This is a genomic window from Thiorhodococcus minor (assembly GCF_010820565.1).
Classification (GTDB): domain Bacteria; phylum Pseudomonadota; class Gammaproteobacteria; order Chromatiales; family Chromatiaceae; genus Thiorhodococcus; species Thiorhodococcus minor.
This window is the reverse complement of record NZ_JAAIJQ010000034.1, coordinates 1-57,671: the sequence shown is the minus strand read 5'-3', so window position 1 is coordinate 57,671 and position 57,671 is coordinate 1. Positions and strand designations below refer to the sequence as shown.

Below are 57,671 nucleotides of genomic sequence, written 5' to 3'. Positions count from 1 at the left end.
GCCGTGACGGGGATCTATGCCGTTCCCCGGCCGACCGCACCCCGTGACCAGCCGCCGCCAGGCGGCCTGATCGGGGCCTTTCTGCTCGGGCTCTTCTTCGGACGTCCCCGCGCGCCTTTGCCGAGACCTGTCGCGTCCTCGAGCCCGGCGGGCGGCTGGCCGTTTCGGGCCTGGTGGCGATGGGCGAGCTGCCGGATCACCTCCGCCAGGACCTGGCGCTCTGCGCCGTCCGTATGGGCGGCGTCGATTCCTGGGCTGACGGCGATGCCGGAGGCGAGCGGTCTCATCGACCTCCGGACGGGCCCCAGGGACGCGCGCCGGTCCGTCCTCCTCGATCCGCGACGGGGCGCCGGGGACGGCGATCGAGGATTTCGCGGTCTCCGCGACCATCGAAGCGGTCAAGCCGGTGGCATGCGCGGCTGACCAGGGCGCTCCGCGGGCCTCTAGCGGCGCTCAAGCCCATAGCGCTTCATCTTCTGCCACAGCGTCTTACGACTGATGCCGAGTCGCTCGGCGGTCAGCGTCATGTTGAAGCCCGTGTCGGTCAGGCCCGCCAGAATCGCGGCACGCTCGCCCGCCTGGGCGTGGGCCTTCAAGCCCTGCTCGGCCGCCGACGCGTCCGGCAGATCCAGCGCCAGGGAAGGTCCCCGACCCAGGATGCAGGCGCGCTCGAGCGCGTGCTGGAGCTCTCGCACATTGCCCGGCCAGTGGTGCTTCAGGAGTCGCTCGCGATCGTTGGCACCAAGCACGCGGCACTCGTCCGGGAAGCGTCTGACGTGCTCGGCGACATAGCGCTCGGCCAGCCAGAAAACGTCCTCCGGGCGCTCGCGCAAGGGTGGGATGCGGATCTCGAGGACCCGCACCCGATAATAGAGGTCTTCCCGGAAGGCACCGGCCCGAACCAGGGCCGCGAGATCGCGGTGCGTCGCGCACACCAGTCGCGCCGGCACCTCCAGCGCTCCGCTCCCGCCGATGCGTGTCAATTGACGCGATTGCACGACCCGCAGCAGCCGCGATTGCAGCGCCAAGGGCATGTCGCCGATCTCGTCGAGAAACAGGACGCCGTCGCCGGCCTGCTCGAAGACGCCCGCGCGGCGGCGCTCGGCGCCCGTGTAGGCACCGCGCTCATGGCCGAACAGCTCGGCCTCGATCAGCCCCTCCGGCAGCGCCGCGCAGTTGACCGCCACGAAGGGCGCCTGGGGACACTGCAGCCGGTGCAGCCGACGCGCAACCACTTCCTTGCCGACGCCGGATTCGCCGCAGATGAGCACGGGCGTGTGGGGATGGCGTGCCAGCCGCGCGAGCTCGGCCTCGATCTGGCTCATCGCCGGGGAGATGCCCAGCCGGTCTTCGGGCTCGCGTGAGGGATCGGGCGCGACGGGCGACTGGCTCAGCGCACGCAGCTTGCCGATCAGCTCGCCAGGGTCGAGCGGCTTGGTCAGATAGTCGACGGCGCCCAGCTTAAGCAGCTTGACCGCGTCTTCGATGCTTCCGTAGCCGGTGATGAAGAGGGTTGGTGGGACCGCAGTCCGGGAGCGCCGCAGATGCTCGAAGAGGTCGATGCCCGAGAGATCGGGAAGGCTGACATCGAGGAGGACCAGATCGAAGCGCTGCGCGAGCAGCATCTCGAGACCGCCGCGCCCCGTGCGCTGCCACTCGACATCGAATCCCTCGAGGATCAACCGCTCGAGGAGCGCCTCACCCATGATGGCGTCATCTTCGATGAGGCAGATCCGTGTCATGACACCTCCTCGGTCCCCAGTGGCAGCGCGACCTGGAAGCAGGTGCGCTCGGCGCTCGAGGCGACCTGAATCCGACCGCCGAGCTGCGAGGCGATCTGGTAGCAGATCCAGAGCCCGAGCCCTTGCGCATGCGGGCGCTGCTCCGGGTAGGGCTCGAACAAATGGGCCAGCTGCTCGGCAGGGATGGGACGCCCGGAGTTCTCGACCCGCACCGCAAGATGCGCCCCTTCCGTCCCGACCTCGACCCGAACCGCGCCGCCCGGCTCTGCGGCCTCGATGGCGTTCAAGAACAGATTCAGCAAGAGCTGACGGACGGGAGCCGCCGGGAGATCGACCGCCGACACCAGGCCGATGCTCCAGGCCACATTCACGCTCGAGCGCGCAAGCTTCGGCTGGATCAGGGTTCGCACATCATCCAGATCAGTCGGGGCAAGGCTTCGCGAATCGCCGCGCGCCTCGACCAGGAGCGCCGACACGCTGCCGCGGATCTGCTGCAAGGCGCGATCGATCAGGTCCAGCAGGCGTGCGGTTCGCGCGTCGAGGACCTGCCCCTGGCGATAGGTGTCGATCGCCATGAGCATGCCGCCGAGCGGATTGTTGACCTCGTGGGCGACGCCCGCCGCGACCCGCCCGACGGCCGCGAGCCGCTCGGCCTGAAGCATCTGCTGCTCCAACGCATCCTTTTCGGCCAGCGCGGCCAGCATGGCGCTGAACTGACGGCCGAGTTGACCGATCTCGGAGTCGCTCTCGGGGATCTTACAGCGCAGTTGCCGAGCGTCCTCGGTTCCGACCCGCGCCATGCAGGCCGCCAGCTGCATCAGCGGCGACGCCATGCGGCGTCCCCAGAGCCAGCCGGCCGGGAGCAGCACCGCCAGGACCGCCGCCGTCACCAGCACGCCGCCGACAAGGATCTCGCGGAAACGTGCGAGGAAGGGTCGATCGGAGAGCAGGGCGATCAGCTCGCCGACCGGGCCGCCCTCGCTGGCTAGGGTGAGCCGCAGGACCCGGCGCGTGCCATCGTCTTGGGGCTCAATGGACCGCACCAAGGCGGGCGCGGGCGCATCCGGACTGAACGCGGCCACCGGCAGCCAGGGGAGCGCCGCCTCCAGCGACTGATCGAGGCGAAAACGCTCGGGGCGATTGCTCGCGAAGATCCGCTGACCCGCGTCGATCAGGATCCAGGTCGCATCGGCGGCGTCCTTCTCCGGCCCCCGTAACAGTGAATAGGCGAGCCAGACGTCATCATGCAGCAGCGCCTGGACCAGGATCTCGGACATGGCATGCCCAAGCCGCAGGGCGTTGCGTCCCTGATCCTCGCGGAGGTTGTCGAGCGTTTGCAGACCCAGCGCCAAGGCCATGGAGACCGCCGTGACCACCGCCGCCACGCTCAGGCTCAAAGGGAGCCGATGCCGATAGCTGGCGGGCGTGAGGCTCATGTCCGGCGTCCCGTGTCGAGGCGCTCGGCCATCGCCGCGATGTCGTCGAAAAGCGCGGGCTCCGCCGGTGCGAAGCCGTCCAGATTGAGCTCATCGAGGAGTTGCCGGCCGATAGGGTCCTGGTCCTGGCGCAGCAGAATCCGGCGGATCGCCTGCAGATCCGTGGGGGCCAGTCCAGGTGCGCCGGCGAGCGGCGGGAATCCAAACAGCGGCGAGCGCAAGATGATCCGGGTGCGTCGCGTCAGCTCGGGCACACGGCGCGCCAGCGTCTCCCAGACGTAGCTGTCGACGGCGGCCCCGTCCGTCAGCCCCTCGGCGACCGCCTCGACGGTGTGACGATGGCCCCAGGTGAAGAAGGTTCGGCCGAAAAAGCGGTCCGGATCCTGACCCTGCTCCAGGAGTGCGAAGCGCGGGTAGAGGTAGCCGGAATTGGAGTCCGGATCGGACCAGGCGAACAGGCGCCCCTGGAGGTCGCGCAGAGCCGTGAAGGGCGCGTCGGCCCCGACGATGACGTAGGAGCGGTACCTAGGCTGTCCCTGAAAGCGCGGCACCGCGACGAGTGTCAGCTCCCTCCGGTGCTGCACATAGGGATAGCCGCAGATCCAGGCCAGATCCAATCCGCCGCGCAGCAGCAGGTCCATGATCTCGCGGTAGCGCGCGCGCTGGATGAAGACAACCGGGCGCCCAAGCTGCCGCTCGAGCCAGCTCGCCCAGAGGCGCAGGAAGGCGACGCGGTCATCGAGGATGACCGGCGTCAGGCCGAAACGCAGCGCGGGTCTTTCGCCTGCGCTCGGGTCTTGCGCTGCGCCCGTGGCGATGGGCTCGCACCAGCCAGACGGGCTGATGCCGAGTAGGCCGATGGCGCGCAGCAGGTCCCGGCGTGTGAGCATAGATCGGCGTTACCTTTTCGTAACACGAAGTCTGTGGACGTTACCAGAACTCTACGCGTGCTGCATAGGCCATTGATTTCGCGAAACCCTCAAACGGGTACGGGATTTGCTGATGGCCCGGGACTACAAGAACGAGGAGGAGCGAGACCATGAAGAATCTCAGCAGACGCCGCTTCCTGAAGGCGAGCGGTGCGGCGGCCACGGCGGGCGCCGCGCTCATCGGGAGCGGACTGGCCAACGCGCAGGAGCGGGCGGCGCCCGGGGCGACCACCTTGCCCTACCCCCGCGAGGCGATCACCAGGGCCGGCGCCCTGGAAGACAATGTCCCGGTGCCCTTCAACTACCCGGATGCCGAGTCCTTCTGTCAGATCATCAAGACGGGGCACCCCGTGCCCGGCGGCATCGGCCCAGACGGCGACATCGTCGCCTTCAGCACCCAATGCACGCATAACGGCTGCCCGCTGAGCTACGACAAGGAGGCACGCACCTTCAAGTGCGGCTGCCACTTCAGCATCTTCGACCCGGAGATGGCGGGACAGATGGTGGATGGCCAGTCGACCGAGAACCTGCCGCGCATCCTGCTCGAGCACGATACGGCGGACGACAGCCTCTACGCCGTGGCGGTCGAGGGGCTCATCTACGGCCGTCAATGCAATCTGCTGTGATCGGGAGACCACGATGACCCAGTACCGAGACCGCATCCCGCTGCCGCCGCCGGACGCGCAGCGCACCAACATGACCTGCCACTTCTGCATCGTCGGCTGCGGCTACCAGGTCTACAAATGGCCGGAGAACCGCGAGGGCGGACGCGCGCCGGACGAGAACGCCCTGGGGCTCGACTTCCGCAAGCAGCTGCCCGCGCTCGGCATCATCATGACCCCGCCGATGCACAACGTCGTGACGGACCGCGACGGCAGTCGCCACCACATCATGATCCTGCCGGACAAGGAGTGCGTGGTGAACCAGGGGCTGTCCTCGACCCGAGGCGGTCAGATGGCGAGCGTCATGTTCACCGGCGAGGGGCCATCGCGCCAACGGCTCTATTACCCCATGCTCTTCACCGGCGACGACTGGGTCGAGACCAACTGGGACCAGGCGTTGCAGGTCTATGCCGGCGTCACCAAACGCATCCTCGACAGCGGCGGACCCGAGCAGATCGCCTTCGACGCCTTCGACCACGGCGGCGCCGGCGGCGGCTTCGAGAACACCTGGGGCAGCGGCAAGCTGATGTTCAGCGCCATCCAGACGCCCCTGGTGCGCATCCACAACCGACCCGCCTACAACTCCGAGTGCCACGCCACCCGCGACATGGGCATCGGTGAGCTGAACAACAGCTACGAGGACTCGGAGCTCGCCGATACCCTCTTCTACATCGGCGCCAATGGCTACGAGACCCAGACCAACTACTTCCTCGCCCATGCCCTGCCGAACATGACGGGCAAGAATCTGGACAAGAAGAAGCAGTGGTTCCCGGGCGAGAGCGTCGCGCCGGCCAAGGTCATCTTCGTCGACCCGAGGCGCAGCCTGACCATCTCGGTGGCGGAGCACCTGGCGGGCAAGGACAACGTCCTGCATCTGGCCATCGCGCCGGGCACGGACACCGCGCTCTTCAACGGCCTCATGACCTATGTCGTCGACCAGGACTGGCATCACGAGCGCTTCATCCGCGATCACACCAGCGGTTTCGAGGAGGCGCTGACGGCCAACCGCATGAGCCTCGCGGACTGCAGCCGCATCACCGGCGTGCCCGAGGCGGACATCGTCAAGGCCGCGGAATGGGCCTACAAGCCGAAGGCATCCAGGCACTACCCGCGCACCATGCATGGCTACGAGAAGGGCATCATCTGGGGCAACGACAACTATCGCATCCAGTCCGCCCTGGTCGATCTGGTGCTGACCACCGAGAACGTCGGACGGCGCGGGACCGGGGTGGTCCGCATGGGCGGTCACCAGGAAGGCTACGCCCGCCCGCCCTATCCAGGGGGACGTCCCGCCCGCTATGTCGACCAGGAGATCATCGAAGGCCGAGGCAAGATGCTCACGGTGTGGGCGACCAATCCCTTCCAGTCGACCCTCAACGCGGAGCAGTTCCGCGAAGCGGTCTACCGCCGGTCCGCCATCGTGCGCGATGTCATCGGCAAGGCGCGCGGGGCGAGCGCAACCGACCTGGCGGATCTGATCTTCGATGCGGTGGAGAACCGCGGCGGACTCTTCGTCGTCAATATCGACCTCTACCGCACCAAGCTCTCCGATGCCGCGCATCTGCTGCTGCCGGCCACGCATCCGGGCGAGATGAATCTGACCGCCATGAACGGCGAGCGGCGCATGCGCCTCTCCGAGCGCTTCATGGATCCGCCTGGGGAAGCCAAGCCCGATTGTCTGATCGCGGCGGAGATCGCCAACACCCTCAAGGCCCTCTACGAGCATCAGGGCAACACCGAGATGGCCGCGCGCTTCGCGGGCTTCGACTGGACGACCGAGGAGGACGCCTTCAACGACGGTTTCCGCAAGCCCGAAGGGATCGACAGCCAGGGCGGACCGACGGGCGACTTGGCGACCTACGACCGGCTGCGTGTCATGGGCACCAATGGCGTGCAGCTGCCGATCAAGGCATTCAAGGACGGCAAGCTCGTCGGCACAGAGATGCTCTACACCGACTACAGGTTCGACACCAAGGACGGCCGGGCGCATTTCCAGCCGGCGCCCTGGAACGGACTGCCGGGCACCGTGGAAACCCAGCGAAAGAAGCACCGCTTCTGGGTCAACAACGGCCGCACCAACCACATCTGGCAGACTGCGTATCACGACCGCCACCTGCCGTTCCGCCGCGAGCGCTTTCCCATGTCGCCGCTGGAGATGAATCCGGACGACGCCAAGAGCCTCGGCATCGTCTCGGGCGACATCGTCGAGCTGCACAACGACTACGGCTCCGCCTTCGCCATGGCCTATCTGGAGCCGGACATCGCCCCAGGTCAGAGCTTCATGATGTTCGGCTATGACAACGGCGTGGTGGGCGACGTCGTCACCGACTGGACCGATCGCAATCTGGTGCCCTATTACAAGGGCACCTGGGCGGATATCCGCAAGGTCGGGACCATGAAGGACTACAAACGCACCGTCTCCTTCAAGCGGCGACGGTTCTTGAGCGCCTGAGGCCGCGCGTATCCAGGAAGGCGACGGGGCGCTGGCCCCGGCCGCCTTTCCGAGCGGGTATCCCATGCCGAGCCAGGCATGCACAGTTCAGAGCACAGCATGAGCCAACCAGCCCTGACGGACGCTCTCGGTCGGCGCATCGAGTACCTGCGCCTGTCGGTCACGGACCGCTGCGACCTGCGGTGCACCTATTGCCTGCCGAAAGGCTTCAGAGGGTTCGAAGCACCTGATGCCTGGCTGACGCTCGACGAGATCGTGCAAGTCGTACGGGTCTTCACGGCCTTGGGCGTGCGTCACGTGCGCCTGACCGGAGGCGAGCCCCTGCTGCGCCGCGACCTGCCGCTGTTGGCTGCCCGACTAGCAGCCCTGCCTGGCCTGGATGACCTGTCGCTGTCCACCAATGGAAGTCGCTTGAAAGCGCTGGCGAAACCGCTCCATGCGGCTGGCGTGCGTCGTTTGAATGTCAGTTTGGACAGCTTGCGTCCGGACGTCTTCAGGCAGATCACCGGGGGACGGCTGGATCCTGTCTTGCGCGGCATAGAGGCGGCTCAGCAGGTCGGCTTTGCCCCGATTCGAATCAATACACTGCTCATGCGCGGCGTAAACGACGGCGAGCTCGACGAGCTGATTGCCTACTGCAGCACAGGTGGCTTCACCTTGCGGCTGATCGAGGCGATGCCGATGGGTGCGACCGGCCAGAGTGCCGCCGGTCATTCCCTGGAGCTGCAAGACATCCAACGCCGACTGGAGCAGCGCATCGAGCTGATCCCCGAACGTCTGCCCGGGGGCGGTCCGGCCCGCTACTATCGTCTCGAAGGGACCGATGCCCACATCGGCTTCATCAGTCCACGCTCGCGGCATTTCTGCCAAACCTGCAATCGTGTGCGGCTCACCGTCGATGGCACCCTGCTGCTCTGTCTCGGGCGGGAGCAGAGTGCGCCCCTGAGGGCGTTGCTGCGGGCGGGTATCAGTGACACCGAGCTCAGCGCCTACCTGCAGCGAGTCATCGCCTTGAAGCCAGAGGGTCATCACTTCAACGAATCGCCGTTGAACATCGACCGCTTCATGGCCGTGAGCGGTGGCTAGGTGGGGCGACAGTCACCAAGGAGAGTGGCCGCTTTCGGTGCGTCCCCTGACCTCATAGGCCCAGAACCGGGCTGCAGAAGTCGCCGGATGCCCTCCTAGCCATCGACAGAATCGAGTGACTGGTTTTGGCCGACTCCTTCCGCTGAGCCGCCGGGGGTGAGCTTCCGCTCCTGGGACTTATGGAAGGCTTTCCATAAGCCCCATTACGCAAGGCTATGTGACCAGGTCATCGCACTGTGGCTTGGTCACGAAAGCCCGGTGACGACACATCAGTACGTCGAGGCCGACTTGGCGATGAAAGGGCAAGCATTCGCCAAGCTTCACGAGCCGAGCACGACTCTCAAACGCTACCGGGCGCCCGACGGCCTGATCGGGCTCCCAAAGACCCTGTGATTATGAGAAGCCTCTAACGCCGGCTGGACGTCATCCCACGGCGGTCACAGAGCACCGCCGAGCTCAACTTTGCATCATCGTGAGCTGTGCATAATCCTAGAGCCGGCGGCTGACCGCTTCGCACTCCATGCAACACATTGATCATTATCGAGATCCTGGCTTTCTGCTGCTTCACCCGCAGGGTGAAGAACAACAGTGAAGGCCGCTACGGGCGCCGGTCGTCGTCTCGATCGCCCCTCCGGAATCGCAAAATCGACTGAAGCAGACCTTCCACGGCGAGGATCCCCAGGAATACGCGACGAAGGGCTCGTGGCTGACCAACGCGCCTCAGGCGCTGAGGGGCGCCGCTCAGTTTCGCGGCTGCGGCTCCTAGCGCCGCCTTGGCTAGCTAGGCGACGAGATGGGGGTAGCGGCGCGGGAACTCCTCTCTGTCCTTGCGGAAACGGCGCTCGGGTGGATAGGGGAAGACGTCTTCCAGGTGGCCTGCGCGGATGTAGTCTTGGCGCGCGCGCCACCAGGCGGGGTCCAAGAGCTCGCCGTGGCGTTGGCGGAAGACCTTGCGGATGCGGGGGTCGGTGAGCAGGAAGGTCTCGAACTCCTCCGGGAAGACGTCGTCCGGTGCCGGCGTGTACCAGGGCTCGTCGCTCATCTCCATTTCCGGGTAGGGCGCCTCGGGGATCTCGCGGAAGTTGCACTCGGTGAGGTAGCAGAGCTCGTCGTAGTCGTAGAAGACGACGCGCCCGCGGCGGGTCACGCCGAAGTTCTTGAAAAGGAAGTCGCCGGGGAAGATGTTGGCGGCGGCCAGCTGTTTGATGGCGTCGCCGTACTCGCCGATGGCGTGGCGGATGTCGTCCTCGTCCGCGGTATGCAGATAGAGGTTGAGGGGCGACATGCGCCGCTCGATGTAGAGGTGCTTGATGATGAGGTGGTCGTCGTCCACCTCGATGCTTCCGGCGCACTCGCTCTCCAACAGCTCGCGCAGGGCCGGCGAGAAGCGGGCCAGCGGAAAGGCGACATGGGAGTATTCCCAGGAGTCGGCCATCCGCCCCACCCTGTCGTGCATCTTCACCAGCAGGTACTTCTCCTTGACCTGGTCCGGGGTCATCTCCTTGGGCGGCGGGAAGCGGTCCTTGATGACCTTGAAGACGAAGGGGAAGGACGGCAGCGTGAAGACGCACATGACCATGCCGCGAATGCCTGGCGCGATCACCAGCTCATCGGACGAGTAGCGCAGGTGCTTGAGGAAGTCGCGATAGAACTCGGCCTTGCCGAACTTCTGAAAACCGATGGCGGTGTAGAGCTCGGCCTTGCCCTTGCGCGGCATCAGGGGGCGCAGGAAGTCGACCACGGCGGCCGGTACCTCGGTGTCCACCATGAAGTAGGCGCGCGAGAAGCTGAAGACGTCCGCGATCTCGTCCGTGCCTGTGAGCAGGGTGTCCACGTAGAGCCCCTGGGTCTCGTCGTTCAGAACGGGGATGACGAAGGGGATCTGGTCCGCGCCATTGATGGCCTTGCCGATGATGTAGGCGCCCTTGTTGCGGTAGAAGGGCGCGCAGAGCACGGCGAGCTGGAAGTTCTGCTGGATGGCTCGATTGGCGGGGAAGCGTGAGCGAATGGCCAGCAGCAGACAGCGGATGTCGCGCCTCATGTCGCGGAAGGGGCGCTTGAAGCCGGCATCTTTCAGGATTCTGGCGATGACCCGGGCAAAGCCCTCGCGCGCCGGGTAGTAGGGCCGGAAGATGGGCACCTCGGCCTCCAGGTGCTCGGTGGAGATCAGCGGCCAGACGAAGATGTAGCAGTTGTTGTAGTAGCGGCGGTCGAAGAGGCGGCAGAAGACCGAGTTGTAGAAGGTCTCCGCCAGCTCGGGCTGATTGAGCTGCGGCAGCAGGCGCATGTACTCGACCTTGACGCGCCGCCAGAGCACGTCGTTGGGATCGCGCAGATGGAATTCGCGCTTGATCAGCGCGACCGTCTCGCCGACGCGCCTGTCGTAGAAGCCGATGCGCTCGCGCGAGGCGCTCTGCACCGCGGGCCAGTCCGCCGCTTCGAAGCGGCGTTGGGCGTCGGCGGTGATCTCGCGGAAGAGGCGGTAGTGACGCTCGAAGCCTTCGAGCATGGCTTCGGCGATGAGCTTGGCTTCGGTCCAGGCCATAGGATCAGGTGTCAGGTGTCAGGTGTCAGGTGTCAGGTGTCAGGTGTCAGCGAGTGTTGCTCGGCTCGGGCCTGGGCGCGAGGGAGGGCGGCGGGCGGCCCTTGCTCGGTGGGGCGATCAGAGGTCCAGAGGCTTGTCGGAGACGACGATACCATCCTCGTCGCAGTAGACGGAATCGCCAGGGGCGAAGCGGACGCCAGCGAAGGTGACGGGGATGTCGCGCTGGCCCTCGCCGCGCCGCTGGCTCTTGCGCGGGATGCTGGCGAGTGCCTTGACGCCGAGCGGCATCTGGCGGATCTCGACGCTGTCGCGGACACAGCCGAAGAGGATGACGCCGGCCCAGCCCTGCTCGACCGCACTGGCGGCGATGAGGTCGCCGAGCATGGCGCAGCGCAGTGAGCCACCGGCGTCGACCACCAGCACGCGCCCTTCGCCGGGGTCGGCCAGGGTGGACTTGACCACGGAGTTGTCTTCGAAGCACTTGGCGGTCACGGCGGGGCCGGCGAAGCGCGGCTTGCCGCCGAAGTCGCGAAAGATGGGCTCGCAGACGCGGAGCGCCTCGCCGTGGGCGTCATAGAGATCGGCGGTCTTGAAATCCATAGGCTCCTCAACAATGGCGAGCGCGATAGCTCGCCTCTGGGAGGCTCCCGCCTCGCCTTGTCCGCTTGTCGCTGCACGCTCGACCAGGGGGTCATCACGCTTGGCGTGCCGCATGGAAAGACCGCTCAGAGAGGGACTGCAGAGTCTTGATCCGACGCGGGCGGCCCAAGGCCGCCCGCCAGATCAAGCTAGAACTGCTCCTCTTCCGTCGACCCGGTGAGTGCGGTGACCGAGGAGACCCCGCCCTGGATCACGGTCGTGACGTCGTCGAAGTAGCCGGCGCCCACTTCCTGCTGGTGCGACACGAAGGTATAGCCCTTCTCGCGCGCCTCGAACTCCGGCCCCTGGACCTTCTCGACATAGTGGCGCATGCCCTCGCCGCGCGCGTAGTCGTAGGCCAGGTCGAACATGTTGAACCACATGTTATGGATGCCGGCCAGGGTGATGAACTGATACTTGTAGCCCATGTCCGCCAGCTCGTCCTGGAAGCGGGCGATGGTGCTGTCGTCCAGGTTCTTCTTCCAGTTGAAGGAGGGCGAGCAGTTGTAGGCCAGCAGCTTGTTCGGGTTCTTCTCGAGCACGGCCTGAGCGAACTCGCGCGCGAAACCCAGGTCCGGCGTGCCCGTCTCGCACCACACCAGGTCGGCGTAGGGCGCATAGGCCAGGCCGCGGCTGATGGCCTGCTCCAGCCCGTTCTTGACGCGGTAGAAGCCATCGTCGGTCCGCGCGCCTGTGACGAAGGGACGGTCGTTGTCGTCCACGTCGCTGGTCAGGAGGTTGGCGGCCTCGGCGTCGGTGCGGGCGAGCAGCAGTGTCGGAACGCCCATGACGTCCGAGGCCAGACGCGCGGCGACCAGCTTCTGCACCGCCTCGCGGGTCGGCACCAGCACCTTGCCGCCCATGTGGCCGCACTTCTTGACGGCGGCGAGCTGGTCCTCGAAGTGCACGCCCGAGGCACCGGCGCCAATCATGTTCTTCATCAGCTCGAAGGCGTTGAGCACGCCGCCGAAGCCTGCTTCCGCGTCCGCGACGATCGGCAGGAAGTAGTCGACGAAGCCCTCGTCGCCGGGCTCGATGCCCTTGGCCCATTGGATCTCGTCGGCACGCTTGAAGGTGTTGTTGATGCGCCGCACCATGGTCGGGACCGAGTCATAGGCGTAGAGCGACTGGTCCGGGTACATGGTCTCGGAGGTGTTGCCGTCGGCCGCAACCTGCCAGCCGGAGAGATAGATGGCCTCGATGCCGGCCTTGGCCTGCTGCATGGCCTGACCGCCGGTGATGGCGCCCATACAGTTGACATAGCCCTTTTTGGCGTCGCCGCGAACCAGCTTCCAGAGCTTTTCGGCGCCGCGCTTGGCGTAGGTGTGCTCGGGCTGGACGGAGCCGCGCAGCCGCACCACGTCGGCGGCGGAATAGCCGCGGCTGACGTCTGTCCAACGCGGGTTTTCCGACCAGTCCTGCTCAAGGGCCTTGATTTGATCTTGGCGGGTCATTTGCAATGCTCCTCTCTTCGTTATGTCTGGGACCGCTCTTACCCGTCTTTCCGGCTCTTAGTACCGGACTCTCAGTGGTTTCTGAATGACAGCGAGACGGCGGATGACTGACCATGTCGCTTGGTCTTGACCGAAAAACCTACCGAGACCATGAGCATTTGACGAGTCAATTATCCTAATTTTCTCTATTAGTATTGATAATTTTCAATGAAGAATCTTGACCTTATGAACCGAATGGAGAAACAGCGCGCGGGCGCGCTCTGCGCGACTTGCCACCTGGAGTCGGCATGAACGCCAACCCAGCCGAGCTGAGACGCGCGCTCATGGAGCACGGCCTGTCATGTGCCGAGCTGAGCCCAGATCCGATCGCGCAATTCCAGGGCTGGTACGAGCTGGCACTGAGCACGGATCTGCCGGAGCCGAACGGCATGACGCTCTGTACCGTGGACCCTCAGGGACAGCCATCGGCGCGCACCGTGCTGCTCAAGCTCTATGACGCGCGCGGCTTCGTCTTCTTCACCAACTATGAGAGCCGCAAGTCCAAGGAGATCGAGCAGAACCCGCGCGTCGCCCTGCTGTTTCCCTGGGTCGCGCTGGCCAGGCAGGTGCAGATCACGGGCCGCGCGGAGCGCATTTCGGCCGCGGAGTCGCTGCGCTACTTCACGACGCGCCCGCGCGGCAGTCAGATCGGCGCCTGGTCGTCGCCGCAGAGCCAGGTGATCAGCTCGCGCTCCATCCTGGAGGGCAAGGTGGCGGAGATGGCGCGCAAATTCGCCCATGGCGAGATCCCCCTCCCGGAGTTCTGGGGCGGCTATCGCGTGGTCCCGCAGATGATCGAGTTCTGGCAAGGCCGCGAGAGCCGTCTGCACGATCGCTTCCGCTATGTGCGCAGCAGCGAGCGCGCAGAGGACTGGGTCATCGAGCGACTGGCGCCCTAACGGCGCTGAGCGCAGACAGGCAGAGACATCCCAGGCGGACGCGACATCAGAGCATCCGCCCCTGCCCCAGAGGTCACGCAGCGAGCTCTGAGACTAGCTTTTCCCGTCCACGACTCCGATACTGGCGACAAAGAAGAAGTAATGAGTGGACGGTACGGACATGACTTCGGGCAGCAAGACAGCGCGCCCCCCAGTTGCGGCGGCATCTGCCGCCCCTTCCTGCAGAGACCCCACGGCCGAGGCCATCGTCTTGGCACTGGATGCCCAGGGCCGCATTCGACTCATCAACCGCAAGGGCTGCGAGCTGCTCGGGCGGCCCGAGAGCGAGCTGGTCGGCCGTGACTGGATCCACTGCTGCCAGCCACCGAGCACGAGCCCCGAGGCGATTCGCCAAGCCCTGCGCGCCGCGCTGCGGAACCGCATCGACGGACATGCCTATTCGCTCAGTCCCGTCATCACGAGCAGTGGCGATACACGCATCATCGCCTGGCACAACCGCCCGCAGCTCGACGCCACTGGCCGCGCGGTCGGCATGCTCAGCACGGGTGTGGAGATCGAGGCGCGGGGTGAAAAAGCGCTGCCGCAAGCCGAGCACGCGCTGCGACTCGGCGCCCTCCTCCACGCCGGCCCCGTCCTCCTCTGGGCCGCGGACGCCGCCAAGCATTGCTACTTCTTCAGCCCCGCCTGGCTGAGCTTCACCGGGCACTCGCTCGAGCAAGCGCGTGGCCTTGGCTGGGTCGAGGCCATCCATCCGCAAGACCGCCAGCACTGCCTCTCCAGCTTCCACGACGCCTTCGAGCAACGCTCACCGCTGAGCCTGGAATGCCGCTTGAGACGGCACGACGGCGCCTATCGCTGGATCCAGAACATGGGGCGGCCGAGCTTCGATGCCGAGGAGCGGCTGATCGGCTATGTCGGCTGCTGCGTGGACATCACCCCCGCGCGCCAGGCCAGGGAGCGGCACCTCCAGGAGGAAGACAGGCGCCGCGAGCGCCTGCAGCTGATTCTGGATCACGCGCCCATCGGCATCTGGATGCTGTCGCCGTCCGGGACGCTCGAGCTGGTCAACCGCACCCTGTGCGACGCCATGGGCATCGCGGAAGCGGATTGGCTCGCGGCGGATCACTATACCGACCTCATCCCCGCGCCCTTCGACGCCGAGCAGCGCGCCTCCGACGCGCGCGCCATGGCCGCGTCCGGCGCGCGCGTGACCCAAGAGCGGCTGCCCTTCGCGGACGGGCGGCTACACGACCTGCGCGTGATCAAGCTCGCCAAGCGCGACGCCACAGGCCGGCCCGTGGCGCTCTTCGGACTTTGCATGGACATCACCGAAGAGCTGCGCGACGAGGCCGCGCGGCATGCCAGCAAGCCCGAGCTCCACAGGATCGCCGACTGGACCTACGACTGGGAATACTGGACCACGCCGGACGGGCGCTTCTGCTACATGAGCCGCTCGGCCGAGCGCTTCACTGGCTACAGCGCCGCCGAATTCCACGCCGACCCGGGCCTGCTCGACGCCATCGTCTATCCGGAGGATCGTCGCGCTTGGCAGGCGCACCTGCCGCTTCACGCGCAAACCTGCCGTCAGGACGCCGTCAGCGAGCTGGAGCTACGCATCGTCAAGAAGGATGGCAGCGTCCTCTGGGTCTCCCACCGCTGCCACCCCGTCTTCGGCGATGCCGGCGACTACCAGGGGCGCCGCGTCACCGTCACCGACATCCAGGACCGCAAGGAGGCCGAGGAGCACATCCGCAACCTCGCCTACTTCGATGCCCTGACGGGTCTTCCCAACCGCAGGCTGCTCCTGGACCGGCTCGGCCAGGCACTGGCCGCCAGCAGCCGCAGTCGGCGCTACGGCGCCCTGCTGATGCTCGACCTGGATCACTTCAAGGCGCTGAACGACACCAAGGGCCATGACGCGGGCGACCGTCTGCTGGTCGAGGTCGCGCAGCGCATCACCCACGTCCTGCGTGAGCTCGACACCGTCTCGCGCCTCGGCGGCGACGAGTACGTGATCATGCTCGAAGAGCTCTCGGCGGACGTGGAGAAGGCGGCGGGCGAGGCCGAGCTGGTCGCCGAGAAGATCCGCGGCGCACTCAACGCGCCTTACCAGGTCGTCGCTGGCGAGCCGCCCCATCATTGCACGCCGAGCATTGGGGTGGCGCTCTTCCGCGGCCACCAGGAATCGATCGAGACGCTGCTCAAGCAGGCCGACGTAGCGCTCTATCAGGCGAAGGATGCCGGACGCAACAGGGTGCGCTTCTTCAGTCCGGCGATGCAGATCGCCATCGAAGCCCGCCTGGCACTGGAGCATGCCTTGCGCCGGGCGCTGCGGGAAGAGGAGCTGCGGCTGTACTTCCAGCCGCAAATCGATCAGCACGGACGCTACATCGGGGCGGAGGCCCTGGTGCGCTGGCACAGCCGCGAGCAGGGCACCTTGATCCCGCCCATGCAATTCATCCCCCTGGCGGAGGAGACGGGGCTCATCTTGGGCCTGGGGCAATGGGTCGTGCGGGAGGCCTGCCAGCAGCTCAAGGCGTGGGAGGCGGACCCACAGACGCGCGAGCTTCAGCTGGCCGTCAACGTCAGCGCCCGCCAGCTACAGCAGCCGGACTTCGTCGCTCAGATTCGCGACAGCCTCGCCGAGTCGGGCGCCAATCCAGCACGCCTGAAGCTCGAGCTGACCGAGAGCGCCTTCCTCGCCAACACCCAGCAGATCGACGAGCGCATGAAGCAGCTCCGCGCGCTGGGCGTGAGCTTCTCGCTGGATGACTTCGGCACGGGCTTCTCATCGCTCTCCTACCTCAAGCGCCTGCCCTTCGATCAGCTCAAGATCGACCAGGCCTTCGTCCGCGACGTCACCACGGATCCCAATGACGCAGCCATCGTCGCCGCCATCCTCGCCATGAGCCGGTCGCTGGGGCTGGAGATCATCGCCGAGGGCGTCGAGACAGAGGCACAGCGCGACTTCCTACTGGAGAACGGCTGCCACGGCTTCCAGGGCTATCTGTTCGGCAGACCCGCGCCGATCGAGGATCTGGCACAGGTCTGGTGAGATCGCGGCCAGCAAGGGCTGGCCGGAAAGATGGGGTCAGAGCTGCGGACGGGGCGTGTCGCTCGTCTCCGCCGGGAGGACGGGATACTCGACGGTGGGCACTTCACCTGTCAGCGCCTGCAGGAAGGCCGCAATCTTGGCCGCCTCCTCGTCATTGATCTCAGTGCCGAGCTGCGCCGTGCCCATGACGGCGACCGCCTGCGTCAGATCCCAGACCTGTCCCGAATGGAAGTAAGGCCCTGTAACCGCGACGTTGCGCAGTGGCGCGGCGCGGAAGACGTACTCATCCGAGGCTGAATGCGTCACCTCGAAGCGGCCCTTGTCGTCCGGCGGAAGGATATCCGCGCCCGGCCGCTTGATCAGACCGAAGGGGAAATAGCTCTGTCCGCCAACATTGACGCCGCTGTGGCAGGAGGCGCAGCCGCGGTCGACGAAGAGCGAAAGCCCTTCCTTCTGCTCATCCGTCATGGCCGCGTCGCCGCCCGCCATGAAGGTGTCGAAGGGTGCGCCCGGCGTCACCAGGGTCACCTCGAAGGCCTCGATCGCCTTGGCCATGTTGTCGAAGGTGACTGGATCCTCTTCACCCGCGAAGGCCGTGCTGAAGCGCTCCACGTACTCGGGCATGCTCTTCAGCGTGGTGACGACCTGGTCGGGCTTGTTGGCCATCTCCACCCCAGCCTGCACAGGTCCCTTGTGCCTGCTCCTTGAGATCCTCGGCGCGGCCGTCCCAGAACTGCGCGACGTTGAAGACCGCATTGAAGACGGTCGGGGCATTGCGCGGCCCCTTCTGCCAGCCGTGTCCGACGGAGGTCGGGAGATTGTCGTCGCCCCCCGTGCCGACATTGTGGCAGGTGTTGCAGCTGATCAGCCCGCTGGCGGAGATCCGCGGGTCGAAGAAGAGCATCCGGCCAAGCTCGATCTTCTCGGGCGTGATTGGGTTGTTGGCGGGCTGCTGCATCTCGGTGGGCAAGGCCTGTAAACCGGCCTCGGCCGCCTTATCGCGCAGCGCCTGGTCCGAAGCTGAAACCGAGACCGAGACGGCCATCAAGATCGTGCTCGCCAGTGCAAGGGCGGACGCTCTCATCGGAGATTCTCCTTGTTCGAGTGGTGATTCGCACAGGGCGCATGCACCATATAAGCATTTGCGAATGCGCCTATGTACGCCAGCCAACCCTATAAAGGGCACGGACAATGCGCCAATCCGGATTTTCTATCGGGACGATCGGGCCATTCGATGAGCAGGCCCAGGTCCACGGGCGTCTTCCGGAGCCACGGCGGCCCTGGGAGCGCGGAGCCGGACCTGCGCCGCTCGCTCAGGCGTGCATCGAGGAGTGATCCGGCAAGCGTCGGGTGATGGCGGCGAAATCGTCCAGTCGGGCGCTGAAGGCATCGAAGATCGCGGGATCGAACTGGCTCCCACGCGACTCGCGCATGATCTCGACGGCCGCTTCGAAGGGGTAGGCCTCCTTGTAGGTCCGCCGCGACACCAGCGCATCCAGCACGTCCGCAACGGCCATGAGCCTGGCGGAGAGCGGAATGCGCTCCTCGCACAGCCCTTGCGGATAGCCCGAGCCGTCCCAGCGCTCGTGATGACAGTAGGCGACCTCCTGAGCCAACCTTAGAAAGGGCAGCGATTCAGAGAAGCCATGCCCTGCGGCGGCGATGGCATCGCGACCCAGCTGGCTGTGGGTCTTGGCGATCGCCCACTCCCGCGGACTCAGACGACCGGGCTTGAGGAGGATGTTGCGCGGAATCGCCATCTTGCCGATATCGTGCAGGGGCGCAACACGCACGAGCGCGGCGACATCGGTTGGAGCCAGGTCCGCGTAGCGCGGGTAATGGCTGAGCTGGCGCGCCAATGTATCCAGGTAGGCCTGCATGCGTCTGAGATGATTCCCGCCACGCGGCTCATCCGCCTCGGCCAGGCGTGCCAGGGCGCGAATGCACACATCTTGGGCCATCACCAGCTCGTCGGCGCGACGTGCGCTCTCGCGCAGGATGCGTGCCTCGGTGCGCCGCAAGGCGCGTCTCGCGTCGGCCAGCTCCAGGTGCGTCCTCACACGATTGAGGATGGCGCGCGCATTCCCCGGCTTGATGACGCAATCGACCGCGCCCAGGCCCAGCAGGACGTCTTCCTCCCACTCGGTGCCCGGCGCGGAATAGCAGATGACCGGAATCTCTGCGGTGACCGGGTCCTCGCCGAGCTCGCGCAGCAGCTCGCAGCCATCCATGTCCGGCAGATCCGGCTCCAGCAGAATGAGATCCGGCCATGGAGGCTTGTGCAAGGCCTTCAGCGCGCGCCGTCCGGTGCGAACGGCACGGACCACATAGTGCTGGCAAAGCACCCCGCTGAGGGCATCCAGCTCGACTGGAGAGTCGTCGATGAGCAGGATGGTCGGGGCGCCGCTGGTGTGGTGGAGCATGTGCCGAAGGGACTCAGCCGCGGGTTACTGCGATATGAAGAGCCTAGCACGCAGTGCGGAAATCGGCGTCCACGATGAGCGCCCCCGGACAAGCGGCACCCGTGGCCCGAGATGGCGTCGGGGAGATCCACACTAGAGATGCGCCATTTGGGTCTTCGCGGCCTTAAGCGCCAAGGGCGACTGAAGTCGCCCCTAAGAGCGCTGTCGGGACGCCTCTCAGGACAGCCGCGATCGCAAACGAGCGGCGGCGTCCTCAGTCGGTTTCACGCTGCTCGATATCGTCGATCAGCGTATGCAGACAGGCTCTCTCCTTATCACGAGCCAGTTTCCGACCGAGCACTGGCACAGCCTCTTCGCCGATCCAACCACGGCTGAGGCGATCTTGGACCGTATCGTTCATCGCTCGCATCGCCTTGACCTGAAAGGGGAGTCGATGCGAAAGCAGACAGCAGAGGAATAGCCATTGCCGCTTAGATAATGCGGGCTATCACTTGTCCCGGCTCTCGGTGAGCTCGAGAGCCGGCCTCTCTCCGCTTCTAAACCTCCAGCGCCGCACCCTGGCGGCGCAGCCACTCCTTCCGCTCACGGAAATCCGGAAGCACCTTATCGACCTCATTCCAGAACGCGTCCCCGTGGTCGCGATGATGGAGGTGGCAGAGCTCGTGGACGACGATGTAGTCGATGACGGTCTGCGGCGCCATCATGCACTTCCAATGAAAGTGGAGTTTGCCGCCCGGCGAGCACGACGCCCAACGATGCCCCAGCTCCTTGACCTCGACACCCAGCGGCTCGACCCCGACCTTGGGAGCGTAATAGCGCACGCGATCACCTAGGCGCAGCCGCCCCTTCGCGCGGAAGAAGTCCTGAAACGCCAACTTCGCCAGCCTCGCATCACCGGCCGCGACCAGCTCACGCCGCAGCAGGAAGCGCCCGTTCTTCAGCTGTAGCGGCGCGTCCTGACCATCCACCAGCGAGAGTCGATAGGCTCGGCCCAAGTAGAGAAATGCGGCGCCGTTCTTGTACTCGCGAAGCACGGCGGCCGCGTTGAGGTCTCGCCACTCGGCGAGCGTCTTGTAGATCCAATACTCCTTGGATCGAACGATGCGCGCCACTTGGTCGTCATCCGCCCATTCAGGTGCGCGCACGACGACGCTGCCGTCCCTTTCGATGACGATGTCCGCCGTCGCACGCTGACTCCGGATCACCTCGTAGGCGATCTCGTTATTCAGGAGCGCAGTCACTTGATCAGCTCCTCGTGACGCTTTTCCGCGAGCTTCACGATCTCGACGGCAAGCCGCTCGTGTCTCGCGTTCAGTGCTGGGATGTTGGCCAGCAGGATCTCCGTCCCAATGTTGCCACGCAGCTTCTTGACCTCGATGGGCTTCTTCCAGAAGTCGAGCACCCCGATCGTCTCCTGCAGGAGCTCGACGATGCGTAGCATCAGGCTCTTCACCCCCTGCAGGTCATCGGCGGGAGGCTGAGCGCCGTCATAGGCCAGTTGAAGCACGTAATCGTAGAAGGTCGTCGCCTCCTTGGTGAGGCCTTCGGCGACATCCGTTCGACCGGAAATCACCGCTTGACGCAGCCCCGCCAAGTCTCCCGCCAGTGCATCCCAGTTGTTCTTGTGCTGTTCGATCAAGCGCTCCAGCTTTTCGCTGAGCTTGGTGTAGAAGGCTGGGTCCTCGTCGAAGTGGACGGTGCAATGCTTGCGGATGGCATGCTCCATCTCGCTCGCCTTGGCTTCCGAGCTGCCTCCCGCGTGTCTTTCGACGTGCGCCAAGAAGCCCTCGGACAGCAGCTCGACCGGCGGGATCTTCGGGTTGATGCCCAGATCGATCAGGTGCTCGTTGATCAGCGCCTTCACTTTCGCTCCTGCGCCTTCGATGTCCAAGGAGTCGTCTTTGTAGCGCTCCTTGACCATCCGCAGCAGGTAGCCGAATCTCCGCGCGGGGCCGCGGTAAGGATGCCCCACTTGATTGGGCAGGATCAGGTTGAGGCTCTGAAGAAACTTCTTCAGGTAGACCTCGAAGTCCGCCCTCCGCTTGATGTCCTTCATGGCGCCAACGGCCGCATGGATGGCCGCGACATCCGCCTCTGGGGAGCCGAGCCGGCCCTGCACGAAGGCCTCGATGTCCTTCACTCCGGCCGCAATGAAGTGCTGCAGCAGCCGTTGGTAGCGCTCATCCAGAATCGGCATCTCGCTCAGGATGCTCTTCAGGCCCTCACGCACATCCTGCGGATCTTCTTCGGCGTAGATGGAGAGGGCGTGGGCAAGGTCGTCGAACACCCCGATGTAGTCGACGATGAAGCCTCGGTGCTTGTTGGTCGCGACCCGGTTCACGCGAGCGATCGCCTGCAGCAAGTTGTGCTCGCGCAGTTTCTTGTCGATATACATGACCTGCTCGATGGGGGCGTCGAAGCCCGTGAGCAGCATGTCGCACACCACGAGGAAGGCGATACCGGACAGCGCCTTGTCGTGGTCGTCGAGGTCGAAGGGTCGACAGAAATTCTCGACCGCGTTCCAGCGCTTCGCCTCCCTGCGTGCTTCGGTGATGGCCGCCGGCTCGTTCGTGGGGTCCGACGAGACCACGACGGCCACCTTCAGGAACTCGATGCGCAGGGTCAGCTCCGCATCCGGTTGAGGCCTCTGCTTCTCTCGCTCGACACGCTCGTTCAGCGCTCGGCGGATCGCCTTCTGGTAGCGGATCGCCGCCAGCTTGGAGTGGCAGACGACCTGCGCCTTGAAGCCGTCCGGCAAGATGTTGTCGACATAGTGATCGACCAGATCCTTCGCGATGGCCTCAATGCGCTTCTCGGCCTCCAGCAGGTCGCCCGTTGCGCCGTATTTCTTCTTGATCGCGAGGATCTCCTCCTCGCTGCGCTCCTTGAAGAGGTTCTCGAATTTGGTGTCGAAGCCGTGCTGGTCCCTGAGAGCCGTGTCGGCGGTGCGGCCTTCGTAGAGGATCTGGAGCGTGGCGCCGTCGTTGACGGCATCCATGAGCTTGTACTGGTCGATGTAGTCGCCGAAGCGCTTCACGGTGCGCTTGGCACCGTGCTGCTCGGTGATGAGCGGGGTTCCGGTGAAGGCGATCCGGGTCGCGTTGGGGAAGGCCTCGAAGAGGTTGTCGCCCAGATCGGAGCCCTGGGTCCGATGGGCCTCATCGATCATCAGGACGATGCGGTCGGACGGATTCACCACGCCAAACGTCTTGCTGGACGGGATCGCCCGATAAATCGCCGCTGCCGAGTCGGCCGCCTTGAGGATCTCGGGCCTGGGGATCGGCTTGCCGCCGTAGGCGAGGGCCTGGGCCAGCGTATCGGGCAGCGTCTCCGCGCGCTCGTTGAACTTGTGCACCATTACCATGTTGATGTCCGAGGCGTCGGTGCCGAGGTGCTCGCGGAGCTCCGTGGTGCTCGCGATCACCTTGACCTTGCCGCCAATGAGCTTGGCGGTACCTGCCAGCTGCTCTTCCAGGTCGGCCCGGTCGTTGACGAGCAGGATCTTGAAGTCCTCCAGATCCGTCGCGGCACGCAGCATGCGAGCCACGAACACCATGGTGAGCGACTTGCCCGAGCCTTGGGTGTGCCAGACCACGCCCGATCGGGACTCGGGCGACTGACCGAAGCGCAGCCGCTCGACGATCTTCCGCGCGGCGCGGTACTGCTGATAGCGGCCGACCACCTTGATGCGTCTGCCGGAGTCGGTGTCCATGAACACCGTGCAGGTGCGCAGGACGTCGAGCAGTGTCGCCGGGGCGAGCAGCCCCTGGATGAGCGTCTCTTGCTCGCGCTCGACGCCCAGAGGCGGTGTATAGGTCCGATTGCTTTCGGGCCAGATGTCCTTCCAGGCATAGAAGTGCTCGTGCCCGGAGGTGATGGTGCCGAATTCGGCCTTCTCACCGCAGGTGCGGATCAGCAGTAGGTTCGTATGGAAGAGTCGCGGCTCGCCCTCGCGCAAGCCGGCCTTAACAGTTTCCGGCCGGGCGTTGCGGTAGCGCCGCAGTTGCTCGTAGGCGGCGTGCAGCGGGTTGGCCGTATTCGGATCGCCGATCTTCGCCTCGACCACCACCAGCGGAATGCCGTTCACGAAGAGGACGATGTCCGGAATGATGCAGCTCTTCACGCAGCCCGGCGTATCGATGCGGAACTGGTTGATGGCGTGGAACTGGTTGCGCTCCGGATTCGCGAAGTCGATGAGCTTGACGACCGGGTCGGCCTCGCCGGTGACCTCGTTGCGGTCCACCTGGGCCTTGAGAAAGAGCGCTTGGGTCGTCTCGTTGGCCTCGAGCAGCGTCCGGTTGGGCTGCCGCAGAATCTGGTCGCGCAGGTCGTCGAGCTGGCGGTTCGTCAGCCATGGCGTTCCGTCGGACGTCAGGTTGATCGCGCGAACGGCGTCGCGGAAGACCTCGGGGAGCAGCCACTCGCGGAAGCTCGTGCGCAGGCTCTTTTTTGGATCAGAGGGGATGAATCCTTGGCCTTGGTCGATACTGTTCCAGCCCAGCTTGACGAGCTGGTCGAGGAAGGGCTTCTCGACGTGGAGGTATTCACTCATGGTGACGACGCCTTTGCCGGACCAACAGCGCTTGCCCGGATGACCCCTGCCATCTCGGCTGACCCGCGCTCGAATATCCGCCGGTTGGACAGCACGCCTAGGAAGTCGTCGGGCAAGGTCACAGACTTTTCAGAAGTTGGTCGTACTCACTATGCGGGCCGATCCAGAACCACACGACGGTGTCGGAGTCTTTGATGACCCCCAGGGCTCGCCAACCAATACCGACGCGCACCGAATAAACGGGCATTGACGTATTGACTTTCTTGAAGTCCAAGCCGGGATGGCGTGGATTCTGCTTCCATAAACGGTAGTTCTTTCTAGCCGTTTCCTTGACTCGCTCCGGCAACTTTCGGAACTGCGCCAGGAATTCCTGGGTCAGCTCAGATTTCATCGAAGCCCTTAGGCACTGTCTGACCTTGAGCGGACTGTCTCAACGCCTCTCGCGCCAGTTCCGACAACTTGTCTTGAGACTGCCGCAGAGCCGTTTGCCAGCCCAATTCATTCTCGATATCCCGGAGCCACTGATCGGCCATTTCGTCCTGAATCTCCGAAGGCAAGGCCGAGGCCCGCTGAATCACCTGCTCTAGACGTGTCATGCTGCGATGTCCCGGTTGCTTGTCAAAAAAACCGCGAGAAGGGTCTGGGCCAAGGTGACCCCTAGGCCCTTATTCCAACTGGCGCCCGCGCCGGTTCGAGTCTAAACCGGAGGCACATGGGCCGCCTCGGATCGCCGGCCAGGCTCTGCGGCAACGAAGAAAGTCCTGCGCCGCGCGGGTCGTCAGCCTATATCCGGCCATCGGCCTTCAGCGATTCCTTCGCCGCGCGCACGATCTCGTCCGGTGTCCGTTCGCTGATACCGCTGTTCTCGCCCTCGATCAGCGCACGGCGGATCGCTTCGATCTCCGCGCTGCGCTCCTGATCGCGCGGGATGAGGTCGCGGATGTATTCGCTGTCATTGGTGAAGCCCCCACGCGCGATGCGCGCCTTGACCCATGCGCCCTGCTGGTCGGTCAGTGTGATCGTCTTGCGGACCCTTCCCATGCTCATCTCCGTCGTGCAGCATGCCATACGATTGGTGCAGTGCGCATCACACCATAGCGAGCCGTTTGAGTCCTGGACCTCGACTTACGGGGTCATTTCCCCGCCAGCACCATCCTGTTGGAGCAAGTCCTCGATATCTTGCTTCCGGGACTCGAGCCCGAGTCGCTCGATTACGTGGTCCTCCGGGATCTCTGCCAGGAGCTTTTCGAGCGCGCTTTGCTCTGACTGAAGCAAGAGTTTTTCGACGTGGAGGTACTCAGACATTCGCTGCGACCTCTAACTCATTGGGCAAGATTCCCTTTTCGACAACGACCCGTCCCGAGAGTAGGTCTCCCATGAGAGCGGCCTTGAGCTCCTTTGCTTTGTGCAAGTAGGCGCGGTCGATTCGGTCCCGGTGAGTGAGAGCACCCAGCGTGCAGACGAGGTATTCCTGCTCTGCTCTCGGAGGAACCAGAACCGGCAGCGCTACCAGCTTTTCTAGAGGTAGGTGGGGAATCGTCGACTCGTGCGTCATCTTCTCCACGAAGCCACGATCCAGTTCGAATCGAAGGCTCATGAAGAACTGCATGTAATCCGTCGTGACCCTTGGGTCGGTCGCACGAAGCCTATGGAGAGCCTTCTGGTAGTAGCACTCGTCCAACTCTCCTCTCCAAACCGCACAACGCCCGATGAATCGGCCCTCACACGCGAGTAAGTCGCCGTCTTTCAAGCGATACTTTTGCTCGTCGTCGGTCGAGAAATGCATCGTCGCAACGTCGGAGAGATCAAAGCGGTCCCAATAGACGTTCTGATTCCGTAGGTAGGGCTTCTGATTCGGTCCAGCGCTGGCTGTAGGGCTCATCATCTTGCCGAGCTGCACATCGAAGACCTCACCGCAAGGAGTGACATCCCACTCCTTCGGAATCCAGCCCAGCGGCGATTCCTTGTAGAGCTGCGGAGCCTCCTCGCGCGGTGGCCTGAGCTGGCCGTCCGCAGTGACCCCTCGGGTGAAGAGGTCGTGCATCAGGCCGGCCTTGATCTGCTGCGTCTTGGCGAGGAGCGCTTCGGTCTGCTCGATGGCCTCGTCGACTGTCGAGAGGATTTCGGCGATGCGGTGCTGTTGCGGGAGTGGGGCCAGGCGAATCGGAGTACGGGAGATGGACTGGTAGGAAAGGCCGTACCTGGTGGAGCCGTTGGCGAGCCGACCGTAATAGCGAGCGGTGCCTGGAAGACCGAGCTGCTTGGCGAGGTAGACGGGATCGACCTTATCGCGATTCGGCTTGATCAGCGCAACGTGGTAACCACAGACGAGCTTCGGGACGTCGTCGACAACGACGGCGGGAATGCCGATATCGTCAGGGGTCTCCGAGTCCTTCGTGATCATGACGTCGCCACGCTCGATTCCAAAGCGCTGGATTTCGGCGGGCGTGGCCGTCGCCTCCATGAACTCGATATCTTCCGTGATGTACCCGCGCGAGTACACGTCCGTGTAGTTGCACAAACGAACCGGCTCTTCGCCCGGGTTGGATTTCTTGTCAACATTGCTGGAGCGGATCTCAGCAACGCGCTCCAGCGGTTCAGTGCGCCAATCACGCATAGCCAAGCTCTCCCAAGAATCCCTTCAGCTTGACCACCGCCACATTGCGACGCCGCTCGATGTCCACCTGGGCCTTCATCCCTCGACCTCCTTTGCCCAGGCGATGATTTTTTGCCGGAGTTCTTCCTTCGAGGGCAGGTAGAGCTGGTACTCCGCGGCGTGGATATTGCCCTTCGGTAGGGTGAGCTCTACCAGCGCATCCTTTTTCTTCTTGCACAGGATGATGCCGACCGTGGGCTGCTCGTCTTCGAGCTTGACGAATCGATCGAAGTAGTTGACGTACATCTGCATTTGGCCCAGATCCTGGTGGGTCAGCTCACCGATTTTCAGGTCCAGCAAGACATAGCAACGCAGCAAGCGATTGTAGAAGACCAGATCGACAAAGAAATGCTCCTCGTCGAAGGTGAAGCGCTTCTGCCGCGCTTCGAACAGAAATCCTTTGCCAAGCTCGAGGAGAAAATGCTCCAGCTTGTCGATGATCGCTGTTTCCAACTCGCGCTCGGAATAGCGGGTCTCCTCGCGCAGCCCGAGGAACTCGAGGACGTAGGGATTTTTCAGCATGTGCTCAGGCTTCTCGATGACCTGGCCTTCTCGGGCAAGAGCGCGCACGCCGTCCTTGTCCCGGCTTAGAGCCAAACGCTCGTAGAGACCGCTGCCGAACTGCCGGCGCAGCTCGCGCAGGGACCAGCCTTCATTCGTCGCCTCGATTTCGTAGAATGCCCTCTCGTCGGGATCCCGGATTCCCATCAAGAAGAGATAGTGCGACCAGCTCAGCGTCCAGGGCACGTCGGATTTCGCGAGCGCTGTCCGCGGAATCTCTACGGCAAGCGATTTCCCAGACAGCGTCTGGGAAATCGGCGATCGGTCCTGGTAGGCCAGGTAGAACCGGCGCATGTACTCCAGGTTGCTCCTGGAAAAACCGCGTCCAAACTCCTCCGTCAATACCTCGGACAGGTGCTTCAGTAATTCCTGACCGTATGCGGCGCGTTCTTCGCCTTCCTGCTCGTGCTCGACGATGAGCCGACCGATCTCGAAATTGGTGTGTACCTGAAGGGTATCGACAGCCCGGCCGGCCGCGTGCCGTGCCTTGGTGACGAGCTCGCGTATCTCGGGCAGTAGTATCTGAGCCTGAAGCGCAATATCAGACATAGCCAAGCTCCCCCAAGAAGCCCTTGACCTTCGCCGTAGCCGCATCGCGCCGCTCCTCGATGTCCGCCGCCGTCACGGCATACTTCGAGTGCAGGTTCTCCAGCGCCGCCAGGCACGCCCGTTGATCCGCGCGCAGATAGGAGGCGTAGGTTTGCACGAGCAGGCGATGCAGCCGGTCGAGGATGACCTTGCGCGCCTCAATGCGGTCGATCCTCTGACGGGCGGCCTCGACCAGCTCGTCCTGCTTCTTGTCGACAGTGCGCAGGTCGGCCTTGAGCTGCTTGGCCTCGTCCTCCAGTGACTTGTGTCGCGCGAGCTTGGTTTCCACGGCCACGGCCGCCTTCTCATATGCCTTGTGATCGCCGAGGTTTGGGTCGCGCTTGGCCAGTTTGGCCTCGCCCTTGAGCCGCTTGAGCTGGGCCTTGAGCGCCTTGACCTGATCGCCCGGCAGTGCTCCGACGTCGTCTTCGTCCTCGTAGTCCTCTTCGTCTGCGGAGGTGAAGAGCGCCGCAAGTTCGGCGAGACGGTTGCGCTTCTGCTCCATCTCCGCGAGCACCTCGGGGAACTGGCTTTGCAGAATGTCTTCATCGGGGATCAGCTCCGGTCCCCAGCCGCTGAACGCGATTGATTTCAGCTCCGGCTTGAAGATCTCGAAGTACCGAGCCAGGGCACCGCGCACTTGATGGCCTGTTAGAAGGTTTTGGCCGGCGAGCGCTTGCTCGATCGAGCTCATCAGCAAGCGACGAAGCTCGTACACGTTGCCCTTCTTTCCGTCGTTCGGGGCGAGCGCCTCGATCGCCGGGAGGTGTTTGTTCCACCAGTCTTCGAGGGTCGCGAGGAAGACCTCGTGGGCGGCCGCAACGCTCGTGTCGCCGTTCACGATGTCGGCCAGGGCGCGGCGATCGGTGACGGCGGGCGTGAAGTCGAGGTAAGTGCTGTCGTCTGATCGTGGCTGGAAGCAGCGCGCGCGGAGGTCCGGGTAGTTGGTCCAGAAGTGCTCGAGGGCGTCGATCTCGCGCTTGGGCACGCCGCCGTGGAGGTGCGCGCGCACGTCATGGGGCTCGGGCGGCGGTGCATTGTCCACGTAGCGTCGGATGTTGCAGTTGAAGTCCTCGCCCTCGATCTCCGCCACCGGAACGCGGCGGGCATAGCCGGGCAGCGCGTCGCGCTCGCCGCTGGTCAGCGTTCGGTAGGCATGGACGATGCGGGAGATGTCCTCGGCCCGCAGGAAGTTCTGCGCCTTGCCCTCGCGATAGTCGCGGTCGGCATTGATGAAGACGACGTGCTTGCGCGTCGGTGCGTCCTTCTTGTTCAGCACCAGAACGCAGGCGGGGATGCCGGTGCCGTAGAAGAGTCCGGCGGGCAGGCCGATGATCGCCTCCAGCCAGCCGCGCTCGATGAAGTGACGGCGGGTCTCGCGCTCCTCGCCGCCGCGGAAGAGGACGCCGTGGGGCATGACCGTGGCCATCTTGCCGTCGCCCTTGAGCACGGCGAGCATGTGCTGCACGAACATGAGGTCGGCCTTCTTGCCCTTCTCGGGGAGCCAGACGGCGAAGCGGCCAGGGTAGTCGATGTCCTTCTTGATGTAGTTCTGGCTGAAGGGCGGATTGGCGAGGACGCGGTCGTAGCGCTTGAGCTCGCCGTTCTCGTCCTTGTGCTGCGGGCGGCGGAGGGTGTCTTCCTGCCGGATGTCGGCGTGCGGGATGCCGTGCAGGAGCATGTTCATCTTGCAGATGGACCAGGTGGTGCCGATGCTCTCCTGGCCATAGAGCGAGAGGTCGCGCGGGTCGCCGCCGATCTCGCGGATGTAGTCGCGGGTCTGGATCAGCATGCCGCCCGAGCCGCAGGTGGGGTCGTAGACGCTCATGCCGGGCTGTGGCTCGACCACCTCGACCAGCGTGCGCACCACGTCTGCCGGCGTGTAGAACTCGCCGGCCTTCTTTCCGGCCGAGTCGGCGAAGAACTTGATCAGATATTCGTAGGCCGCGCCGAGCAGGTCCGGGAACTCGAAATTTTCGTCGCGCAGCGGGATCTTCTCGAAATTCTGGATGAAGTTCGACAGCGTGTCGTCGTCGAGGGTGCGCTGCCCGATCTTGCGGTTGAAGTTGATGTGCTTGAGCACGTCCTGCAGCGCATCGACGTTCGCGTCCTCCAACGCCTCGAGCGCCTCGTTGAGGTAGGTCCCCACGTTCGTCTTCTGATGCGCGACCCCCATGCGCTTCTTGACGGTCTTGTCGCCGTCCTTGAGCCCCACGAAGACGGGCTCGCCGTCAGGCGTCTTCGGATTCCAACGGGCCTCGAGCGGGACGAAGAAGGTGTATTGGTCGGGGTTGTCCAGCTGGATGGCGATCAGCGCGTCCGCCATGCCCCGCGCCTTGAGTGTCTTGGCGAGCTGGTCGCGCTCCTGGTCGAAGAGATCCGAGAGCCGCTTCAGGAACAGCATGCCGAAGATGTATTCCTTGTACTCCGAGGCATCCATGTTGCCGCGCAGGTCGTCGCAGGCGCGGAACAACAGGTTGGAGAGGTGGCTGAGGGTCAGTTTGGTCACAAAGGGTCCTTCTGGGCGATGAGGTGCCTTGCAGGCTGATGGCCGTGCTGTTGGGGAATGTCTTGCGGCCGGGCACCCGTCACCGGTTGCCGGGCTCGAGTGCAGCTCGGCCGCCCGGTAGATAGCGGTAGAGGGTTGACGGCGCCACGCGCAGGCGCGCGGCGACCTGCTCGACGGTAATCTCGGGATTGGCGAGGAGCGTCTTCGCCATCTCCAGATCGTCGGTGCCGAGTGAGCGCGGTCGTCCGCCCACCCGGCCTCGCGAGCGCGCCGACGCGAGCCCGGCGCGCGTCCGTTCCCGGATCATGGCCCGCTCGAATTCGGCGAGTGCGCCGAAGAGGTGAAAGACCAGCTTGCCGCCGGCACTGGTCGTGTCGATGGCTTCCGTCAGCGAGCGGAAGCCGATGCCCCGGGCATCGAGTGTCTCGACGGTTTCGATCAACTGCTTGAGCGACCGCGCCAAGCGGTCCAGTTTCCAGACCACCAGGGTGTCACCGGGGCGCATGTACTCCAGCGCGCGAGCCAGCTCCGGTCGGTCGCGTTGCGCGCCCGAGGCCTTTTCGAGGAACTGTTTCTGACAGCCAGCCTGGGTCAGGACATCGAGCTGTGGCTGGAGGTTCTGCTCTTGGGTGGAAACGCGAGCATAGCCGACGAGCATGCCGGCGGTCGGCGAGGCAACCGGAGCGTTGAGACTTGGTGACTCCTTGGGCGACGAGCTCCTGAGTGATTCGTCGATCCCAGCCTGCCAAGCGGCACGGCAACGTGGAGTCCAGCCGGCAACGGCCTCCGGTATGGGGATAGGAAAACCAGCCGCAAGTCGATCGGCAAAGCGCTGCGCGCAGCGCCGCCCAATGTCCCGAGCGGCGGCGAGTCTCCCGTGAGCGGGCAAACTGAAATCGATGTCCCTAAAATCCAGGTCCGGCATGCGCATCCCTCTAAACTGGTCAGGATGCTACGTTTTGAGACCTAGGGTTTCAAGAGACGCTTTCGGGGCGCTCGACGACTGTTCTGCCGCCTGATCCGGGGCAATCGGGACGACTTCCCGAAAACGGTCGTTTCTGCGGGATGGCGGACGATAGTGCCGTTCGCGTCCTGATCTCAGAGTCGAGCCTGAAACGCGATCAGCCTCAACGCTCCGCGGATGGACCCAATTCAGCTTGGGCCAAATAGGCCGACGCCTTGCGGAGCATCTCGTTGGCCTGGCGGAGTCGAAGGACTGCACGCTTCAGCTCGGCGATGCGCTCACGGGCATCTGCCATGCCGTCCTTCCCGGGTCCCTGCTCGTATCGACGAACCCAGCGGCGCAAGGTCTCGACAGCGCAGCCGATTTCGGGCGCGAGGGCGGTGATGGCCGCATACTGCGACGGGTGCTCAGACTGTTGTTGAAGCACCAAGCGCGCGGCGCGCTCGCGGTCTTCGGGTGAGAACCTCACTGGTGTGTCACGCATTCCGGTCTTCGCAGGGTTGGAGCTCGGGGGAACAGCTCTTTCCGACGGCGTAGCCCCCGGCGACCTAGCTGCCGTGGGGGTCGGACGTCAGGCCAAGCCTAGATACTACGTATTTCGTAGTATGCGGACCAGCAAATCTAACAAGAATGTCGGAGCTCACGTCGAAATGAGATCGCACCGTGAGCCATCCGTCCGACAGCACATGCCCAGCGCCCCGCCGTCTGCGCGAGGCACGGGAAAGAATGGGACTCTCACAACGCAAGCTCGGTGTGCTCGCCGGGCTTGATCCTTCTGTTGCGAGTAAGCGGGTCAACCGCTACGAGCAAGGCATCCACCTTCCTGACTACTCCACACTTACGGCGCTCGCCCGCGTCCTTGGTCGGCCTGTCGCGTACTTCTATGCGGATAGCGAAGCACTGGCGGTATGGATCGAGGGCTTTGTTGAGCCAGGCAGCGACGATGGCCATTAGCTGGTCGCTTTGTGTCTGACGGGGCGTCCCACCTCTCTGCGCGATTCGATCCAGGCTCGGTCTAAGACCAAGTGCGCGCCCCTGAGAGCGCGGTCTCATTGATGAGTGCCCTGAGTGAGGAGGTTGGCGCTTCGTCCGTACGCCAGTCTCCGAATCGATCCCGCTTGTGCCTTCGCAGCAAACCCGAGCCGCAACTTGGCTTTCGTATGCCTGCGCCGGCTTGTTCCACGTTCAGTGGCAAGAAGACGCGGTTATGGGAACATTCACATAACCGTGTTTACCGGACGCTCGGGTCGGATGGGCCACTGACGGCTCCTGGGACAATTCGGTCCGCCGGGGTCCCAGTGGATCCGCCGAGATCATCGCAACGCCTACATCGTTCGTAGGTCGACCGCCATAACTCATGGCGCCTACCCGTCGCCCGCCGGCCGGAACTTGGGGAGCAACCTCGCGGCCGCGACTTTGGGAGGCAGCCGGTCGTAACGCCGATAGTGCTCGCATGAGTGTCGAAGGGGTTTACTCCGCGAGCTAGACCTCAACGAGGGCTCGACCAAGGCGATCTGACTGCAACTTTTCCCTACCCGCAGCGACTCGTCGATAAGTCAGAACCATCAGAAAAGCAATTGGCAGGGACGAAGTCGGCAAGTCAGAACCGCCAGCGCAGAAGCGTCAGAACCTCCGGAATCGAGCGTCAACATCACCAGCACCTTCAAAGTGGCAGGTGCCGCAATAGTTGGACATGCGCTGGATATAGCGCCCGCTCGCCACATAGGGCTTGGTGCCGAGCCGGCCGCCGTCCGCGAATTGGGACATGCCTAGGGTATTCGGTGCCTCCACCCACTCGACCGCGTCGACATAGACGGCCAGGTACCAGGCGTGCATCTGGCGCGGCTCGACGCCCAGCAGCAGCCCGCAGAGTCCGGTGACCATGAGGCGCTGGATGTGATGGGCATAGCCGGTACGGAGCGTCTGGCCGAGCGCCTCGCGCAGGCAGACCATCTCGGTCTCGCCCGTCCAGTAGAAGCCCGGCAAGGGCTGATGGGCATCCAGGGCATTCTCATCCAGCAGACCCGGCATGCTCGCCCAGTAGAGGTGCCGAACGTACTCGCGCCAGCCGAGGATCTGGCGGACGAAGCCCTCCACGGCGTTGAGCGGCGCCCGGCCCGCGTCGAAGGCCGCAACGGCGGCGTCCAAGACCTCACGCGGGTCGAGCAGCTTCAGGTTGAGCGCGGCCGCGAGCTGCGAATGGTAGAGCCAGGACTCGCCGACCCACATGGCGTCCTGGTAGTCGCCAAAACCAGGGAGACGCAGGTCGATGAAGTCAGCGAGCGCCTCCAGGGCCTGCTCGCGCGTGACTGGCCAAGCGAAGGCGTCAAGATCGCCCGGGTGGTCCGCGAAGCGCCTCTCGACAAGCTCCAAGACCTGGCGCGTCAGGGTATCCGGCGGGAAGCCGCAACGCCCGGGCAGGATGCCTGGACCTGATTTGGGAAAGGCACGCCTGTTCTGCTTGTCCAGATTCCACTCGCCGCCGACAGGCTCGCCGGACGCCGTCAGATAGCCGGACTTGCGCCGCATCTCGCGATAGAAGTGCTCCATCACCCATTGCTTGCGGCCGCTCTGCCAGCGGTCGAAGTCGGCATGCGTCGTCAGGAAGTGGCTGTCGTCGAGGATCCGCAGGGGGACGCGCATCTCGGCGCAGGCATGCTCGACGATGCGGGCGACGCCATACTCGCCGGCCTCGACCATCCGGACGCTCTGGGGTTGGTGCCGCTCGATCGCGGCTCTCAGCGCGGCACCGAGATCCGGGTGCGCGTGCCTCTCGAGGGCCTGGTAATCGACCTGCCAGCCGCGCTCGCGCAGCCTTTCCGCGAAGTGGCGCATGGCGGAGAGAAAGAGCGCGATCCGCGCCTTGTGCGACCAGACCTTGGTCGACTCCTCAGCTACCTCGGCCATCCAGACGCAGTCGTCGGCCCAAGGTCCGTCGGCTAGGACAGGCGAGCCGAGATCCAGCTGGTCGCCCAGTACCAGGAGTGAGATGGCGCAGGCTCACCCCGCCGCGCTCCGTGCCCGACGGCAGCGCTCGGAGCAATAGCGCACGGACTCCCAGTCGCGTGCCCACTTGCGCTGCCAGGCGAAGGGACGCCCACAAAGGACACAGACCTTGATGGGGAGGTGCGGCTTGGCATGCGCCATCAGAGCGGCATCTCCGTCTGCGGAGACGCGGCGGCCGAGCGTCGCGCCCCGCGCTTGCGGCTACCATGACGCGCGTAGATGCGCCGCCCCTCCTCGCGCGCGCCCGCCTCGCGCCGTTTGGCCTGGAGACGCTGGCGCGCCTGCCGCGCCGCGGCCTCGTGATCGACCAGGGGCGCCGGGTAGTCCGCGCCGATCCGGCAGCCGGCGGCCGCTTGCACCTCGGCCGGCATCCGCCAGGGGGTGTGGATCCAGTCGACGGGGACCCTCCGCAGCTCCGGGACCCACTCGCGAATGAAGCGGCCCTCGGGGTCCTGATCCTGCGACTGCTTCACCGGGTTGTAGATCCGCATGGCATTGATGCCTGTGACGCCGGACTGCATCTGCGCCTGGCTGTAGTGGATGCCCGGCTCGTAATCGACGAAGAGCCGCGCCAGGTGCAGCGCCGGCTCGCGCCAGTGCAGCCAGTAGTGGTAGCTCGCGACCGACATCAGCATGGCGCGCATGCGGAAGTTGATCCAGCCGGTGGTGATCAGGGCACGCATGCAGGCGTCGACCAGGGGCCAGCCCGTCTCGCCCTCGGCCCAGGCCGCCAGCCGCTCCGGATCCGGCCGGGGATCGCGCAGGCCATCCATGGCGCGCTGCAGGTTCTCGAACTCGATGCGCGGCTCGCTCTCCAGCTTCTGGATGAAGTGGCAGTGCCAATGAAGCCGCCCCTCGAAGGCGTCGAGGGCACGCCCCCAGGGCACCCGGGAGGGCTCGGCCTTGACCTGGGCGCGACGGCGCCGTGTCACCTGCACGACCTCACGCATCGACAAGGCCCCGTAGGCTAGGTAGGGACTCAGGCGCGAGCAGCCGTCGAAGGCCGTCAGCGGGCTGGATATCTGCTGGTGATAGCGCCCGCCGCGCTGGCGCAGAAAGCTCCTCAGCACGGCCTCACCGGCCTTGCGTCCGCCGGGCTGCCGGCCTGGACAGGGGTCCTCGGCCAGGCTCGCGTCGGGCCGCTCCGGGATCACGCCAGGGTCCACACCCAAAATCCTCGTCAGCCGTTCGGGCGGCTTGCAGCAGGCCTGGCGCATCAGGGCCTCCCACTGCCTGGACCAGAGGTTGCGGTCGAGCCGTCCGCGCACCACCCCGTGCTGACGCGCCTCGTGCCAGGGGATCCCGGCCTCCCTCAGGTAGGCAGCGACCGCGCGGTCACGGGCGAAAGTCCAGCCGTTGCCCGTCTCAGCGTGGGACCAAACGGCGGCGACTGGGTGATGCCGAATCAGCGCGCGCAGCACCTCGACGGCCTTACCCTGACGCACGACCAAGGGCTGACCGAGCGCGGCGAGTGCGTCGCCAAGCTCGACCAGGCATTCGCGGATGAACGCCCAATGGCGCAGCGCCATATCCGGCTGCCGCCACAGCTCCGGCTCGACGATATAGAGGGGCAGCACGGGTCCCGCCTCGGCCGCCCGGGCCAGGGGCTCATGGTCATGGGTGCGCAAGTCGCGCTTCAGCCAGACCAGCTGAATGGGTGTCTCTAACGACATGGGCGGAATCCGGTCAGGGAGCCGGCCCCAGCCTGGGCCGGCGGATAGCCGTGCTCAGCCGAAGCGGCGCAGGCTGCTCATGCCGCCGTCAGGCCGCAGGACTTGTCCGGTCATCCAGCTCGACTCGGGCGAGAGGAGAAAGGCGGCCGTCGCGGCGATGTCCTCGGGCCTCCCGACACGACCGAGCGGATGGCGCTCCGCCGCCCCTTGCCGCTGGCGATCCGTCTTCAGCAGACTGGCGGCGAGCGGGGTCTGCGTCAGGGAGGGCGCGATGGCGTTGACGCGAATGCCGGGCGCAAGCTCGGCCGCGAGGGAGCGGGTCAGGCCCTCGACCGCGCCCTTGGCCGCCGCGATGGAGGCATGCATCGGCATCCCGAGGGACACCGCAACCGTCGAGAAGAGCAGGATGCTCGCGTCTCCCCCGGCCTTGAGCGCGGGCAGCGCGGCCCGGATGGCCCGCACGGCGCCGAGCAGATTCAGCTCGAAGTCCTCGCGGAAGGCGGCGTCGCTCAGACGTCCGAAGGGGGCGAGACGGATACTCCCCGGACAGTAGACCAGACCGCTGAGCGCCTCCGGCAGGGCCTCGTCCGGAAAGGGTCCTGCCGTCGCATCCCAGTGGATATGCCGCTCGTCTGAGGCATCGGCGGACGAGCGCGAGGCCGTCCAGATTTCATGACGCTCGGAGAGCGTCTCGGTCAGGGCGCGGCCGATGCCGCTGGTCGCGCCAATGATGAGAATTCCAGTCATTGATCTGCGTCCGGGCAGGATCTCGGCCGGGTCGACGGGCCGAGAGAATCTTTTCAAAACCTGGACATTGTGATCCTGACCGACTTTTCAAACGCCAGCCGGAGGCGACAGGATGCATGCGTCACTTGGGCTGCAGCCTGCCTTGCCCCCCAGCCAACCCTATACCGAATATGCCTTTCAGGTGCCGCGCCAAGGCTTTCACGGCACAATAGCGCCGCGAGAATCCATCGCGATCCGTTTCCACTCGTCTCGAATCAGTCACCAACGGGAGGCCTGATGCCAACCGCGCGCAATCGCTCACTCACCCGACTGCTCGTCGCATTCTCCGCGCTGCTGCTCCCCGGCCTGGCCCTCGCATCGGTCGGCGCCAACCACCTCGACCTCACCACGACATGGGTGGGCTATACCGCCATCATCATCTTCGTCATTGCCTACGGACTGGTCATGACGGAGGAGTTTACGCACCTCCGCAAGTCGAAGCCGGTCGTGCTGGCGGCAGGCATCATCTGGATTCTCATCGCCCTCTTTTACACGACGCACCACGGCGACTCCAAGGCGGTCGGCGAGGCCGTGCGTCACAACATCCTGGAGTTCGCCGAGCTCTTCCTCTTCCTGCTCGCGGCCATGACCTACATCAACGCCATGGAAGAGCGCAACGTCTTCGAGGCTCTGCGTGTCTGGCTGGTGCGCAGCGGCTACGGCTACCGCAAGCTGTTCTGGATAACCGGCTTCCTGGCCTTCTTCATCTCGCCCGTGGCGGACAACCTGACCACGGCACTCCTCATGTGCGCCGTGGTGATGGCCGTCGGCGCGGAGAGCAGGCGCTTCGTCGCGCTCGGCTGCATCAATATCGTCGTAGCCGCGAACGCGGGCGGGGCCTTCAGCCCCTTCGGCGACATCACCACGCTGATGGTGTGGCAGAAGGGCGTCATCGACTTCCAGACCTTCTTCCTGCTGTTTCTCCCATCGCTGGTGAACTATGTGGTCCCGGCCTATTTCATGTACCGCGCCGTCCCGGACGAGACCCCGCCGCCGCAAGAAGAGGACGTCCACATGAAGCGCGGGGCGCGGCGTATCGTGCTGCTCTTCCTCGCCACCATCACCACCGCCGTGTGCGTGCACAACTTCCTGCATCTGCCGCCGGTGCTCGGCATGATGACCGGCCTGGCCTATCTGAAGATCTTCGGCTACTACCTGGGCCGAACCGGGGAGCTCGCCACCGTCAAGGCGGGCGCTGTCGAGGACACCATGCCCTTCGACATCTTCAATAAGATCGCCCGCGCCGAGTGGGACACCCTGCTCTTCTTCTACGGCGTCGTGCTCTGCGTCGGCGGACTGGGATTCATCGGCTACCTCGGGCTGGTCTCCGAGCTGGCCTATGTCGACCTGGGCGCCACCGCGGCCAATACCCTGGTCGGCATCCTCTCGGCCATCGTCGACAACATCCCGGTGATGTTCGCCGTCCTCACCATGAATCCGGACATGTCGCAGGGCCAATGGCTCTTGGTCACCCTGACCGCAGGCGTCGGCGGCAGCCTGCTCTCCATCGGCTCGGCGGCGGGCGTCGCGCTCATGGGTCAGACGCGCGGCATCTACACCTTCTTCGAGCACCTGCGCTGGACCAAGTACATCGCGCTCGGCTACTTCGCGAGCATCCTCACGCACCTGATCGTCAACTTCTGGACCTTCTCGATTCCGGCAAGCGGGGGGTAAGCCGCCAGCCGCCAGCCGCCAGCCGCCAGCCGCCAGCCGCCAGCCGCCAGCCGCCAGCGCTACGAGACAATGCGCCCCAGAAGGGCGCAATGTCTTGCTGGCCTCCGGAGACGGTGAAAGCGCGCTTCGTCAGGCCGAGCGCTGGGTGCTGGGAGCTGGAAGCTGGAGGCTCTCGACATCCCGGTCCCGCATGCCGAGCAGGTAGAGGATACCGTCCAGCCCGACGTTGGCGATGGCGTGGCGCGCCTGCTGGGTGACGATGGGCTTGGCATGGAAGGCAATGCCGAGGCCGGCGATGGAGAGCATGGGGAGGTCGTTGGCGCCATCGCCGACGGCGATGACCTGCTCGAGCCGAATGCCCTCGCGCGCGGCGATCTCGCGCAGCAGCTCGGCCTTGCGCTTGCCGTCGATGATATCGCCGGAAACCTGACCTGTGAGCCTGCCGTCCTGGAACTCGAGCCGGTTGGCATAGACGTAGTCCACCCCGAAGCGGCGCTGCAGGTGCTCGGCGAAGTAGGTGAAGCCGCCGGAGAGGATGGCGACCTTGTAGCCGAGCTGCTTGAGGCTGGCGATGAGCCGGTCCGCGCCCTCGGTGATGGGCAGACGCTCGACGATGCCGGCGAGGACGGATTCGTCGAGGCCCTCCAACAGGGCCATGCGGCGGCGGAAGCTCTCCTGGAAGTCCAGCTCGCCGCGCATGGCGAGCTCGGTGATGGCCGCGACCTGATCTCCCACCCCGGCGACCGCGGCCAGCTCGTCGATGACCTCGGTCTGGATCAGGGTCGAGTCCATGTCGAAGCAGACCAAACGACGGTTGCGCCGGAAGATGTCGTCCTCCTGAACGGAGACGTCGACATCCATGCTCTGCCCCAGCGCCAGGAGCGCGGCGTGCAGCTCGGCCAGCTCGTCGACGGCACCGCGCACCGAGAGCTCGACCGAGGCGAGCGGGTGTGGGCGCTCTTCGCGGCGGGAGATCCGCCCGGTCAGGCGAACGATGCGGTCGACATTGAGGCCACGCTCGGCGACGGCCGTGGAGACCCGGGCGATGTGCTCGGCGTCGATCTCGCGCCCAAGGAGCGTGAGGATGTGTCTCGGCTGGCCCTGATCGAGCACCCAGCCCTCGTAGTCGTCCGCGTCGATCGGCGTGAAGCGGATATCCAGGCCCATTCCGTGGGCGCAGAAGAGCAGCTCGCGAAAGACGCCGCAGTCGCCGCCCTCGCGCGGCAGCTCGACGAGCAGACCGAGTGCGAGGGCGTTGTGGATGGTCGACTGACCGATGTCGAGGATGGGAACGTGGAACCGGGCGAGGATCTTGGTGAGGGCCGCGGTAATACCGGGCCTGTCCTCACCCGTGACGTTGATCAGGACGATTTCGCTCATCGGAGGGCTCTGGGCGGGCTGAGAAAAGGCCACCTATTGTAGAGCCATCGATGCCCTGCTGCCCGGCAGGATCCGCGATGGCGCTTGGCGTGAGCCTCGTAGCGGCGACGCACCTGGACTGGGACGTTCGGAGCAGGCCTCGTCGCGCCGGGGCGGCGCTCCCACGCGGCTGGCGGCTCTAAGCCTACTCCCCGGCGATGGTCATGCGGTCGATGAGCCAGGAGCCGGTGCGAGTGCTGCCGGGGAAGTCGCAATCGTTGCCCACGGCGACCAGCCCCGCAAACATCTTCTTGAGATTGCCCGCGATGGTGATCTCCTCGACCGGGTACTGGATCTCGCCATTCTCCACCCAGAAGCCCGAGGCGCCGCGCGAATAGTCGCCGGTGACGGCGTTGACGCCGTGCCCCATGAGCTCTGTGACCAGCAGACCCGTGCCCAGCTCGCGGAGCATGGCCTGGCGGTCCTTGTCGCCCATCTCGATGCGCAGGTTGCGCACACCTCCAGCATTGCCCGTGGTGGGCAAGCCCAGACGACACCCCGAGTAGGCGTCCAGCACATAGGTCTGGAGCACGCCCTCGGTCACCAGATCCTTGGGGCGAGTGGCGACGCCGTCGCCGTCGTAGGGAGCGCTCGCAAGCCCGCGCAGCAGGTGAGGCTCTTCATAGATGCGCACGAAGTCGGGGAAGATGCGCTCGCCAACCTGATCGAGCAGGAAGCTGGAGCGGCGGTAGATGCTGCTGCCGTTGATGGCGGAGACCAGGCTCCGCAGCAGCCCGGTCGCAACCTCTGCGCGAAAGAGCACGGGCGCCTCGCAGGTGCCCAGGCGACGCCCGCCGAGGCGCGAGACGGTTCGCTCGGCGGCACGCTCGCCGACCGAGCGCGCCGAATCCAGGTCGGAGGCGGCGCGCGCGGTGGTCCACCAGTAGTCGCGCTGCATCATGTCCGCTTCCTGGCCGATGACTGCGCAGTTGAGACTGTGACGCGTGGTTGGATAGCCGCCCATGAAGCCGTTGCTGTTGCCGGCGACATGGATGCCAAAGCCGGTCGACAGGCTCGCGCCTTCGGAGTTGACGATGCGCGGATCAAAGCCACGCGCCGCGTCTTCGCAGGCCACGGCGAGCTGGATCGCCTCCTCGACTTCGATCGCCCAGGGGTGGCAGAGATCGAGATCAGGGACCTCGGTCGCCAAGAGATCGGGATCGGCCAGATGGGCGCAGCGGTCTTCCTGGGTGTGCTGGGCGATGGCGCAAGCGGCCTGGACCGCGTCGCGCACAGCGGCCGGACTCAGGTCGGAGGTGCTGGCCGAGCCCTTGCGGTGACCGAAATAGACCGTCACGCCGAGCCCGTTGTCACGGGTGTGCTCGACGGTCTCGACCTCGCCGAGGCGCACGGTCACCTCCAGCCCGGAGCTGCTGCCGACCGAGGCTTCCGCCGCGCTCGCGCCCTGACGCTTGGCCTCCTTGAGCAGGTCGTCGATAGTCTCTTGCAGGCGCGCCAGGCGCTCCTCGGTGTTTTCGATGGTCGCGGTAGGCATGGGGTCCGGGTGTCAGGTGTCAGGTGTCAGGTGTCAGGTGGATTGTCCTCTCGTGCGCCTCCGGCTCTCGCTACGGAAGGGCGCGCGGCAGCTCACTTGCTGGTTCCGCCGACGGTCAGGGAGTCGATCTTCAGGGTGGGCTGCCCGACGCCGACAGGAACGCTCTGCCCTTCCTTACCACAGGTGCCGACACCTTCATCGAGCTTGAGGTCGTTGCCGATCATGCTGACGCGGGTGAGCACGTCTGGCCCGTTGCCGATCAGGGTCGCGCCCTTGACCGGACGGCCGAGCTGACCCTTCTCGATGATGTAGGCCTCGCTGGCGGAGAAGACGAACTTGCCGGAGGTAATATCGACCTGGCCGCCGCCGAAATTGACGGCGTAGAGCCCCTTATCGACCGAGGCGATAATCTCTTCCGGATCGCGCTCGCCCGCGAGCATATAGGTGTTGGTCATCCGCGGCATGGGCAGGTGTGCGTAGGACTCGCGCCGTCCGTTGCCAGTGGGCTTGGAGCCGGTCAGACGGGCGTTGAGCTTGTCCTGCATGTAGCCGCGCAGGATGCCGTCCTCGATCAGGGTGGTGTTCTGGGTCGGCGTGCCCTCGTCATCCATGTTCAGGGAGCCGCGACGCCCCGGCAAGGTGCCGTCATCGACCACGGTCACGCCCTTGGCGGCGACCCGCTCGCCGATGCGGCCGGCGAAGGCCGAGCTGCCCTTGCGGTTGAAGTCGCCCTCGAGCCCGTGTCCGACGGCCTCGTGGAGCAGCACGCCCGGCCAGCCGGCGCCCAGAACGACGGTCATGCTGCCGGCCGGCGCATCCACCGCCTCGAGGTTGGTGAGCGCGAGCCGCACGGCCTCGCGGGCGAAGCCGAGGGCACGGTCTTCCAGCAGGAAATAGCCCAGATCGGCTCGGGCCCCGCCACCGCTGGCGCCTTGCTCACGACGGCCATTGTCTTCCGCGATCACGCTCACGCTCATACGCACCAGCGGCCGCACGTCCGCGGCTAGGGTGCCGTCGTCCGCGAGCACCATGACGGTGTCCTGCACCGCGACCAGGCTGGCGACGACTTCCCGCACGCGCGGATCCTGGCGTCGCGCCTCGGCGTCCACGCGCTGCAGGAGCGCGACCTTGTCCTGATCGGGCAGGCTTTCGATCGGGTTCAGCGGGTCGTAGAGGCGGCGCTCCATCGGCGCCTTGCCGACTTGGACGCGAGCCTCCTGACCGCTGCGTGCGATGGCGCGCGCCGCCTCGGCGGCTTGCGCCAACGCGGGAAAATGCAGCTCGTCCGAATAGGCGAAGCCGGTCTTCTCGCCGCTCACGGCGCGCAGCCCGGCCCCTTGCTCGATGCTGAAGCTGCCGTCCTTGAGGATACCGTCCTCGAGCACCCAGGATTGCAGCCGGCTGTATTGGAAGTAGATGTCCGCCGCGTCGATGGAGGCACTGGTCAGGGTCCCGAGCAGGCGGTCGAGATCCGACTCGGCCAGGCCGGCCGGTGCCAGGATACTGTCGCGGGCGATAGCGATGGGATCAGTCATGGTGAACGTCTGAGTGCTCGGCGGAATGATAAGCGTCAGCTCTGATAGCTAGCCTAATGATCGTGTTGACTGAAGACTGCGGCCTCAGACACCGCATTTCAAACGACGGTGGTGGATGGTCGGGAAGCTGCGACGCACCGAATCCTGGAACTCCCGGTCGAGCGACGAGCAGACGTAGCCACTGCCGCGCGGCACCTGCGCCAGGATGGTTCCCCAGGGATCCACGACCATGCTATGTCCATGCGTCTCCCGCCCGTTGAGGTGAAAGCCGCCCTGAGCCGCGGCGACGACATAGGCCAGATTCTCGATGGCGCGCGAGCGCACCAGCGGCTCCCAGTGGGCCTTGCCGGTGATGGCGGTGAAGGCCGAGGGGATCGCGAGGATCTCGACCCCGCTATCCAGCATCTGGCGAAACATCTCGGGGAAGCGCAGATCGTAGCAGACGGCGATCCCGAGCCGGCCGAAGGGGCTGTCGACGACGACCATCGCATCGCCGGCCTCGATGATGGCCGACTCGCGGTAGCGCTCGTCCACCCCGGGCAGGTTGACGTCGAACAGATGGATCTTGTCGTAGCGCGCGACCCGCTGGCCCTGGTCGTCGAAGACCAGGCAGGCGGAGCGGACCTTCTCCGGGTCGCTGGCCACCATGGGAATGGTCCCGCCGACCAGCCAGGCGCCATGCTGCTTGGCCACGCGCGCCAGAAAGGACTGCAGGGGACCGTCGCCATCGGCCTCTCTGACCGCGAGCTGATCGGAGTCTTCCTTGCCCATGAAGGCAAAGTTCTCGGGGAGGACGACCAGGCGCGCACCGTCTTCCACAGCCTCCTTGATGAGGCGCTCGGCCTCGAAGAGATTCGCGCTCACGTTTGGCCCGGTCGCCATCTGGACCGCGCCGACCTTGTACTTTTCTTTCATGATGCTCAGTGAGTGCAGCGCGGGCCTAGCTGCAGCTCGCGCAGTTTCCAATTCATGGGATCATGCCGACGGTAGCGGCGCCAGGGGGCGGCCTTCTTCATGAATGGGACGCCGTCTCGACGCGGCTCGCGCCTGCCTGGCCAGCAAGAACGAAGGACGCATGGCGCCGGCTTCCCTGCTCGCTCTGTTGTAACCATACCACCACTTCGACCAGCACAGGAACTCGGGGTCTCGACAGGCGCGTCGGCGGATCTGTCAGGATGGCATCGAGCCAGCGCCTCCCCGGCAGCCTCATTCGATGTCCAGAAAGTGATTGGTCTCGCGCCTCGGCCGAGCGCCCCCCTCGTCTCGGCTCGCGCCCTGCTGAGGCGCCAGCACCCCCCGGTTGACCAAGGGCTCCCAGCCGACCCGTGTCAGCTCGGGCTGTCCCCAGGGTCCACTGACCTTGTACTGGTAGCGCGCCAGGCGATTGATCGGGTTGCCCGCCACGCGGTCGACCAGGTAGACGGCCGCGCCCACCACGGGTCCGCCCGCGACCGCGCTGGCCAGGGCGACGCTCGAGCCGAGCTTGGGCTCCACGGTTACGGTCTGATCGAACTGCTCGGAGCGCAGATCCGTCGAGCCGGCGACCATGACCTTGCCGGCCGGGCCATCGATCACGAAACCCTCGAACCTGGCCTTTCCCCGATCGATCGCCACCTTTCCCGTCACCTGCTCGAACGCCAGGCCCTGCCCGTATAGATCGCTGAAATCAAGCGCGAGCCGACGCCCCAGGGCACTGAAGTTCAAGAAGCCGAGCAGTCTGCCGACGCCCGGCTCGACTTCCAGGAAGCGGCCCTTGCCGACCTCCAGACCGATGGACCCGGCGGCGAAGGGCAGCGCGAAATCCGTCGGCGGTCCCGGCCAGCTCAGGCTCACCTGGGCCGAGGCGTCGACGGCCTCCAGGAGCTTCCGGTCGGTCAGCTCGGTCAGCAGACGCCCGAGATCTGGGGTCTCGATGTGGAGATCCACGCGACTTCGCCCACGCTCGACACCTGGCTCCCAACCGCCCTCGCCCCGCAGGGCGAGCAGCCCTGGCCCGGCGAGCTCGATCTTCGGGACACTGAGACGCGACGCCCCATTGCTAGCCGACAGCTCATTGCGCAGACTCAGGTCCAGAGAGCCCAGCAAGGCCTTGCCCCAGCGCAGCTCGGCGACCCGCACATCCAGCGAGGGCAGCTTTTCCATGCGCACCTCAGCTGGCTTGTCGGAGGCCTTCGCCGCGCCTCGCAGGGCCTCGAGGTCCAGGCTCGCGAAGCTCAGCCCCAGCGGACGCCCGTCACCCTTGGGCGGCACCTCGATTCGCCCGCTCAGCCCGACCGCGCTCAAGCGGACCTGCCAGCCGCCGCCCTCCGGCTCCAGTCCCAGGCGGGCGCCCTTCAGCCCCAGGCCGGCGAGCCCAAGCTCGCCGGCCTCCAGGTCGAGACGGAAGGCAGCCCCGGCCACACCAGGCCCGGCGTCAGCCTCCTGAGCATCCGCCCACTTGATCCAAGCGTCCAGGTCGAGCGCCGACACCGACCCGTCGAGCACCAGATCGGACGCGGTCGGCGCCGGCGCCGACCTTGCGCCCAGCCTGAGCCGCCCTCCCGCGAGCCGCGCGCGCGGCTTAGCCAGATCGAAGCGGAAATTGCCTCCCAGCTCACCCAAGTGCCCGACGAGCGTCAATGAGCGGCCTGGGATCAAGGCGCCCTCCAGCTCCAGCTCGCGCGCGGCCTTGGCGGACTTGCCGAGCGGCTTGGGCAGGTCGAGCGACAGGCCGCGCAGGTCGGACGACAACCGGAAATCCAGCGGAAGATTGGGCTTCTTGACGTCAAGATTGCGGAAATCGACTGCCAGCCGCCAGTCGAGCCGGCCATCGGCGAGCCTCCACATCGGCGACGGAAACCTCTCGGCAAGCGACTTGACCGGCGACTCGGCGCGCGCCTCGATGCGGGTGAGCGACGTCTGCGGATCCCCGGCACCCTGGGTCGCGATGCGAAGCTTCAGGGCGCGCCCGAAGAGCTTGGCGCCGAGGTCATCCGCGCTCAGCCCCTGATCGGTGAAGCGCACCTCGCCGGTCAGATCCGAAAGCTCGAGCGGTGTGTCGGCGACGGCCAGGGTCGCCGCGCCGGGCCAGTCCAAACGCCCCGCGACGCCGATGCCACGGCCCTTGACGAAGGGCAGATCGATGTCCAGGACAAGCCGAGATTCGCCCGTAACCTCCAGCGCCTTGGCGAGCTGCCCGAGGTCGGCGGCGAGCGGGCTCTCGCTCAGCACGCGCCTGCCATCACTGAAGGGGCCTTGAGCTTCGCCATGGATGCGCATGGACTGGACGCCCCAGAGCTCGGGGATATCGGCGCGCCCGTTGGAAAAGGCGCTGTCGTAGATCCGGCCCCCATCGACCCGGATGCTCAACCCCTCGTTGAGGAAGCGCAGCGATCCCGTCGCCGAGTCGATCGGCGGCCAGCCATCTTGATAATCGAGCAGCAGGTCCTGGAACCTCAGCAGGAGCTCGAAACGCCCCTGATTGGCGCGAAAGGGATAATCGGCCAGTCGGCCGCGAAAGATGGCGTCGCCCTGGGTCACGCGGCCACCGCGAATTGCCCCCTCGAGCCAGTCCACCAGCTCAGGCACCAGAATACCCGCTGGAAGGTAGCGGCGCGTCTGGCTGGCGTCCGCATCCCGGAAGTTGGCACGCAGGTCGAGGAAGGGACTGGCGCCATCGCTCGGCAGATCGAGACTGAGGCGCGCGCTGCCATGCAGATCTCTGTTCTCCACGAGGATGTCGCGCGCCTCCAGGTGCCAGCCGGCAGCCGGGTCCTGATGCCAAAGGAGCTGCCCGTCGAGCCGGCTCAGGGGAATCGGGAGGGTGAACACCGGATTGAGATCCAGGGTCATCTGCCGCGCGCCGAGCTGGATCTCACCCCCGCCATCGTCGGCCGTTACGCGCGCATCAAGCCCCTCGAAGCCCGGGATCGAGCCGCTTTGGTCCAGCGCCAGACCTGCAACCTCGGTCGACAAGCGCCAGCGCCAGGCCCAGGGTCCGTCCCCAGCGCCGGAAGGCGCCGCCCCAAGGGCCAGCTCGCGCGCCAGGCCGCGCGGCTTGCGGTCCAGCAGCTGACGGACCGGCCCGGGCGGCTCCCAAGGCGAGGAGGCCAGCGCCCGCGCCACCTGGGCCAGATCCAGCTCAGCTGCCGTGGCGCCCAAGCCGGCGAGCTGCCAGGCAGGTGTCAACCGCGCGTCGACATTCAAGCCGGAGAAGGCGGCGCCTGCCAGCTCGGCCTCCTTCACGGCCAGCTGCAGCTGCCAACCGGAGGCCTGATGACGCAGGCGCGCCCAGGCCTTCAGCCGACTCACGGAAAGCGGCCGCGAGGCGCCGCCAGTCTCGTCCCCAGCCGACAAGAACGGCGGCAAGGTGGCCTCCAAGCCGGACAGGGCGACGCCGACCAGCACCTGATCCGGCAGGCCGGCCTCGAGCCGCGCCCAGGATTCCAGGACGAGTCCCCGGGTCTCCAAGGGGCCAATGTCGAGACGGTGCGACGGCAGCAGCATGCCGGCGTCCGCGACATCCAGCTTGGCGTAGACCCGGCCGCGCCAAGCCCGAGGATCCTCGGCCGGCCCATCGAGATTCGCGATCACCTCGATCCGATCCCCTTCGGACCGGCTCGCTTCCGCCGCGCCAGGAGGCCCGGACGGCTCGGAAAGGATGGGATCTGGCGGGATCAGGCGCGCGCCGACGCGCAGCCGATGACGGCGCCCGGAATTCTCCAGACTCAGCCTCAGGCCAATCAGCCGCACCAGCTTGGCCCCGGCTAGATGATCGACGTAGACCACCTCGCTGTCCGCAAGATTCAGCCGCCCTTGGCGCAGAAACAGCTCCAAGGCCTTGGGATCGTCGCTGCGCAGCCCCCCCAAGCCGAGAATCCGCCAGCGCCCGTCCGCTAGCCGCTCGACCACGAGCCGCGCCCCGATTAGCGTCAAGGCATCGAACTGAGGCGCTCGGCTGCGAAAGCTCGCGGGCAAATTCAGGTCCAGCTCCATGGCCTTGAGGCTCAAGGCCAGCTCGCCGCCGGGCTTCGACAGGCGCACGCGCTCGAGCGTCACGCGCGGCTCGAAGCCGCTCGTGCTCAACCGCATGACGCCGATCGAGACCTGGTAGCCCAGCCGCTCGCTCAGGAGCTGCGCAACCTCGTCACGAAATTGATTGGCGAGGGGCTGAATCAGCGTGAGCAGGCTGACCAGAAGCGCAGCGAGAATCAGGAGGCCGAAGCCGAATCGGAAGCTATGCGCCGAAAGGCGTTTCAGAAGGAGCATGGGGTGGAAGCGCTCGGCTGCTAGCCTGGGGGTCCTCTATTCTCGACCATTCCCGGCAGGATCGAGAACGTCATGCTCAGAGGTGACGCTGAGGCTGACCGAGAACAAGGGGAGGCCTCGGCGATTGGCAGTGGGCAGTGGGCAGTGGGCAGTGGGCAGTGGGCAGTGGGCAGTGGGCAGTGGGCAGTGGGCAGTGGGCAGTGGAATTGAAGCAGCTTAGCGCCGAGGGGATCGAGACTTCGGGTGTGCTGGCGTCATTCACTTTCCGCCGAGAAGGCCATCGTCAGCCGAGCATGCATCGGCAAATCCCTTGTTCTCTTCGCGTCCTTTCGCCATTGCGATTCGTTTCGACGGTCAGATCAGCACCACGTCGTACTGCTCCTGGGTATAGAGCGCCTCGGCCTGCAGGCGGATCGGCCGGCCGATGAACTCCTCGAGCTCGGCCAGGTGGGCGGATTCCTCGTCGACGAGCCGGTCGACCACCTCTTGCGAGGCGAGCACCAGCAGGGTCTCGACCTCGAACTGGCGGGATTCGCGCAGGATCTCGCGGAAGATCTCGTAGCAGGTCGTCTCGGCGGTCTTGATGGAGCCGCGGCCCCCGCAGCAGGGACAGGGCTCGCAGAGCACGTGCTCCAGGGATTCGCGGGTGCGCTTGCGGGTCATCTCCACCAGCCCCAGCGAGGAGACCTCGGTGATGTGGGTCTTGGCGTGATCGCGCGCGAGGCACTTCTCGAGGGCACGCAGCACCTGGCGCTTGTGCTCGTCCTCGGTCATGTCGATGAAATCGATGATGATGATGCCGCCGAGGTTGCGCAGGCGCAGCTGACGGCAAATCGCCTGGGCCGCCTCGAGGTTGGTCTTGAAGATGGTCTCCTCGAGGTTGCGGTGTCCGACAAAGGCGCCCGTATTGACGTCGATGGTGGTCATGGCTTCGGTCTGGTCGATGACCAGATGACCGCCGGACTTGAGGCTGACCTTGCGCTGGAGCGCCTTCTTGATCTCGTCCTCGACGCCGTAGAGGTCGAACAAGGGACGCTCGCCCTGATAGTACTCGATGCGGCCCTGGATCTCCGGGATGTACTTGGCGGCGAAGTGTGCAGCCTTGTCGACCATGGCGCGCGAGTCGATGCGAATCCGCTCGACCTCGGGCGTTACCAGATCGCGCAGGGCCCGCAGCGCGAGCGCCAGGTCATCATGGATGAGGCCAACGGTGCTGACGACGGAACAGCGATCCTTGACGCCCAGCCACAGCTTGGCGAGGAAGGCGATGTCCTTCAGCAGGGCATCTTCGGAGACCCCCTCGGCGGCGGTCCGGGCGATAAATCCGCCCTCCCCCTCGTGGCCTTCGACGTACTGCTGCAGGACCTCGCGCAGGCGGCGGCGCTCTTCCTCGTCCTCGATCTTCTGGGAGACGCCGGTGCTGCCCAGCGCGGGCATGCAGACCAGATAGCGCGAGGCGATGGAAATGTTGGTCGTCAGGCGTGCACCCTTGGTCCCGAGCGGATCCTTGACGACCTGGACGACGATCATGTCGCCCTCGTGGACCAGCTCGTGGATCTGGTCGCCGCGCGGCTCACCCTGGGGTCCGATGATGTCCGAGGCATGCAGAAAGGCGGCGCGCTCCAGACCGATGTCGACGAAGGCGGCCTGCATCCCCGGCAGCACGCGGCAGATGCGTCCCTTGTAGATGTTGCCGACCAGACCGCAGCGCTCGGCGCGCTCGATGATGATCTCCTGCACCACGCCATTCTCGACCACGGCGACCCGCGTCTCGGGGGGCGTTACATTGATTAGGATCTCTTCGCTCACAGGATCATGGACTCGATAGTTATCATTAGAGTTTCCGAGCGATCAGCGTGGGACGAAGCAGCGTCCGGCGACGCGGCCTCGGGGAACCGCCGAACGATTGCCTTTCCCGTCCAGGTCGTGGACAGCCCGGCATTGGATGCTTGCCGAGCCATTCGCCCGCCCCGTGGGCGCGCCGAATCGAGCCGCCCCGCGGCGGCGAAGCTTCCTGGCCACTGCCGATCGCCGACGGCACCGTCAAGTCACCGGATCGCTAGCCGCAATGAGGCGGATCCCCGCACGCTCGAGGAGCTGTCCCGTCTCGTAGAGCGGCAGCCCCATGACACCCGAGTAGCTACCCTGCAAATGCGTGACGAAGAGCGCACCCAGGCCCTGGATCCCATAGCCTCCCGCCTTGTCGTGCGGCTCGCCGGTCTTCCAGTAGCGGCGCATCTCCTCCTCCGCGATCGGCCTGAAGCTGACCCTGCTCGCGCTGATCGCGGAGAGCACCTTCGGGCCGGTCGCCAGACACACCCCGGTCAGAACCCGATGCGTACGCCCCGAAAGGGCTTCCAGCATCGCGACGGCGTCGGTTTCGTCGCTCGGCTTGCCCAGAATCCGATCGCCCAGCACCACGGCGGTATCCGCGGCCAGAACCGGTAGGGGCGCGGCAGAGCCCAGGCCGCCGCGCGCGGCGCGCGCCTTGTCCAGCGCGACCCGGCTGACGTAGTCCTCCGGCGACTCCCCGGAGCCTGGCGTCTCGTCGGTCTCCGCCGGAGCCAGGACAAAGCGAATGCCGATCTGAGTCAGCAGCTCGGCCCGGCGAGGCGACCGCGATGCGAGGTAGATGTGGGGGTCAGCGTCGCCCATTCCCTTGCTCCTGCCCTTGTACGTGCCTACGGACTCAAGAAAGCGCCGCCAGTCCTCCGGGCAGCTCAGCCTCCCCGATGATAGGGATGCCCCCGCGTCAGACTCCAGGCGCGATAGACCTGCTCGGCGAGGATCACGCGCACCAGTGGATGCGGAAAGGTGAGCGGCGACAGCGACCAGCGGCGCTCGCAGCACGCGAGACAATCGGGCGCCAAGCCGTCCGCGCCGCCAACGAGCAGGGCACGGTCGCGACCGTCGCCCATCCACGCCTCAAGCTCCGTGGCCAGCATCTCCGTGCTCCAGGCCTTGCCGCGCTCGTCGAGCGCAACCGCCGCCACGCCCTTGGGAATCGCCTTGAGCATGCGGCGGCCCTCTTCCTCGCGGGCCTGCGCGACAGAGGTCGACTTGGTGCGCCGCACCGGGTCGATCTCAACCAGCGTCAGGGTGCATTCGGGCGGCAGGCGTTTGGCATATTCGCGATAGCCCTGCTCGACCCAGCTCGGCATTCGCCGTCCGACGCTAATGAGATGTATGCGCAACCCTCTGCCTCGAGCCTCTCGAACGGCCCGGCATCATCGCCCATATTGTCATCCGACGTAAACGCCCGCTCGCCTCGGCGTCGGCGCGTGGCGGCTAGCGCAAGTCGCTTTCGGGGTGATCGCGCTTCGGTTATGATCGCGAATCCGCGCCCACCCGGACATGAACGCGCACCGGCCGCTCTCCCGACGAACGGGCAGCGCCCGCGCAGGGTCGGGGCACCGCGCAAGCGACCTACAACAAGACATCTAGACGGAGAGACCCATGGGAGTCGGCGGCATCAGCATCTGGCAGCTTTTGATCATCCTCCTGATCGTCGTGCTGCTGTTCGGCACCAAGCGATTGAAAGGCATCGGCTCGGATCTCGGCGAAGCCATCCGCGGCTTCCGCAGCTCGATGTCGAATCCCGACAAGGACGAGGACGAGGACAGCGCCTCCGAGCAGGCCGCATTGGGCCGCAGCGACGCCCAGCGCACCGCCGGGGCCGACGCAGCGCCGCAAGCTGGCAAACACGAAGGCACCAAGACGTCCGACTGAGCGAGGCCTACCTAAGCCATGTTCGACGTTGGCTTCCAAGAGCTGCTGCTGATCGGCGTGGTCGCGCTCATCGTGGTCGGCCCCGAGCGACTGCCAAAGCTCGCCCGAGTGGCCGGCATGTGGATCGGGCGGGCGCGTCGGACGCTCTCCAGCGTCAAGCAGGAGATCGATCGCGAGCTGAAGACCGAGGAGCTCAAGGAAGTCCTCGAGCGCCAGTCAAGGACGAATCCGCTCGAGACCATCCTCGAAGAGCCGCCGAAGACGACGGTCCGACCGGCGGAAGGCACGCGCGAAACCACGGATTCGAGCGCGACCCGCCTCCCCTCCGCAGGGGTTGAAGACGACCCTCGCCGCACAGATTAGGCACCCTCTAAGGGATCGAAATCCCGGACCGGCGTCGGCGTCGGCGTCGGCGTCGGCGTCGGCGAGGAGCCCTGCAAGTCCGGTCAGGTCCTCCCAGCTCAGCTGACCGCATGGCGACCCGCTGAACCTGCCGGGTCGACCGGACTCAAACCAACCACACCCAGCACCGCGCGGGCTCGCGAAATCGCCCGCGCCAACGGCTTGCGCGCCCGCTAGCGAGCGCACCGGCCATGCCTGCGAGATTCATAGCCGTACCATGTCGCGCCGCATCCTTCCTGTCCTCATCATTGCCGTGGGCATCGGGACCTTCCTCATGCTCAAGGAAAGCCGACCAGTGCCTGTTGCCGTTGTCCCCAAGGAGCGCATTTGGCGCGTCGAGGTGATGACGGCGCCCCCCTCGGAGCACCGCCCGATCCTTTCCTTGTTCGGCCGTATCGAGGCGCCGGATCGCGTGCGCGCCGCGGCCCCGGTCGCCGGGCGCCTCATCGAGATCAACGTCCGCGACGGGGACCTGGTCTCGGAGGGCGAGCTGCTCGCCAAGCTAGACCCACGCGACCTCCTGCCACGTCTGGAGAAGGCCAAGGCCGACCTCGAGAAAGAGCGCCTCCAGCTGGTCCATGATCGGGAAGCCCTGGAGCACGAGCGCCAGATCCTGGAGCTGGGGCGACTCGCCGTGGAGCGCGCGAACACCGTGCAAACCAAGAAGCTCGGGTCCGTGTCCAGCGTCGACGAGGCCAGGGAGCAGTATGCGCGCGCCCAGCTGGCCGTCACCCTGCGCGAGCAGTCGATCGCAGAGCACCCGGCCCGCCTCGCCACACTGGAGGCCGCCCTGGAAGAGGCCGAGCGCGATGTCGCGCGCGGCACCATCACGGCGCCCTTCGACGGACGTATCGGCGTCGTCGAGGCCGCGGCAGGCGATCAGCTGCAGCCCAACGAGACCATCCTGACCCTCTATCCGCTCGACGGCCTCTACATCCGCGCCAAGGTCCCGGGCGCCTACAGCGACGAGCTGCGCGAGGCGCTGACGAAGGGCGCACGGCTCGAGGCCGAGGGTCTCTATTCAGGACAGCCGATCTCCGCGGTCCTGGAACGGCTGTCCGGAGAAGCGGACGCGCGAGGCGTCGACGCCCTGCTGCGGCTCGCTCCTGGGGTCAATGCCCCACTCGGCGCCTTCGTCAGCCTCCAATTGGAGCGCCCTGGGGCGCCGGATACCGTGGCCCTGCCCTTTGCCGCGCTGCATGGGGGCGACCGGATCTTCGTCGTCGAAGACGGCCGCTTGAAAGGGCTGCGGATTCAGCGTGTCGGTGAGCTGGTGACGCCCGATACCGGCGAAAACCGAGTGCTCATCCGGGCTCCCGAGCTGAAGGCGGACGCGCGCGTCCTAGTCACCCATCTCCCCCACGCGGTCGAAACCCTCAAGGTGGAGCCGCTACAGTGAGCGAGGGACTGATCGCGGTCTTCGCCCGCCACAAGCTGCTGGCGAACCTCCTCATGGCAGTGATCTTCATCCTGGGCGGCATTGCGCTGACGCGGATGAACATCCAGTTCTTCCCGACCTTCGCGCTGGACATCGTCAGCGTGCGCGTGGTCTGGAGCGGCGCCGCCGCGGAGGACGTGGAGCGAGGGATCGTCATCCCGCTCGAAGAGCGCCTGAAGACAGTCGATGGGCTGAAGAAGCTGACCTCGACCTCGAGTCAAGGCATCGCCAACCTGTCGCTCGAGCTGCAGGACGGCACGGATCCCCTGCTCGCGCTCGACCAGGTCCGCCAGCGCGTGGACGAGTTCCGCAACCTGCCGCAAGAAGCGGAGACCCCGCAGATCAGCCGCGTATCGCGCTACGAGCCGGTCGCCAGGCTGCTGGTCTCCGGTCCGAGCCTGGCCGAGATCCGCCCATGGGTGCGCCAGTTCGAGCGCGAGCTGCTGGCACGTGGCGTCGATCGCGTCGACATTTCCGGCCTGCCCGAGGAGCGCATCGCCATCGAGGTGCCCGGCCGGGTGCTGGAAACCCTGGGTCTCTCGCTGGATGGCATCGGCGAGCAGGTCGCGCGCCTGGCACGCGACATCCCCTCGGGCATCGCCGGCGAGGCAGACGGGGCGCGCGAGCTGCGCAGTCTGGAGCAAAGGCGCGACCCGATCGCCTTCGAGGATCTACCGATCGTCAGCAGCGATCGCAGCCTGGTCCGACTGGGCGACGTCGCCACCATCGTGCGCGAGGCGCGCCCAGCCAGCCTGACGCTGTCGTCGATTCCGCGCGGCGCGGCTAGCGAGGCATGGGACGACCGACCCGCTACCGTGGAGCTGCTCGTCCAGCGCGCCGAGCGGGGGCACTCGCTCAAGGCCGCTGAGGTCTTCGAGAGCTGGCTCGAGGATACCCGCCCAACCCTGCCGCCAGCGATCGAGCTGCAGGTCTTCGATGCCCGCTGGGAGAGCATCAAGGACAGAATCGATCTCCTCACGCACAATGGTCTGCAAGGCCTGACGCTCGTCTTGCTGATGCTCTTCGTCTTCCTGCCCGGCCGCGTGGCCTTCTGGGTCGCCATGGGTATTCCCACCGCCTACCTGGCGGCGCTGGCGCTGCTTTGGGCCTTCGGCGGCACCATCAACATGATCAGCCTCTTCGGCCTGCTACTGACGCTCGGCATCATCGACGACGACGCCATCGTCATCGGCGAGCATGCGGAGGCCAAGTATCGCCAGGGCCTGGCGCCCGCCGAGGCCGCCATCGCCGGCGCGCGCCGCATGTTCTGGCCAGTGGCCGCCTCGGCCCTGACCACGGTCGCCGCCTTCCTGCCCCTGATCCTGGTCGGCGGCATCATGGGCAACATCCTGGGCGACATCCCCTTCGTCGCCATCATGGTGCTCATCGCCTCGCTGGTCGAAGTCTTTTTGGTCATGCCCGCGCATCTGCGCACCGCGTTCGAGCATCACGCCACAACGGCCGTTCCACGCTGGCGACAGCGCGTCAATGCCGGCTTCGACCACTTCCGCGACAATGTTTACCGGCCGCTCGTGGTCTGGGCGCTGCATTGGCGCGGCGTCACGGTGAGCATCGTGGTCGTTCTCATGATGCTGGCCGTCGGACTCATCGCCGGCGGGCGGGTGCAGTTCGTCTTTTTCCCCACCCCGGAGTCGCAGATCGTCTTTGCGAATGCGACCTTCGTGGCGGGCACGCCGCGCGCGCATACCCAGACCTTTCTCCAGGAGCTGGAGCGGGCCTTGATCGAGACCGAGGCCGAGCTCGGCGACGGACTTATCGAGGCGGCGGTCGCACGGCTCGGGTCGACGGTCGCGGTGGATGTCGGTGGCGGGGGCAAGGGCGATCAGCTCGCCTCGGTGCAGGTTCAGCTCGTGCCTTCGGAGGACCGCGATGTTCGCAACGAGCAATTCCTGGCGGCCTGGCGCGAAAACGTCCGCATGCCGGCCGGCCTGGAGAGCCTGGTCGTCTCTTCGCGCCGCGCGGGACCGCCGGGCCGCGACCTCACCGTGCGGCTGACCGGAGACGACGCCGACAAGCTGAAGGATGCGGCGATGGCGCTGCAGCAGAGCCTGGAGAGCGTGCCAGGCGTCTCGGACATGGTCGACGACATGCCCTACGGCCGCGAGCAGCTCATCTATCGGCTCACTCCGGCCGGCCAGGCGCTGGAGCTGACGACGGAGACCCTCGGCAAGCAGCTGCGCGCGGCCTTCGACGGACACCTCGCCCAGCTCGTCCAGGTCGATCAGGACGAGCTGGAGGTCCGGGTCCTGCTGCCGCGCGCGGAGCGTACCCGTCTGAGCGCGCTGGAGCAGCTGCTCATTCGCATCCCGGACGGCAGCTTCGTGCCCCTGACCACGGTCGCCTCCTGGGAGACCCAGCGCGGTTTCGAGGCGCTGCGCCACGCGGAGGGCCGGCTCGCCGTCGAGGTGACGGCCGACATCGACCGTGCGCTCAGCACGCCGGACAACGTGCGCGAGGCCCTCTCCAAGGAGCTTCTGCCGCGGCTCGCCCGCGAATACGGCATCGACTACAGCTTCGAGGGCCGCGCGGCCGACCAGCGTGAGACCCTCGGGGATATGCGCCTTGGACTCATCCTCGGGCTGGGGATGATCTACATGGTCCTAGCGGCCGTGTTCGGGAGCTGGGGCTGGCCGCTGGTCGTGATGACGGCTATTCCGCTCGGACTGGTGGGCGCGGTCGGCGGGCACTGGCTCCTTGGGCTGGACCTCACACTGCTGTCGCTGTTCGGCCTCTTCGGCCTGGCTGGAATCGTGGTCAACAACGCCATCATCCTGGTCAGCATGTACCACGAGCTGCGCGACACCGGCATGGACATAGATACCGCGCTGGTCGACGCCGCGGTCTCACGCCTGCGCGCCATGCTCTTGACCTCGGCAACCACGGTGGTCGGCTTGGGACCCCTGATCTTCGAGACCAGCCTCCAGGCCCAGTTCCTGATCCCAATGGCGGTCTCGCTCGCCTTCGGCGTCGGCTTCTCGACCATCCTGGTGCTCATCTTCACGCCGGCGCTGCTCTCGCTCCACGAGAGCCTGCATGCGCGGGTGTCAAGGCTCTGGGCCTGGCTGATGGCGGATAACAAGGCCGCGGAGACGACCCAAGCATCTTGATCGCTCGAAAACAGCAAAGCGCGACTGGCATCCTCTGGGAAGCTCAGCCAGGCTTTCGCCATTCAGGGGACAGGGACTCGGCTAGCCGAGAGGCAAGACCTTACTGGTGTCTGAAGCCCCCCGCGCCGACGCCTGGAAGCCAAGGACGCGGAGACGACATGAAATCCCGATCGCCGGCCATAGATGAGGGTCAAGCGCGTGCGACGGCACGCAAAGTGTCCCATTCGAATGAGGTCGGCCGATCCCCATGAAGACCCTGTTGATCATTCTCTCTTCCCTCGTCCTGCTGGGGACCGCCGCCATGGCGGTCTTCGTGCTCATCGTTCAGAACGTCGAGACGCCGGACTATGAAGTGGTGCGCAAGGAAGGCCCCTTCGAGATCCGGCAATACCCATCGCTGGTGGTCGCCGAGGTGGCCCGCAAGGGCACTCGCAAGGAGGCCCTGAGCGCGGGCTTCTCACCGCTGGCTGGATACATCTTCGCCAAGGAGCGCTCGGGCGACCGCGTCGCCATGACCGCACCGGTCACTCAACAGCTCGCCGAGCAGATCCCCATGACGGCCCCGGTCACCCAGGCGCCCGCGGATGACGGTAGCTGGCGGGTGCGCTTCATCATGCCGGCGGCCTACGCGCTCGAGGCGCTGCCGCCGCCCGCGTCGCCGGATGTCCGGCTCCAAGAGCTGCCAACGCAGCGCGTCGCCGCCGTCAGGTTCAGCGGGCGCACCACGGACGCCACCATCGCCGAGCAGGAGCAGGCCTTGCGGGAATGGCTGGAGGCACAAGGCCTCTCGCCAGCGGACGCCCCGGTCTACGCCTATTACAACGATCCCTTCACCCCGGGCTTCCTGCGTCGCAACGAGGTGATGATCCGAATTGCGGAGAGCCAAAAGGGCTGAGTGGGCAGTGGGCAGTGGGCAGTGGGCAGTGGGCAGTGGGCAGTGGGCAGTGG

Annotated in this window: 44 protein-coding genes and 3 pseudogenes; 15 read left to right on the top strand and 32 right to left on the bottom strand. The window is 65.8% G+C overall.

Annotation, left to right across the window (positions count from 1 at the left end; genetic code table 11):
* Window positions 1–14: 14 nt before the first annotated feature.
* The 4 genes from G3446_RS12910 to G3446_RS12895 form a co-directional block, all read right to left on the bottom strand.
* Window positions 15–287: a hypothetical protein gene (locus G3446_RS12910; protein ID WP_164453244.1), complete on the bottom strand. Its 273-nt coding sequence runs from the start codon at window positions 285–287 to the stop codon at window positions 15–17.
* 156 nt (window positions 288–443) lie between these two features.
* Complete coding sequence (locus G3446_RS12905) at window positions 444–1,742, bottom strand: sigma-54-dependent transcriptional regulator (RefSeq protein WP_164453243.1); 1,299 nt, start codon at window positions 1,740–1,742, stop codon at window positions 444–446.
* Window positions 1,739–3,178 (bottom strand): sensor histidine kinase, encoded by a 1,440-nt coding sequence (locus G3446_RS12900; protein WP_164453242.1) that lies wholly within the window; start codon window positions 3,176–3,178, stop codon window positions 1,739–1,741. Before G3446_RS12900 ends, G3446_RS12905 begins: the two co-directional genes overlap by 4 nt.
* Entirely contained in the window at window positions 3,175–4,068 is an 894-nt protein-coding gene (locus G3446_RS12895; RefSeq protein ID WP_164453241.1) for a substrate-binding domain-containing protein, read from the bottom strand. Before G3446_RS12895 ends, G3446_RS12900 begins: the two co-directional genes overlap by 4 nt.
* Before the next feature lie 149 nt (window positions 4,069–4,217).
* Between G3446_RS12895 and G3446_RS12890 the strand changes: the two genes are divergently transcribed.
* From G3446_RS12890 to G3446_RS28695, 4 genes are all read left to right on the top strand, one after another.
* Window positions 4,218–4,733, top strand: a complete 516-nt coding sequence (locus G3446_RS12890; protein ID WP_164453240.1) for an arsenate reductase (azurin) small subunit — start codon at window positions 4,218–4,220, stop codon at window positions 4,731–4,733.
* A 13-nt stretch (window positions 4,734–4,746) separates the two neighbouring features.
* Window positions 4,747–7,221 (top strand): arsenate reductase (azurin) large subunit, encoded by a 2,475-nt coding sequence (locus tag G3446_RS12885; RefSeq protein ID WP_164453239.1) that lies wholly within the window; start codon window positions 4,747–4,749, stop codon window positions 7,219–7,221.
* 99 nt (window positions 7,222–7,320) lie between these two features.
* Window positions 7,321–8,307 (top strand): GTP 3',8-cyclase MoaA, encoded by a 987-nt coding sequence (gene moaA / locus G3446_RS12880; protein WP_164453238.1) that lies wholly within the window; start codon window positions 7,321–7,323, stop codon window positions 8,305–8,307.
* A gap of 258 nt (window positions 8,308–8,565) precedes the next feature.
* Entirely contained in the window at window positions 8,566–8,700 is a 135-nt protein-coding gene (locus tag G3446_RS28695; protein ID WP_280818818.1) for a hypothetical protein, read from the top strand.
* Between the two features lie 388 nt (window positions 8,701–9,088).
* Here G3446_RS28695 and aceK read toward each other — a convergent pair whose 3' ends face one another.
* The 3 genes from aceK to aceA all read right to left on the bottom strand — a co-directional run bounded on the left by aceK (window position 9,089) and on the right by aceA (window position 12,945).
* The gene (aceK, locus tag G3446_RS12870; protein ID WP_164453237.1) at window positions 9,089–10,852 is read right to left on the bottom strand and encodes a bifunctional isocitrate dehydrogenase kinase/phosphatase; all 1,764 of its coding nucleotides are present in this window, start codon (window positions 10,850–10,852) and stop codon (window positions 9,089–9,091) included.
* Window positions 10,853–10,969: 117 nt separating this feature from the next.
* A complete protein-coding gene (rraA, locus tag G3446_RS12865; RefSeq protein WP_164453236.1) occupies window positions 10,970–11,452 on the bottom strand; it encodes a ribonuclease E activity regulator RraA in 483 nt (160 codons plus the stop codon).
* A gap of 188 nt (window positions 11,453–11,640) precedes the next feature.
* Window positions 11,641–12,945 (bottom strand): isocitrate lyase, encoded by a 1,305-nt coding sequence (gene aceA / locus G3446_RS12860; RefSeq protein ID WP_164453235.1) that lies wholly within the window; start codon window positions 12,943–12,945, stop codon window positions 11,641–11,643.
* A 287-nt stretch (window positions 12,946–13,232) separates the two neighbouring features.
* On the opposite strand from aceA, the gene pdxH reads away from it, so the two are divergent.
* Both pdxH and G3446_RS12850 read left to right on the top strand, forming a co-directional pair.
* Complete coding sequence (gene pdxH / locus G3446_RS12855) at window positions 13,233–13,883, top strand: pyridoxamine 5'-phosphate oxidase (RefSeq protein ID WP_164453234.1); 651 nt, start codon at window positions 13,233–13,235, stop codon at window positions 13,881–13,883.
* 160 nt (window positions 13,884–14,043) lie between these two features.
* Window positions 14,044–16,938 (top strand): bifunctional diguanylate cyclase/phosphodiesterase, encoded by a 2,895-nt coding sequence (locus G3446_RS12850; protein WP_164453233.1) that lies wholly within the window; start codon window positions 14,044–14,046, stop codon window positions 16,936–16,938.
* A gap of 36 nt (window positions 16,939–16,974) precedes the next feature.
* Here G3446_RS12850 and G3446_RS12845 read toward each other — a convergent pair.
* Window positions 16,975–18,022, bottom strand: a pseudogene (locus G3446_RS12845) (cytochrome-c peroxidase).
* Between the two features lie 229 nt (window positions 18,023–18,251).
* Window positions 18,252–19,361 (bottom strand): HD-GYP domain-containing protein, encoded by a 1,110-nt coding sequence (locus G3446_RS12840; RefSeq protein ID WP_164453232.1) that lies wholly within the window; start codon window positions 19,359–19,361, stop codon window positions 18,252–18,254.
* Window positions 19,362–19,665: 304 nt separating this feature from the next.
* Between G3446_RS12840 and G3446_RS12835 the strand changes: the two are divergent.
* A pseudogene (locus tag G3446_RS12835) lies at window positions 19,666–19,821 on the top strand (ATP-binding protein); the annotation flags it as partial.
* 76 nt (window positions 19,822–19,897) lie between these two features.
* On the opposite strand, the gene G3446_RS12830 reads toward G3446_RS12835, so the two are convergent.
* The 10 genes from G3446_RS12830 to G3446_RS12785 form a co-directional block, all read right to left on the bottom strand.
* Window positions 19,898–20,602 carry a M48 family metallopeptidase gene (locus G3446_RS12830; protein ID WP_342450109.1) on the bottom strand — a complete coding sequence of 235 codons (705 nt, stop codon included), beginning with the start codon at window positions 20,600–20,602 and terminating at the stop codon, window positions 19,898–19,900.
* Window positions 20,599–23,913: a type I restriction endonuclease subunit R gene (locus G3446_RS12825; RefSeq protein ID WP_164453231.1), complete on the bottom strand. Its 3,315-nt coding sequence runs from the start codon at window positions 23,911–23,913 to the stop codon at window positions 20,599–20,601. Before G3446_RS12825 ends, G3446_RS12830 begins: the two co-directional genes overlap by 4 nt.
* 118 nt (window positions 23,914–24,031) lie before the next feature.
* The gene (locus tag G3446_RS12820) at window positions 24,032–24,304 is read right to left on the bottom strand and encodes a type II toxin-antitoxin system RelE family toxin (protein ID WP_164453230.1); all 273 of its coding nucleotides are present in this window, start codon (window positions 24,302–24,304) and stop codon (window positions 24,032–24,034) included.
* Window positions 24,294–24,509, bottom strand: coding sequence for a hypothetical protein (locus G3446_RS12815; RefSeq protein ID WP_164453229.1), 216 nt, complete (start codon window positions 24,507–24,509; stop codon window positions 24,294–24,296). The genes G3446_RS12820 and G3446_RS12815 overlap by 11 nt, the downstream gene beginning before the upstream one ends.
* A 187-nt stretch (window positions 24,510–24,696) precedes the next feature.
* Window positions 24,697–24,954, bottom strand: a complete 258-nt coding sequence (locus G3446_RS12810; protein WP_164453228.1) for a type II toxin-antitoxin system ParD family antitoxin — start codon at window positions 24,952–24,954, stop codon at window positions 24,697–24,699.
* Between the two features lie 256 nt (window positions 24,955–25,210).
* Window positions 25,211–26,530, bottom strand: a complete 1,320-nt coding sequence (locus G3446_RS12805) for a restriction endonuclease subunit S (RefSeq protein WP_164453227.1) — start codon at window positions 26,528–26,530, stop codon at window positions 25,211–25,213.
* 75 nt (window positions 26,531–26,605) lie between these two features.
* The gene (locus G3446_RS12800; protein WP_164453226.1) at window positions 26,606–27,679 is read right to left on the bottom strand and encodes a PDDEXK nuclease domain-containing protein; all 1,074 of its coding nucleotides are present in this window, start codon (window positions 27,677–27,679) and stop codon (window positions 26,606–26,608) included.
* A complete protein-coding gene (locus G3446_RS12795) occupies window positions 27,672–30,227 on the bottom strand; it encodes an N-6 DNA methylase (protein ID WP_164453225.1) in 2,556 nt (851 codons plus the stop codon). The genes G3446_RS12800 and G3446_RS12795 overlap by 8 nt, the downstream gene beginning before the upstream one ends.
* Window positions 30,228–30,306: 79 nt before the next feature.
* Complete coding sequence (locus G3446_RS12790; RefSeq protein ID WP_164453224.1) at window positions 30,307–30,885, bottom strand: recombinase family protein; 579 nt, start codon at window positions 30,883–30,885, stop codon at window positions 30,307–30,309.
* Between the two features lie 469 nt (window positions 30,886–31,354).
* Window positions 31,355–31,675, bottom strand: coding sequence for a transposase (locus tag G3446_RS12785; protein WP_164453223.1), 321 nt, complete (start codon window positions 31,673–31,675; stop codon window positions 31,355–31,357).
* Between the two features lie 179 nt (window positions 31,676–31,854).
* Here G3446_RS12785 and G3446_RS12780 point away from each other — a divergent pair, with 179 nt between their 5' ends.
* Window positions 31,855–32,145 (top strand): helix-turn-helix domain-containing protein, encoded by a 291-nt coding sequence (locus tag G3446_RS12780; protein ID WP_342450108.1) that lies wholly within the window; start codon window positions 31,855–31,857, stop codon window positions 32,143–32,145.
* Between the two features lie 669 nt (window positions 32,146–32,814).
* Here the strand turns inward: G3446_RS12780 and G3446_RS29165 are convergent.
* Window positions 32,815–33,144, bottom strand: a complete 330-nt coding sequence (locus tag G3446_RS29165) for a hypothetical protein (RefSeq protein ID WP_425338400.1) — start codon at window positions 33,142–33,144, stop codon at window positions 32,815–32,817.
* On the opposite strand from G3446_RS29165, the gene G3446_RS29160 reads away from it, so the two are divergent.
* Window positions 33,091–33,627 carry a hypothetical protein gene (locus G3446_RS29160; protein ID WP_425338399.1) on the top strand — a complete coding sequence of 179 codons (537 nt, stop codon included), beginning with the start codon at window positions 33,091–33,093 and terminating at the stop codon, window positions 33,625–33,627. The genes G3446_RS29165 and G3446_RS29160 overlap by 54 nt on opposite strands.
* Here the strand turns inward: G3446_RS29160 and G3446_RS29155 are convergent.
* From G3446_RS29155 to G3446_RS12760, 4 genes and pseudogenes are all read right to left on the bottom strand, one after another.
* A pseudogene (locus tag G3446_RS29155) lies at window positions 33,517–34,167 on the bottom strand (cryptochrome/photolyase family protein); the annotation flags it as partial. The gene G3446_RS29160 and the pseudogene G3446_RS29155 sit on opposite strands and share 111 nt — an antisense overlap.
* 24 nt (window positions 34,168–34,191) lie before the next feature.
* Window positions 34,192–34,338 (bottom strand): DUF2256 domain-containing protein, encoded by a 147-nt coding sequence (locus tag G3446_RS12770; protein ID WP_164453221.1) that lies wholly within the window; start codon window positions 34,336–34,338, stop codon window positions 34,192–34,194.
* The gene (locus tag G3446_RS12765) at window positions 34,338–35,870 is read right to left on the bottom strand and encodes an FAD-binding domain-containing protein (RefSeq protein WP_164453220.1); all 1,533 of its coding nucleotides are present in this window, start codon (window positions 35,868–35,870) and stop codon (window positions 34,338–34,340) included. Before G3446_RS12765 ends, G3446_RS12770 begins: the two co-directional genes overlap by 1 nt.
* A gap of 54 nt (window positions 35,871–35,924) precedes the next feature.
* On the bottom strand, window positions 35,925–36,617 hold the full coding sequence (locus G3446_RS12760) for an SDR family NAD(P)-dependent oxidoreductase (RefSeq protein ID WP_164453219.1): 693 nt from the start codon (window positions 36,615–36,617) through the stop codon (window positions 35,925–35,927).
* A gap of 276 nt (window positions 36,618–36,893) precedes the next feature.
* Here G3446_RS12760 and nhaD point away from each other — a divergent pair, with 276 nt between their 5' ends.
* A complete protein-coding gene (nhaD, locus tag G3446_RS12755) occupies window positions 36,894–38,330 on the top strand; it encodes a sodium:proton antiporter NhaD (protein ID WP_164453218.1) in 1,437 nt (478 codons plus the stop codon).
* A gap of 129 nt (window positions 38,331–38,459) precedes the next feature.
* Here nhaD and serB read toward each other — a convergent pair whose 3' ends face one another.
* The 8 genes from serB to rlmH form a co-directional block, all read right to left on the bottom strand.
* Complete coding sequence (serB, locus tag G3446_RS12750) at window positions 38,460–39,710, bottom strand: phosphoserine phosphatase SerB (RefSeq protein WP_164453217.1); 1,251 nt, start codon at window positions 39,708–39,710, stop codon at window positions 38,460–38,462.
* A gap of 184 nt (window positions 39,711–39,894) precedes the next feature.
* Window positions 39,895–41,244 (bottom strand): metalloprotease PmbA, encoded by a 1,350-nt coding sequence (gene pmbA / locus G3446_RS12745; RefSeq protein WP_164453216.1) that lies wholly within the window; start codon window positions 41,242–41,244, stop codon window positions 39,895–39,897.
* 92 nt (window positions 41,245–41,336) lie between these two features.
* Window positions 41,337–42,779, bottom strand: a complete 1,443-nt coding sequence (tldD, locus tag G3446_RS12740; RefSeq protein WP_164453215.1) for a metalloprotease TldD — start codon at window positions 42,777–42,779, stop codon at window positions 41,337–41,339.
* Window positions 42,780–42,863: 84 nt separating this feature from the next.
* On the bottom strand, window positions 42,864–43,694 hold the full coding sequence (locus tag G3446_RS12735) for a carbon-nitrogen hydrolase family protein (RefSeq protein WP_209262390.1): 831 nt from the start codon (window positions 43,692–43,694) through the stop codon (window positions 42,864–42,866).
* Window positions 43,695–43,985: 291 nt separating this feature from the next.
* On the bottom strand, window positions 43,986–48,026 hold the full coding sequence (locus G3446_RS12730) for a YhdP family protein (RefSeq protein ID WP_164453214.1): 4,041 nt from the start codon (window positions 48,024–48,026) through the stop codon (window positions 43,986–43,988).
* Window positions 48,027–48,380: 354 nt separating this feature from the next.
* Complete coding sequence (rng, locus tag G3446_RS12725) at window positions 48,381–49,835, bottom strand: ribonuclease G (RefSeq protein ID WP_164453213.1); 1,455 nt, start codon at window positions 49,833–49,835, stop codon at window positions 48,381–48,383.
* Window positions 49,836–50,069: 234 nt separating this feature from the next.
* The gene (locus tag G3446_RS12720; RefSeq protein ID WP_164453212.1) at window positions 50,070–50,681 is read right to left on the bottom strand and encodes a Maf family protein; all 612 of its coding nucleotides are present in this window, start codon (window positions 50,679–50,681) and stop codon (window positions 50,070–50,072) included.
* A gap of 65 nt (window positions 50,682–50,746) precedes the next feature.
* On the bottom strand, window positions 50,747–51,220 hold the full coding sequence (gene rlmH, locus G3446_RS12715; protein ID WP_164453211.1) for a 23S rRNA (pseudouridine(1915)-N(3))-methyltransferase RlmH: 474 nt from the start codon (window positions 51,218–51,220) through the stop codon (window positions 50,747–50,749).
* A gap of 262 nt (window positions 51,221–51,482) precedes the next feature.
* Here rlmH and tatA point away from each other — a divergent pair, with 262 nt between their 5' ends.
* The 5 genes from tatA (at window position 51,483) to G3446_RS12690 (ending at window position 57,618) form a co-directional block, all read left to right on the top strand.
* Window positions 51,483–51,755 (top strand): twin-arginine translocase TatA/TatE family subunit, encoded by a 273-nt coding sequence (tatA, locus tag G3446_RS12710; protein ID WP_164453210.1) that lies wholly within the window; start codon window positions 51,483–51,485, stop codon window positions 51,753–51,755.
* An 18-nt stretch (window positions 51,756–51,773) separates the two neighbouring features.
* Entirely contained in the window at window positions 51,774–52,118 is a 345-nt protein-coding gene (gene tatB / locus G3446_RS12705) for a Sec-independent protein translocase protein TatB (RefSeq protein WP_164453209.1), read from the top strand.
* A gap of 256 nt (window positions 52,119–52,374) precedes the next feature.
* A complete protein-coding gene (locus G3446_RS12700; protein WP_164453208.1) occupies window positions 52,375–53,556 on the top strand; it encodes an efflux RND transporter periplasmic adaptor subunit in 1,182 nt (393 codons plus the stop codon).
* On the top strand, window positions 53,553–56,723 hold the full coding sequence (locus G3446_RS12695) for an efflux RND transporter permease subunit (protein WP_164453207.1): 3,171 nt from the start codon (window positions 53,553–53,555) through the stop codon (window positions 56,721–56,723). Before G3446_RS12700 ends, G3446_RS12695 begins: the two co-directional genes overlap by 4 nt.
* 247 nt (window positions 56,724–56,970) lie before the next feature.
* Window positions 56,971–57,618 carry an SOUL family heme-binding protein gene (locus tag G3446_RS12690; RefSeq protein ID WP_164453206.1) on the top strand — a complete coding sequence of 216 codons (648 nt, stop codon included), beginning with the start codon at window positions 56,971–56,973 and terminating at the stop codon, window positions 57,616–57,618.
* Window positions 57,619–57,671 lie beyond the last annotated feature (53 nt).

What these genes read in the sequence shown, in the direction of transcription:
- tldD (WP_164453215.1), bottom strand. Translation starts at nt 42,779, where the DNA reads ATGACTGATCCCATCGCTATCGCCCGCGACAGTATCCTGGCACCGGCC.
- tatB (WP_164453209.1), top strand. Translation starts at nt 51,774, where the DNA reads ATGTTCGACGTTGGCTTCCAAGAGCTGCTGCTGATCGGCGTGGTCGCG.
- G3446_RS12820 (WP_164453230.1), bottom strand. Translation starts at nt 24,304, where the DNA reads ATGAAATCTGAGCTGACCCAGGAATTCCTGGCGCAGTTCCGAAAGTTG.
- G3446_RS12805 (WP_164453227.1), bottom strand. Translation starts at nt 26,530, where the DNA reads ATGCGTGATTGGCGCACTGAACCGCTGGAGCGCGTTGCTGAGATCCGC.
- G3446_RS12785 (WP_164453223.1), bottom strand. Translation starts at nt 31,675, where the DNA reads ATGCGTGACACACCAGTGAGGTTCTCACCCGAAGACCGCGAGCGCGCC.
- pmbA (WP_164453216.1), bottom strand. Translation starts at nt 41,244, where the DNA reads ATGCCTACCGCGACCATCGAAAACACCGAGGAGCGCCTGGCGCGCCTG.
- G3446_RS12890 (WP_164453240.1), top strand. Translation starts at nt 4,218, where the DNA reads ATGAAGAATCTCAGCAGACGCCGCTTCCTGAAGGCGAGCGGTGCGGCG.
- G3446_RS12690 (WP_164453206.1), top strand. Translation starts at nt 56,971, where the DNA reads ATGAAGACCCTGTTGATCATTCTCTCTTCCCTCGTCCTGCTGGGGACC.
- G3446_RS12700 (WP_164453208.1), top strand. Translation starts at nt 52,375, where the DNA reads ATGTCGCGCCGCATCCTTCCTGTCCTCATCATTGCCGTGGGCATCGGG.
- G3446_RS29160 (WP_425338399.1), top strand. Translation starts at nt 33,091, where the DNA reads ATGGGCATAGCCGGTACGGAGCGTCTGGCCGAGCGCCTCGCGCAGGCA.
- nhaD (WP_164453218.1), top strand. Translation starts at nt 36,894, where the DNA reads ATGCCAACCGCGCGCAATCGCTCACTCACCCGACTGCTCGTCGCATTC.
- G3446_RS12720 (WP_164453212.1), bottom strand. Translation starts at nt 50,681, where the DNA reads ATGGGCGACGCTGACCCCCACATCTACCTCGCATCGCGGTCGCCTCGC.
- G3446_RS12765 (WP_164453220.1), bottom strand. Translation starts at nt 35,870, where the DNA reads ATGTCGTTAGAGACACCCATTCAGCTGGTCTGGCTGAAGCGCGACTTG.
- G3446_RS12905 (WP_164453243.1), bottom strand. Translation starts at nt 1,742, where the DNA reads ATGACACGGATCTGCCTCATCGAAGATGACGCCATCATGGGTGAGGCG.
- G3446_RS12735 (WP_209262390.1), bottom strand. Translation starts at nt 43,694, where the DNA reads ATGAAAGAAAAGTACAAGGTCGGCGCGGTCCAGATGGCGACCGGGCCA.
- aceA (WP_164453235.1), bottom strand. Translation starts at nt 12,945, where the DNA reads ATGACCCGCCAAGATCAAATCAAGGCCCTTGAGCAGGACTGGTCGGAA.
- G3446_RS12760 (WP_164453219.1), bottom strand. Translation starts at nt 36,617, where the DNA reads ATGACTGGAATTCTCATCATTGGCGCGACCAGCGGCATCGGCCGCGCC.
- G3446_RS12850 (WP_164453233.1), top strand. Translation starts at nt 14,044, where the DNA reads ATGACTTCGGGCAGCAAGACAGCGCGCCCCCCAGTTGCGGCGGCATCT.
- G3446_RS29165 (WP_425338400.1), bottom strand. Translation starts at nt 33,144, where the DNA reads ATGGTCTGCCTGCGCGAGGCGCTCGGCCAGACGCTCCGTACCGGCTAT.
- G3446_RS12910 (WP_164453244.1), bottom strand. Translation starts at nt 287, where the DNA reads ATGAGACCGCTCGCCTCCGGCATCGCCGTCAGCCCAGGAATCGACGCC.
- G3446_RS12800 (WP_164453226.1), bottom strand. Translation starts at nt 27,679, where the DNA reads ATGTCTGATATTGCGCTTCAGGCTCAGATACTACTGCCCGAGATACGC.
- G3446_RS12770 (WP_164453221.1), bottom strand. Translation starts at nt 34,338, where the DNA reads ATGGCGCATGCCAAGCCGCACCTCCCCATCAAGGTCTGTGTCCTTTGT.
- serB (WP_164453217.1), bottom strand. Translation starts at nt 39,710, where the DNA reads ATGAGCGAAATCGTCCTGATCAACGTCACGGGTGAGGACAGGCCCGGT.
- G3446_RS12885 (WP_164453239.1), top strand. Translation starts at nt 4,747, where the DNA reads ATGACCCAGTACCGAGACCGCATCCCGCTGCCGCCGCCGGACGCGCAG.
- tatA (WP_164453210.1), top strand. Translation starts at nt 51,483, where the DNA reads ATGGGAGTCGGCGGCATCAGCATCTGGCAGCTTTTGATCATCCTCCTG.
- pdxH (WP_164453234.1), top strand. Translation starts at nt 13,233, where the DNA reads ATGAACGCCAACCCAGCCGAGCTGAGACGCGCGCTCATGGAGCACGGC.
- G3446_RS12900 (WP_164453242.1), bottom strand. Translation starts at nt 3,178, where the DNA reads ATGAGCCTCACGCCCGCCAGCTATCGGCATCGGCTCCCTTTGAGCCTG.
- moaA (WP_164453238.1), top strand. Translation starts at nt 7,321, where the DNA reads ATGAGCCAACCAGCCCTGACGGACGCTCTCGGTCGGCGCATCGAGTAC.
- G3446_RS12790 (WP_164453224.1), bottom strand. Translation starts at nt 30,885, where the DNA reads ATGCTCGTCGGCTATGCTCGCGTTTCCACCCAAGAGCAGAACCTCCAG.
- G3446_RS12730 (WP_164453214.1), bottom strand. Translation starts at nt 48,026, where the DNA reads ATGCTCCTTCTGAAACGCCTTTCGGCGCATAGCTTCCGATTCGGCTTC.
- G3446_RS12815 (WP_164453229.1), bottom strand. Translation starts at nt 24,509, where the DNA reads ATGACACGTCTAGAGCAGGTGATTCAGCGGGCCTCGGCCTTGCCTTCG.
- aceK (WP_164453237.1), bottom strand. Translation starts at nt 10,852, where the DNA reads ATGGCCTGGACCGAAGCCAAGCTCATCGCCGAAGCCATGCTCGAAGGC.
- G3446_RS12825 (WP_164453231.1), bottom strand. Translation starts at nt 23,913, where the DNA reads ATGAGTGAATACCTCCACGTCGAGAAGCCCTTCCTCGACCAGCTCGTC.
- G3446_RS12810 (WP_164453228.1), bottom strand. Translation starts at nt 24,954, where the DNA reads ATGGGAAGGGTCCGCAAGACGATCACACTGACCGACCAGCAGGGCGCA.
- G3446_RS12840 (WP_164453232.1), bottom strand. Translation starts at nt 19,361, where the DNA reads ATGCTCCACCACACCAGCGGCGCCCCGACCATCCTGCTCATCGACGAC.
- rraA (WP_164453236.1), bottom strand. Translation starts at nt 11,452, where the DNA reads ATGGATTTCAAGACCGCCGATCTCTATGACGCCCACGGCGAGGCGCTC.
- G3446_RS12895 (WP_164453241.1), bottom strand. Translation starts at nt 4,068, where the DNA reads ATGCTCACACGCCGGGACCTGCTGCGCGCCATCGGCCTACTCGGCATC.